Genomic DNA, 56,711 nt, shown 5'->3' with positions numbered 1-56,711 from the left:
ATCGGTCCGTGCTCGCCGTCTATCGGCCGCTGCTGGAACCGCTCGGACTCACCCATCCGCAGTATCTGGTGATGCTGGCGCTGTGGGGCGAGGCGCCGATGTCGGTCAAGGAGATCGGTGAGGCCGTGCAACTGGACCCACCCACCCTGTCGCCGCTGCTCAAGCGACTCGAGTCGGCCGGGCTGGTCTCCCGGCGCCGCGATCTGCGCGACGAACGCAACCTGCTGATCGACCTCACCGCCGAGGGGCGCGAACTGCGCCGACAGGCGGAGAACATCCCGCCGGCGGTCGTGGCCCGGCTCGGCGTGAGCCTGGCCGAACTGGAACACCTGCGCGACGTCCTCACCGACGTCAATGCCGCCGCCCGGCGCGCAGCGGAATCGAGGGAGCACCGATGAACCAGACACCCGACCCGGTCCAGCGCATCCGCTACATCTACGGCGCCACCCTGCCGCCGTCGATGGCGGACTGGGTGATCGAGGACCTCACCGGCCGCGGCGCCGCCGCCCGCTACCTGGCGCGATTCCTCGTGCCGATCCTGCCGGTGCTGGCCCTGTTCCTGCTCGTCCCCGCCCCGCTGTGGGTGGGCCTGTCGATGATGGCGCTGCTCTACCTGCCGCTCATCTACTTCGCCGTCGCCCTCATGTACGTCTACCGCCGCCACCGCCTCACCCAGCACGGCCTCGACCCCGACCTCGCCGACATCGCCGAGCGCCGGCGCGCCGAAGTCGAGCGCGCCGCATACGAACTGCGCCACGGACGGGCTTGACGCGCCCGGCTACGAGCCGCCTGCGCTGCCCGCGCTCCCGGCACTACCCGCGCTGCCGGATCCGCCCAGGTTGGCCAGTGTGGCGAACGGTGCTGCGGCGGTGTTGAACTGGTTCACGTCGGTGGCGCCCGGGATGCCGGGGATGTTGCCGGAATCGGTGGTCTGCCAGATGGTCCAGGTGGGCCAGCCGCCCGGGACATCCGGAGCGTCGTTGCCGCTGTAGTCGGCGATCCACAGCGGGTACTGCGTGAAGTCGGTGGCGTTGGCCATCGCGGTCCGCCAGAAATTGGGATAGGTGTAGATGATCGGGGTGCGGCCGGTCAGCGACTGCACCGTCCGCAGGTACCGGTGCGTCCAATCCGCGAGTTCGGGCGCGGCCAATCCGCCGGTGGTCTCCAGGTCCAGCACGGGCGGCAGGTCGAGGGGCCCGTTCTGGCCGAGCACGAGCGCGGAATAGTAGACGGCCTGCAACTCCGGCGACAGCTCGGGGTGCGCGAAATGATATGTGCCCCGGGCGACTCCGGCCGTCCGCATGGCCAGGCTGTCCTGCACGAAGTACGGGTTGAGATAGCCCAGGCCCTCGGTCGCCTTCAACATCGCGAACTGGTTTCCGGAGGCCCGCACCTGCTTCCAGTCCACCCCGGTGCCGTTGACGTGCTGCCACGAGGACACATCCGGCCCGGTCGTGTCGGCCCCCGCCGAGCCCGTTACCGACAGTGCACCCAGGGCCGTGACCGCCGCCACGGTCAGATGCCGAAATCTCATGACCACCACTCTCATCCGTCCACAAAAGCCCGCGCCAAGGACCGCCTCGACCGCCGCAGCGTATACACCGGTACCTAGTGCCCGCTCCGCATCTGCTGCAAACGAGCTGTGAACGCGGCGGCGTGAACGCGACAGCTGCGTTCCGGGTCCTCAGCCGATCTCTACCACCCGAGCCCAGCTCGGTGGGCGATCCGGCACATAGTCCGGGTCGTTCTCGCTCCAAGAGCCCGACCGGGGGAACAATCCGACGATGGTCCGGCACGCCGGCTGCGCGACCGGCCACGGTGTCTGGCCGTCGGTCAGCACCACCAGCACATCCGGACGTGGTTGTGCGCGTAGCGCTCTGGTGAAACCGGCGCGCAGATCGGTTCCGCCGCCACCCACCAGCGGTATCCCCTCGGCGCGGCACAGCGGATGGACGAGCCCGACCGCGGCGTCGCACGACAGGACGGTGACCAGGTCGCGGCGACCACCGACCGCGCGGGTGACGGCCGCCGTTTCCAGTAGCGCACTGCCCAATTCGACGTCGCTGACGGATCCGGAGGTGTCGATGAGCACGCTGACCCGCGGCGGAGTGCGCCGCAGACTCGGCAGCACGACACCGGGTACACCAGCCGACCGGCGGGCGGGCCGGCCGAAGGTGTAGTCGTCGCCGGAACCGGCTGCCGCGGTGGCGGAACGGACCGCGGCAGCCAGCAGTGCCCGCCACGGCTGCGGCGGGTGCAGCGCCTCCTCCGCCCATCGCCGCCAACTCCGTGAGGCATCGCCGGGCCGCCCGACAACGGCCTGCGCCACCCGGAATCGCACCCCGTCGCGTTCCTGCGCGCTGAGCCCGTCCGCGCCGTCGGGGCCCAGTTCCCACTCCCGGTCCAGACCGTCGGCGCCGCTGCCGCAGTCCAGCCATGCCAGGTCGCCCAGGTCCGGCGCGAGCCGGAACTCGCGCAGATAGCTCTCCATTGTTCCGCCGGCCTGCAGTCCCAGGGTCTGCGGGAAAACCGCGTCGTCGAGCACCACGAGCCCGTCACCGAACACGTCGTCGTTGATCTCGGCGTCCGCGGCGAGGTTCATGCGCAGCCGCTCCCCCGGCCCGGTGAGCCCGTGCTCTCGCGCGAACCGGTCACTGCGCCCATGGTGGTCCCGCAGCAGATGCGAAACCTCGTGCACCAGAACCGAAGCCAGCTCCTCGACCGACCGGCTCCGCACGAACGCGGGCGACACGTAGCACCGCCAGTAGCGGTCCACCGCCATGGTCGGCACCCGGCTCGATTCCACCAGGTGCAGGGCGTACAGGGCGGTAGCCAGATACGGTCGTGCCCGCACCGCGAACAGCCGAGCGGCATACAGCTTGTCGAAGTCGAGCGAACACGAGGCCGACTGTGCCGCTGCGGGTTTCGAACCCGGCAGCTCAGCGGCACGCGCGCCGTTCGAGGCCGTCGGCCCAGACTCGCTGGTGGCCGAGGCTCGAGCGTCACCTGTAACGCTGGTGCGGGGCAACGGGTCTACTGCTCCGGTGCGGCTCATCGGCCCACCTGTGCGACGACGCGGGCGGCGGCGCGGTCGGCGCTCTGGGAAACCGACACTATTCCCGCGAGGCGTTCGATCGAGGCGGGGACGGTCCAGTCGGCGCGGCGCAGGGTGGCGAGGGTGGTGGCCGGGACGACTACGAGGTCCGGTGCGCCGGAATCCGCGGCCTTGACCAGCAGTGCCCAGGCGGCGTCCCAGCGGGCTTTCTCCGGTCGCCGGCGGACCGCGGCCACCACCGCGTCGAGTGCGGCCTGGCGGAGGTCGCCGCGCCGGGGCAGTTCGGCGGCGGCGGGATCGGCGAGCAGGAGTTCCGGGTCGGGCAGGTCCATGCGGTCGATGCTGGTCAGGAGCTCGAAGCCGGGGCCGTCGCCGACGGCGCCGCGGACGAGCAGGGACAGTACGTCCCGCTCGGCACCTGCCGCGGTGGCGAACGCGATCAACCGCACCGTCATGTCCCAGCTGCGCGGCGATGCCCAGGCACCGCCCCGGCGCGCCTCGCTGGTCGGCATCTGATGGACGAGTTTCGGGCGCCCGCCGAGCAGCGTGCAGACCGCTCGACGCGCGAACTCCACTGCCTCCGTCAGTTTTTCGGCGTCCAACGTGGGGAGCGTCGCCCGCGGCCAGGTCCCGCCGAGGCCGCGCACCACCACGTCGTGCTCATGGGTCCACTGCAGGTGCACGAACCGGTTCGCCAGCGGCGGGCTCAGCTCCCAACCGTCGGCCGCCGAGGAGCGCGGGTTGGCCGCCGCGACGATCCGGACCCCCGGCGGCAGCTGCAGCGACCCGATCCGGCGTTCCAGCACCAGCCGCAGCAATGCGGCCTGGACTGCGGGCGGCGCCGTCGACAACTCGTCCAGGAACAGCAGCCCGCGCCCCGCCCGCACCAGCCGCACCGCCCAATCCGGCGGCGCCATCGGCACCCCCTGCACAGCGGGATCGTCCCCGACGATAGGCAGTCCCGAAAAGTCCGACGGCTCATGAACACTGGCGATCACAGTGGTCAGCGGAAGATCCAGCGACTCGGCGAGCTGAGTCAACGCGGCGGTCTTCCCGATCCCCGGTTGGCCCCAGAGCAGCACCGGCAGGTCGGCGGCGACGGCCAAGGTCAGCGCTTCCAGCTGAATATTGGGGCGCGGCTCGGTGGTCACCGCGCCCAGGAGGTCGAGCAGCTCGGCAGCGACATCGAGCTGGGCAGCGGCGGTGGAAGCACAGAGAGTGTCAGCAGACATATGAATCACCTTTGGGTCGAGGGGAATCGCGTGATCAACGCGGAGGGCCTCGGACAGATCGTCCGAGGGAGGTACGGAAACCGGAGAGGGCGGCGGTAGGGCATCACAGGGATGGTCGGTGCCGAAGGTTGCCCGTGGCAGGCTCAGCGGGCCGCCGACTCGGCGTCGATCGGGACGGACGGTCGGGTCGAAAGACTGTGGCAATCAGCGAGTGGTGGCGAGACGTGGGTGAGAGCGGCCGCGGTTGCGGCGGCGGAGACGATGGGCTTCGGTCGGCCAGGGGCCGGGGGTCGACAAGCCGGCGCGGAACAAGCCGTAGGTGATTCGGCGGCGGGCGACGGCTTCCAGGTCGTCGCGGAGCGCGCCGTCCCGCAGGGCCGCGGCTGGGCCGAGCAGTTCCTCGACCACGGCCAGCGCACCGTCGATGTCACCGTGGTTCAACCTTTCCCGCACGGCGGCAAGACAATCCGGCCTCCGGTGGGCGCGGTCGATGACCTGCAGGCAGGGCAGCGGCGTGCCGGTCAGCGCAACCAGAAGTTCCTCACGGCGGAGCTCGTCGGGATCGTGGTCCAGTGCGGACAGCACGCCGTCGACGAGCCCGATGCGGTGCCGTTCTCCCCGGCATTCCACCGATCCCGGCGCAACCGAAGAGCCCACCGCCGAACGGGTCTCGGCAGGAACGCCCACCGGCCGGAGCGCCTGTGCGACAAGGGGATGCAGCCGATCGACGGTGATCGCACCGGCACGGAGCAGTTCGAGATCGGGCAGCATCCAGGTCGCCGCTTCGGGCAGGATCGGCAGCGAGGAAACCGAACCACGTGGAAATTGGTGGTGGACAACCAATTCCGGCGAATCGCCATCGCCGGATGCCACCCCGACCACCAGTCTCCGCCGCGCTCCCAACCGCACCAGTACCGGACCGGGATGCCCGTCGGCCCGAATCAACGTTCGCACCTCGGCCGCCCACGTGCCGACCGCACACCCATCAGGTAGCTCCGGCAGCCCAGCTACGGCCCGGGTGATCGGTCCACCATAGGCGGTGGAATTCGGCCTTTCAGGTCCGACAGACAGCCCACCGACAACCCCAGCAGGCAGTTCTCCGGTAGCCATGGCAGCCGGTGTGCCGGATCCGAAGTCCACACCGAATTCCACTGCCCCCGAACGGATCAGTAGCTCGTCATTGCATCGTGCATCCCAGAGGTGGCGGTGTAGATCGAGGCGGAAACGCCGGTCCGGACGGGCGTGCGGATGCCGCCCGGCCGGTGGCCCGGTGTGGGATCGGTCCCACAGCGCGAGGCTGATCCGCTGCCCCGCATCCGCCCACGCGGGTGCGGTGCGTGCCACGAGGTACAGGGAATCGGTTCGGCTGCAGTGGCTTTCGAGTTCGGGTGGATCGTATCGAGCCAATGCGATGGTCAGCCCCGGCCGGAGCAGCCCGTCCGGGGCGATCCGCGGCATATGCCATCGCAACAGATCCGGCGCCAGGTGCCGCAGGTCTGCCCGCACCCGGGCGGCGAGCTCGCGGCCCCGAGTACGTCGCACTGCACGGAGGTCGATATCGACGTCGAAACCTGCTGCGGCACAAGCACCGACCCAATCGCCGACACTACGGCGAGCGGTGGCGGTCTCGATCATGGACGGCGGCACGGCGAATTCGCGCACGCGCAGCCAGAAGGAAAGGCGGGAATCGTCCCGGTTCGTCGCGGCAGTGAGCATCAGCACTCACCTTGGACGAACGGGACCCCCAATCTGCGATCAGAGGAAATCATCATCGAGTCGAGAGTAGCGTCCGACTCGACTCCGGTCCAGTCCTTCGCGTCGCGGCAGCGTGCCGACACCAGCCGCGCGGCCCGGATTCCCTTACCGACCCGCACCCACTCGCGGGTCGGAACACCGCGACCGTAACCGCATGGCCCACCGATGATTGCCGGCTGCCGACGATTCGAGGCCCGGATGCTCCGGCAATGGTGAAATGCGAAGTCCGCCTGCACATCCGTCGAGTCGGGACGGCGGCCGAAGCCGCTCGCGGCCGAAATCTCACAGCAATCCGGCGATCCCGACCGCGAGCCAAGCGAAGCCGACCAGGATCGGAATGCCGCGTAGTACGAATCGGGTCGGTGACCGCTTCAGCCAGGCCTGATCGGTTCCCACCGGGGAGGCCGTCACGACTCGGATGCCACCGGCCTCGACCAGCCGGTCCTCGAGTGCGCCGACCACGTGTTTGCGGGCACCGAGGTAGTGCGTGCCGGCGATCAGGGTGAGTGTGAAACCGATGGATGTGAGCAGGCCGAGCCCGCTGATTCCGAGCAGGAAGGCGTGCAGGTGCGGGCGGGAGCCGGAGGTGTTCTGCAGCACACCGTAGGCGGTGAACAACGCAACGGAGATGTAGAAGAAGTTGTTGAGCTTGCTCCAGTTGAGCGTGTCCTCATGTTTGTACAGGTCCACCGCGTATCCGTACTGCTTCAACAGCACCGTGGTCGACGGCTTGCGGTTCAGCCAGATCGTGCGTTCGATTCCGTCGGGCGCGGTGACCGTGCGGTAGGGAACGAACCCCATCGCGTGGTGCAGCCGCGCCGAGGGCACGTTCACCGGATCGCTGACGACAGCCGCCACCACCGGGAGGTCGGGATTCGCGGAGAGCACGGTGCTGTACATCCGGCGGGCGAGCCCGCGCCGGGCGAACCGCGGGTCGACACACACCTGTTTGATCACCAGTACGCTGCCCAGCTCCGCCGCGATCTGCACGTTCAGTGTTTCCTCGGGTTGGATCTCGGCATCGGTGTAGGCGACCAGGAATCCGATCACCTGCCCGTCGAGCACGGCCACCAAGAAGTGCTCCGCCCGCGACAACAAGGCCCGATAGGTGTCGATCCCGTACCCGGAGACCAGAAATCCCTCCTTGCCGGCGGCGCGCCCCGGCGCGCTCGTCTGCCATCGGCCGGCCAGCTCGACGATGCCGGCCAGATGGGATTCACCGGCGGATCGCAGCTCCGGCTCGGCCGGCTCGGGCTGGGCCCCGGACCCGAGCGCCCGCAGCACCCCACTCACTCTGTCCACCACCGCCATCGCCGCCCCCCAGCCTGAATAATGTTCTACTGCAACCACTTTAAGTTCGCCAGCGAGCCGCCGGGACCGCTGCGCGGAATCGCCAGCCGACAATTCCGAAGGACTGTCGACCCGCGCCGCAGCGCCGGCGTGCTGGACGCCGACCGGCCTGGGCGCGCAATCTTCGACTGTTTCGGCAGCTTTCTACCCGATCGGCCCGACGATTGTGCGCTCAGGCCGGCTGCCGTCGCGCGAGGTGCTCACGCGCCACCACTCGCAAGCCGCAGGCGTCCAACCGGATTCGGCCGACCGTCGGCTCGCTCGGCGCGTATCCGCCGGGGCCTCCGGGGTCAGTGGTCGGGGTCGGTGTCCGCCAGCCAGGGGGCGTGGGGTGCGCACACGATCGGGATCGACGGGTCCAAGGCGTGTTCGGCGATCGAGATCGCGCGCGGTGAATAGGTCATATTGATGTGGTCCGACAGGTCCTGCTCGCAACCGTCCTGCAGCGTGATGTTGTCGACCGTCGCATCGGGTCCCGCCTGCAGGAAGGTGGCCGGATACGGGGTGGAGACCTCGTCGTAGCGGGTGGCGACGACCGTGTAGGCCACGCCGGGCACGGTGTCGCCGTTGCGGTTGAGGTCCGCGATGAACCGCGAGCCGACCGTCTGCTGCACACCCGCGCGGCTGATCATGGCCGTGGCGGGATCCGTAGCGTCGACGCCGAAGTTGTTCATCGCCTGGGCCAGCATCCAGAGCCCGTCCAGGGTAGTGCCGTGATTGGTGGCGCCGAGGGTGATCAGGTGTGCGACTTCGGCTGCGCCGCCGTCGAATTGGAGGTAGTAGCGGGACATCGTGCCGCCCAGGGAGTGTCCGATCAGATCGACCTGTCCCGAACCGGTTACGCGCACCACGCGATCGACGAACGCTGCGAGCTGTTCGGCGGATTGTGGGATGTCACCCTGACCGAACTTGACCCGATCACCCGTCCGCCCGTAATTGAACGTGAAAACGCAGAACCCGGCCCGCTGCAATGCCGGCGACATCCCGGCGAAGTCGCCGAACGCGTTGGTCGAGGTGCCGTGCACCAGGACCACCGGCCGCGGGTGCGCGGCCGTCGGGATGCATGCCCAGTCGTTCGAGCCGGCCGGCGCTTCGTCGGGGTGGTCGGGATTGTAGAAATGCGCGTCGTACGCCGACATCTCCGGTCCGGTACCCACCGTATCGGTGGCGTAGTCGATGCCGGCGTCCGGACTCGCTGCCGATATCCCGGCGCCTGCCTGCATCGCCAGAACCGCTGCCCCGGCCAGAACAACCGACCGGACAGCATTGCGGACCAGAAACATTCGCTTCCCCCGTACCCAGAACTCGAGCGTCCCACAATGCCACTTCGGGCCGTCGGCGGACAGTGGTTCGGCGACGCGGTTCCGCACCGCGAACGGATCACCGCGACGCGGAAGAACTGCCCGCGACCCGAGCCGACGGCTGCGATCTCCTCGACCGTGAACCGACAACGGTGAACCCGCGCTGGGCGCAATCGATCTCGAGTACGCGCCCAGCGCGTTCCGGGCCTACACCACCTGGGCCTCGATCAACAGGGTCCAGATCTCGCCCTGGTCCACCACCTGTACGCCGAGCTTCTCCGCCTTGGCGAGCTTGCTGTCGCCGACGCCCGCGCCGGTGATCAGCATGTCGGTGTTCGCCGACACCGAGGATGCCGTTGTGGCCCCCGCCTTTTCGCACAGCCGCTGGAAGGTCGGGCGGGCGACCTTCTCGCCCGAGCGCGGGTCGCTGATCGCACCGGTGATCACGACCGTCTTGCCGGCGAGGGGTGCGCCGGCGGCGACGACCGGGGGCAGGTCCTCCTCGCGAACATCCAGCGACACCCCGGCTTCGCGCAGACGCTGCAGTTCCGGGCGCAGCCGGGTGAGATGGGCGACCAGAGACGCGGCGACCTTCGGACCGATGTCCTCCACGGCGACGAGCTTCTCCTCGCCCGCGTCGGCGACCTCTTCCAGCGAGCCGAATCCGGCGCGGGCCAAGCGGGCGGCGGTGCCGTCGGACGCCATCGGGATGGCCAGGCCGATCAAGGCCCGGCGCAGTCCGACCTGGCGGCTCGCGTCGATCGAATCGATCATGCGCTGCGCGGAAACCTCACCCATGCGGTCGAATTCGAGCAGGCGCTCCTTGGTCAAGGTGTAGAAGTCGGCCGGACTCTCCAGATCGCCGGACTCGGCGAGGCGCTCGATCCACACGCCGCCGACCGCGTCGATGTCGGCCGCCGCCCGGGAGGCCCAGTGGATCAGCCGGCGCACCGTCTGCGCGGGGCAGGACACGTTGGTGCAGAACAGTTCCCGGCTGTTGCCCTGTTCGATGACCGGCTGTCCACACGACGGGCAGGCGGTGGGCGGCACGATCTCGATCTCCGCGCCGGTGCGCGCGGAGGCGTCGAGAACGCCTGCCACGAAAGGGATCACGTCGCCGGCGCGGCGCACCAGAACCGTGTCGCCGACCTTGATGTCGCGGGCGCGGATCACCTCCTGGTTGGCGAGCGTGGCCTTGGTGACCGTGGTGCCGCCGACGAACACCGGCTCCAGCCAGGCGACCGGCACGATCTTTCCGGTCTTGCCGACATCCCAGATCACCTCGCGCAGCAGCGTGGTCTTCTCCTCGGCCGCGAACTTGAAGGCCAGCGCGCCACGCGGGGAGTTCGATCGAGTTCCGGCCGCCGCGTACGCCTTTCGGTCCGCGAGCCGCAGCACCGCGCCGTCGAGGTCGTAGTCCAGGTCGTTGCGCTCCTTCTCGATCGCGTCGATGGCCGCCTGCGCCTGGCCGGCGTCGGCACAGTGCCGCATCCGCGCACCCGCGAACCCCAGCGTCCGCAGGCCGTCTTCCAGATCGAGCGCCCCCTCGCCCTCGGAGGTGTCCAGGTCGAAACCGAGGAACTGCAGGCGCCGCTCGGCCACGGTCGCCGGATCCTTCGCCCGCAGCGTGCCGGCGGCGGCATTGCGCGGATTGATCAGCGGCTTGTCCGGATGCGCGGCGTTGTAGGCGGCGAAGGTCGAGCGCAGCATGACCGCCTCACCCCGCACCTCCACCCGGCCGGGTAGGTCGATGCGATCGGGCACACCGTCGACCAGCGCGCGGACCAGCATGGTCACGTCGTCACCGGTGGTGCCGTCGCCGCGGGTCACCGCCCGCGCCAGCCGCCCGTCCTCGTACACCAGCGACAACGACAGGCCGTCGAGTTTCGGCATGACCACCACCGACTGCCCGGGAAAGCGATCGAGAAACGCCACGACCTGCTCGTGCTTGGTCGCCTTCTCCAGCGACAGCATCGGCCGCGCGTGCCGCACCGGCGCGTGCAGCACGGCCGGCGCACCCACCTGATCCAGCGGATTCGGCTCGGGCGTCAACTCCGGATGCGCCTCGATCAGCGCCCGCAGCTCGTCCTCGACAGCGTCGTACTCCGCATCGGCGACCAGCGGCGCCCCCTGGTAGTAGGCGTCGCGCAGTGCAACGATCCGCCCAGCCAGCTCTTGAATACGTTCCCCTGTTTCCACACCCCAGACGGTACCGACACCCACCGACAAGAAAAGCCCCTCACCTGGAGGGGCCTCGAGTGGGCCTAACGCTCCACAACGCGAACACCCCGACTGCGGTCGGGCCGCAGATCCGGGTCCAACCGGTCGGCACCCGCGCGGCGAGCGCGGTTCGATAACGCAAACCGTCGAGTGGTGGTCCACGGTCGCGCGACTGCGGATCGCCCGCTCAGCGGCAGCGCTCACTCGAGCCCAGTAGAGCCATGGCGAGGGCCATAGAGCAGCCCCTGACCGAACCGGTCGACTAGCGGGAATTGGATGGCTGCTACCAGTGTCTGTGAGCGTTCCTAAAGACAGCCCATCGTTCAACAGCTGGCCCGCACTGACGTTCCTGCCGATGCCCACGTGAATACGAAGCCCTATGTCCGAGTGCCTCGAGCGCGCTCGGACATAGGGTCTCGTGCGCGAGCTGACCCAGCGGCCTGTCCGAATGCTCCTCCCGTAGTCCAACGACTGCGTGGTTGCGGTCAGCCGGCGACTATTCGACCAGGGAGTGCGAGCCGTCGCCCCGGGCAGCTCCGATGGCCCGTTTGCGTCGGAAGTGGTCGTTGATGATCACTCGATACAGGTCGGAATCGGAGCGTGCCCAGTTGCGCATCAGCTCACAGCCGAGCGCCAGTGCGGTGATCGGCTGAGCACCGGCCCGCACCATGCGGGTGACCGCCACGTCGTGCGTCACCGCCGATACGCCACCGACAGCGTCGAGGACGGGGGAGATCTCGTAGTCCTCGCGCAGCATGTCGAGGGTCGGAAACGCAAGGCAGACTTCGGTCCACAGGCCGGCCATGACGATTTTTCGGCGGCCGGTGGCTTCGACTGCTGCCCGGAAGTCGGCGTCCTCCCAGGCATTGACTCCGGTGCGGTCGATCTCGGTGACATCGGGAAGCTCGTCGAGAATCGCCGGGTTGGTCGGCTCGTTGACGCCCATGTCCACCGCGACGGTTGTCACGATTGTCGGGATCATGTAAGCGTGCGCGAGCTTGGCGAGGGTCACCGCGCCGAGGTCGATATCCGCCCCGAGCCTCGAGGCGTGAGCCCTGCTCAGGATCGAATGAAGGCGAGCAGGTCGGCGTTGATGGTGGCGGCTTCGGTGGTCGGCATGCCGTGCGGGAAACCCGGGTAGGTCTTCAGCGTGCTATTGGGCAGCAGTTCGGCCGAGCGGATGGCGGAGTCCTGGATGGGAACCACCTGGTCGTCCTCGCCGTGCAGGACCAGAACCGGGATGGTGATCTTGGTGAGTTCCTCGGTGAAGTCGGTCTGGGAGAAGGCGACAACGCCGTCGTAGTGCGCCTTGACGCCGCCGGCCATGCCTTGGCGCCACCAGTTGGCGATCACGCCTTCCGACGGCTGCGCGCCGGGCCGGTTGTAGCCGTAGAACGGTCCCTCGGCGAAGATACGGAAGAAGTCCGAACGGCGGGTGGCGACCTGCTGCTGGATATCGTCGAAGACCGACTTGTCCAGTCCGCCAGGGTTGTCGGCGGTCTTGACCATGATCGGCGGCACGGCACTGATCAGCACGGCCTTGGCTGCTCGGTCTTGTCCGTGGCGCGACAGGTAGCGGACGACTTCTCCGCCGCCGGTGGAATGACCGACGTGTACCGCGTCCGACAGATCGAGATGCGTGACGACCGCGGCCAGATCGTCGGCGTAGTGATCCATGTCGTGGCCGTCGGCGACCTGTGCGGAACGGCCGTGGCCGCGCCGGTCGTGGGCGATCACCCGGAAACCGTGGGACACGAAGAACATCAGCTGTGCGTCCCAGTCGTCGGAGGACAGGGGCCAGCCGTGGCTGAAGACGATCGGCTGCCCGCTGCCCCAGTCCTTGTAGTAGATGTCGACGCCGTCGGACGTGGTGATTACGGGCATAAGGACTCCTTCTCATCGGGTACTCGTTGCGTCGCCCGAGGGCTCGCCGAGACGATTGGAACCGGCAGGATCACCGGGCTTCTGAACGAATGGTTCCGGATCAGTGTGTCCGATTCGATACCCCGTGCGCCCCGCTCTATGGGCCATAAATACCGCATTTTCCGCCATGCGATCTCCGCCAGGTCCGGGGTGGTCAGGCGAGGCGCGGGCGGGATCTGGAGGTGAAGTCGCGTCACAGGCCAGCAAGCCGCTCGATCAGGACACTGCAAGCTCGACGTCGTCCGACAGCAGGCCCGCCGTAGAGCCTGTGGTGCGGAATCGCTGCTGGTATTTGCGCGGCGAGATGCCCAGCCGCGCGATGAAGGCGCGACGCAGGGCTTCACTGTTGCCGTATCCGGCGGCAACGGCGGCTTCGGTCACGGAATGCCCGGCGTGCAACAGGTCTCGCGCGGTGCAGAAGCGGACGAATCCCACGTACTCCGCGGGCGAGCGCTCCAGTTCGGCGCGAAAGAGCCTGGTCAGGTGACGCGGGCTGACTCGGGCGTGCGTGGCCAGGGTCTGCACGGTGTGCGGATGGGCCGGGTCCGCGCAGATCAGGTCCACCGCGCGACGCACCAGCGCGCTGCGTGGCGTGGGCCCGTTGAGTGCGGCCGAGAATTGCGACTGTCCGCCCGCACGCTGCATATACACCACCAGCGATTGCGCCACCCGCCGCGCCACGTCCGGGCCGTGGTCGTCCTCCACCATGGCCAGCGCCAGATCCACCCCGGCGGCCACCCCCGCTGAGCTGTACAGGTTTCCGTCACGGACGAAAATGGCATCTGGGCGCACGTCGATGGCCGGATACCGGCGGTCCAGTTCCCCGGTGAACTTCCAGTGCGTAGTCGCTCGGCGACCGTCGAACAAGCCGAGCGCGGCCACCACGAATGCGCCGCTGCAGATCGAGGCCAAGCGCCGTGTCCGAGCCGAGAGCGAGCGGGCCGCGTCCAGTACCTGCTCGGTCACGAATCGGGCGGGCGGCAATTCGCTGCCCGGAATCACGACGGTGTCGAAACGCCCCGGATCGTCCGCCGCCCCGTTGACCTCGATCCGAGTGCCGATCGAGGTCTGCACCGGACGCCCGTCCGGCGACAGCACGACCACCTCGTAGTCGGAAACCGTCTGATTGGCCTCCACGAAAACCTCGGCCGGACCTACGAAGTCGAGCATCTTGACACCGTCGAACACCAGGAACCCGATGCGCTTGCGCGGAGAGCCCGCAAAGGAGGACATGTCACCCAGTATTATGGAGGGACGCCTCCATAACAAGTGGGCGGCATCGCCGCACGTAGATTGGTACGGTGACCGTCATGGGACGGCCGAGACAATTCGACGAATCGAATCTGCTCGACGTCGCGATCGAGCAGTTCTGGTCCAACGGCTTCGACGACACGTCGGTGGAGGACATCTCGCAGGTCGCCGGCGTCGGCAATGGAAGCATCTACGCGGCCTACGGCAACAAGCGCGGGCTGTTCTTGGCCGCGTTCGCCCGCTATTGCGATCGGCGGGCCGCCTTCGTCCGCGAAACTGTACTCGCCGCACCGGGTTCCACGAGAGCGGCCGTCCTCGCACTGTTGTGCGCCATCGTCGAGGACTGCGCCGCACAACCCCATCGCCGCGGGTGCCTGATGATCAACAGTGTGGCCGCGCTGGGCACGCGGATCCCGGAGGTCGCCGACATCGGTGCCCGGACCACCACCGCCATGGAGGACGGGGTGAGCGAGCGGCTGCGCCGAGCCGCGCCCCCTGCCGATCAGGCCGCGATTGCTGTGCTCAGCGCGCACATCATCCTGGTGTCACAAGGATTGATCCAGTTCAGCCGTCTCAACGTGCCGCGCGCCCGCCTGTACGACCTCGCCGAGGTGTCCCTGGCCACACTGCCCGCCCACTGGGCCGATCACCGCGAGCCCGGATCGGGGACGTGATCCGCCGCTACGAACACCCCACCCCGGTTCGATGATCCACGTCGAGGCCACAGCCATCACCTGAACACCCATGGTTATCGTGTGGACAATCATGGGAACCGGTAGCACGGACGGAATCCCGGTCCTCGGCCCGGTGCTGAAGGCGCTCGTACTCTGATCCGGCCGCTGGTGCTGCACCGGTTACCACGACCAACTTGACAGGCGATACCCCACCGCGACACCAGCTTTCGCCGGCAACAGGCCCTCGGCGATCTTGTCCCGGAACAGTCGCTAGCTATATCGGTGGTCGGCCGATCGGGTGGCCCTTCCCCCCGTTCGGGGGAGACGATCGGCGCGGACGGGGGAGGTTTTTCCCGGCGCTCACGGCGAGACTGGGGCTATGACCACGATCGAGGCGCGGCAGCTCAGCGAGGAATACGACCGGACCAGAGCCGCCGACCATGTCACTCTCGACGTGCTACCGGACCAGGAGACCGCTTTCCTCGGCCCGAACGGCGCCGGGAAATCGACGGCGATGCGACTCGTCTTCGGATTGGAGCATCCCGCCTCCGGCACAGCCACCGTGGGGGGCCAACGGTGCGCGGTGGCTACGCAACTGCAGCGGCTGCCGCAAGTCCGCGTGTGCATGACGGATCCAGCCTTGCTGCGAGCGACTCTGGCGCGCGGCGGAATCGAACCGGTCCCCGAAGGATCGGATCACTGGCTGATGCCCAGCGAACAGGCGGACCGGCTCGGACCGATGTTGTGCAGCGCCGAGGTTCCAATTCTCGAGCTGACCGATCGGCAAACCACATTGGAGCAGGCGCTCCGGGCACCGACCGCTACCGCGGCGGACTACACAGCGAGCGCGAAGAAGGCGGCATGACATCCATGCGCAGTCCACTCAGTGCCGTTGCCGTTGCCGTTGCCCTCGTATTCGCCCTGCTGCTACCGGGCACCGCCGCGTGTTCGCGTGCGGACGACATCCGGACTACGCTGCAAGGCATTCCGGGCCTGACGATATCCGGCGAGAAGCCCGTACCCGACGGCCGTTTCTTCCTCCTCACCTACCGCCAACCGATAGATCATGATCACCCCGAACGCGGCTCCTTCGACCAGCGACTGACGTTGCTGCACCGATCCACCACTAAACCGATGGTGCTCTACACCGGCGGCTACGACCTGAACCCGGATCCTGCATACCGCGCCGAACCCACCGAACTCTTGGCGGCCAATCAAATCGTCACCGAGCAACGATATTTCGGCAAGTCCCTTCCACTGCCAACGGACTGGACCAAGCTCGACATCCGCCAGGCAGCCGCCGACCACCACCGCATCATCGCAGCCCTCCGCCCGATCTATCGGGCCGCTTGGATCTCCGCCGGCGCCAGCAAAGGCGGAATGGCGTCGATCTACCACCGCCGCTTCTACCCCGACGATGTGACCGGCACGATCGCCTACAGTGCGCCGAACATCACCGACGACACGGACAGCTCCCCCTACGACCGTTTCGTCGCCACGGTCGGAACACCCGAATGCCGCGCCGCGCTCGCCTCTGCTCAACGGGAAGTCCTGGTGCGCCGCAGTGAGATCGACGATCGCCTGAGTACATGGACACAGCAGTCCGGCTATACCGTCGACACCGTCGGCGGTATAGATCGCATGCTGGAGTTGATCGCACTGCAGGTGCCGATGTACTTCTGGATGCACGACAGCCCGGCCGACTGCCCGAGCATCCCGTCCGCCACAGCAACCACCGACGCGCTGTACGCCTGGCTGCGTCAGCTGACTCAGCCGGAGTCCTACGTCGACCAAGGCTTGGCGATGGCCCTGCCGTCGTTCTACCAGCTCGGCACACAACTCGGCACGGCGCGCTTTGCGCCACCCGAACTTGCCGGCCTGCTGCGCTACCCCGGAATTCAGGACATGCGAACCTATGTGCCGCAACAGATTCCACTGACCTTCGATCCGAACGCCATGCCGGATATCGACCAATGGGTTCGCCGATACGGGGCGGGACTTCTGTTCGTCTACGGCGAATACGACCTCGCCCGCGCAAAGCCGTACCGGCTCGGCCCCGGAACGAGAGACTCCGCCGTGTACATAGCCCCGGCTACCAATCACCTCGCCCGGCTCGCGAATCTGACCGATTCGGACCGTGCCGCGGCCGTCTCGACGCTGATGGGATGGGCGTCCGGCGACCATACGGCCCGATGAGCCACGATGGGCGTCAGCGACCTCTCACGATGCAACGCCTCCGACTGTTCCGGCGTGGGTGTGATGCCCCTCGCGAGTGCGGTTGCGACCGATTTCGGTTACGCCCGAGGTCCTGGTGAAGGTTCGGTCACCGTCCGCTCGCCGCGACCGGGGCCACCACCGAACTGTTGGCCGGACCCAGCTCCGTTGACATAGTGGCTGACACTGTTACCTCCGCTGAGTAGTCGGGCACCCCACTGTCGCCGGGTCCTCGGGCCAGCCGAGCAACTAGATCATCTGCGGCAGCTCGCCCAAGTGCCACGACTGACGGTGTTGCAGCGCGCCCTCGCCGCTGCTGCTCCCTCACCTTTCAGCGAGTGCGGCACCGATCTTCGCGGGAATACAGGCACGTGAGGACCCAGTTCGTAATTGATCGATGGTCGACGTCCGTGCGCTCGCATTCGGCGGATGACACCCGATTACCTCGCCGGTGTCGGCCCCACCTGCTCGCCGATGCCCTGTGCCATGTCAGAGGGCCGGATCAGGGCTGCCCGGATTCGGGCGATGCAGGTGTTCATCGCCGCCCACATGGCAGGGCTCAACCGGACGCGCTGCCGTTACCGACAACCGTCGAGAAGTCGACTCCGGTAGCGGTGAATTGGGCGGCGAGTCCGTCGTGTCGCGGTGACGGCACGACGGTGTTCACCAACAACGGGATGAGGCGTCCTTGGATGCTCGTGTCGTGGAGCGTTGGACCACGATTTCCGGCAACGACCCCGGCAATCGCTGGGGCCGTTGCCGTTACAGCGAGGCGGCGAAGGAAGTTATTGCCTCGGCGTAGGCCTCCGCTTCGCTGAGATACAGGCCGTGGCCGGCGCCGGGCAGCACCGTGAGCGATGCGTTCGGGATCAGTTCCGCGCAGCGGCGGCCCGTCAGGTCCAGCGGGTTGTTGATGTCGGCGTCGCCCTGGATGATCAGGGTCGGCAGCACGACGTCCGGCAATTCGGCGGTCAGGTCCACGCCCATATTGGTTTCGAGGGTCGCCAGCATGACCGGGACCGGCGTGTCCACCATCTGGCGGCGGATGCTGTCGACCAGCGTCGCCGAGATCGCGCGGGTGGTGCCGAAGAAGTCCTCGGGCCGCCACGAGTCGAGCATGGCGCCGATGTCCGTACGGACGAGCTGCCGCATCATATCTACCGCTTCCAGAGGGATACCCGCCGGATTCGCGGAAGACTGCGCCAGCATCGGGGCGCTCGGAGCGCTGAGCACCAGGCCGGCGACCCGCGCGCTGCCCTGCCTGCTGAGGTACCTGACCGCCTCGGCGCCGCCGAGAGAGTGGCCGACCAGCAGCACGTCGCGCAGGTCGAGGGCATCGAGCAGAGCGCTCAGGTCGTCGGCGAGTGTGTCCAGATCGCACCGCAGTTCGGCGATATCGGAGCGGCCGTGGCCGCGGCGGTCGTAGGCGACGCAGCGGAAGCCGGCATCCAGGAATTCGGGCAGAAGGTTGTCCCACATACCCTTGTGCACACCCCAGGCATGGGTGAAAACGACCGGCATGCCCTCGGCGTTGCCCCAGTCGGTGAAATGGATGCTGGTGCGGTCTTCGGTCTCGATGAACGGCATGATCCTCCAATCGATGCGTGCGGCCCGGTGCGGGCCAGCGCATTTCGAGCATCGGGCCACCGAGGGGTCGGAGTCGACTACCTGTCAGGTAGTCGACACGCCGAACTGCCGCACCCTACGCTCGGCGGTATGACCCCGACTCGAGCCCATGTCGGACCGATGGTGCGCCGCCACCGCGAACGCGCTCGGTTCAGCCAGATGGCCCTGGCCCTCGAAGTCGGAGTGTCGACCCGCCACCTCGGTTTCGTCGAGCTGGGCAGGTCCCGGCCCAGCCCTGAGTTGCTGATGGCCATTGCCGAGTGCCTGGATGTGCCCCTGCGCGAGCGCAACGAATGGCTGCTCACCGCCGGTTACGCACCCCGCTACGCTCAGTCGGGCCTGGACGCTCCGGCCATGCAGCGGATGCGATCCGCCCTGCAGACGTTCTTGGACGGGCAGGACCCCTATCCAGCCGTCGCGCTCGACCGCGGCTGGAACGTACAGCTGACGAACCGTGCCGCACAGCGGCTCACCGATCCCCTGCCCGCACACGTCGTGGAGCCGGCCCGCAATGTCTTCCGGATCGCCCTGCACCCGGACGGATTTGCCTCCCGCAGTCCAAATTTCGCCGATTGGTCGCCCTACGTCCTGCGCAACCTCGATCGGGGTGGCCGGGCGTACTGACGACCCCGCCCTCCGCGCCCTGGCCGTCGAGGCGCAGTCCTGGCCCGGCGTTCCCGCGCGCAAGAGCTGGTCCGATCCCGCCCCCACGGATTCCGACAGCCCGGTCCTCACCTGGCGGATTCGCCTGCACGGCCGGGACCTCGCCCTGTTCACCATCATGAGCGTCGTCGGCACCCCGTGGGAGATCGGCCTGTCCGAACTGACCATCGAGACCTTCGTCCCGGCCGACCCGGACACCCACGACATCCTCTGGGAGTGGTCCCGCACCTCCCACCCTGACACAACGGCATGACACCGCTGCTCAGAAGTCTCTGCGGCGCAAGGTTTCCCATCCGGCCCAGATCGCCGCGGCCGCCCAGACGCCGGTGACCGCGAGACCGTCCAGGGGCCGAGTGTTCCCGGCGGGCATGGACGAGAACCTGGCGGCCCGCACGGTCGGGAAGGAACTGGATCAGGCCGCTGTGGCGAGTGACATCGCCGAGCGTAAACGACAGCAACAGTACAACGGGCACAAGAACGCCCATGGCGGCCGCGGCGTTCCGGAAAACCTCTTCTGGTCCACGTCAGCGCCCGCTTCCCGGCAATCTCGGACACCACCACCTGAACCTGCGCTCTCGATCCTCATCCAGCTTCGGCGGGCATCATGGGCGCGTGGCGCCGCACCCGATGTTCGCCAGATCTCTTGAGGCACAACACCTGGCTTCGAGCTCGTCTCAGGTGCGGATTGTCCAGTGGGGGTGGCCTTACCGTTGACATGACCGTCGTCGGCGCTATGTACCCACTGCGTGCCCTCGCGTAGAGGTCGTCCCGCCTTGATCCGGCACGGCACCCCTGCCACGCCGTTGCTGCACGGCAATCCCATCGACGTTGGCTGGCCGCAGTTCTTGTGCCGGTCGCCGGTGAACTCGTTGCGCGCCAGGAACACCGGCAGGCCGCCGTCGGCTGTACCGCCAATCGTGCGGTTCGCGTAGGTTCGCTCGACGGTGACGCCTTCGGGACATCGGAACACGTTCTCACGCAGGCGGTTCGGCCGGCTTCCATCGCTCGAACTCGATCACTGCTCCGACAACAGGTGGCGTAGTCATCTCGCGGTCCCACTGTTCGGTCGCTCGGGCATTCTCGCGGGCTACCCGCTCCGCTTCCTCTCGCACCCAGCGAAGATGGGATCCGCACGATGACGGCGCTGGCCGACGGAGCCGGGGCGCTGGTCCCGCAGTCGGGGCACAGACCGATCCAAACGAGTTGGTGTGATCGCGTCCGGATACGAGCCGCCGCGTCCGTCGGCGACGACCCATTGGTTCGGTGCGTCGACGCGTCGCAAGACGACGACGGCACCGTCACCCTGTCTGGCGACTTTTCCCGCACCTCACGCCCAATGGGCTCCGGCGCAACGCCGCGTCGCTGACGACCACGAGCGGGCGCCCATGCACGCCGGCCCAGCGCCAACTCGTCCACTGGACGGCCACGACCACGCTCGACGACTCGGCCATCTGTTCGACGACGACTTAGACGACGTGACCGACCAGACGGGCGAAGGTCTGCGTGCCGTGTCACTGAAATGTGGGCAAAATGTGGGCAAGAATCCGCCCGCGAGGCATAAAAGGGCCCCTGACCTGCGAAAGGTCAGGGGCCCAAAGGTGGAGCTGCCGGGAATCGAACCCGGGTCCTCCGCCGTGTCTCCAGGGCTTCTCCGTGTGCAGTTCGCTAGGCCTCTGCTCGGATCTCCTGGTCACGCGAACAAGCCAGGATGACGATCCCAGTCGCTGTTGGATGTCCCGTCCGCCCCCGCGACCGGGGCGGACGGTAGAGCCCTCTAGCTGATGCCAGGGACCGGGTCGAGGGCGGACCCGGGCTGACAGACACGCTTCGTTGCTTAGGCAGCGAGAGCGTAGTCGCGCTGATGAGAATCGGCGCTTATAAGGTTGCAGCGACGCTTACGGTGGTCATCTGCCTGCACCGACACGCTTCCCCTGAATCAACGCACGCAGTCGAAACCGTTCAGCCCCGTGTGGTGATCCAGTGCCCGGCTGGTGACCGGACAACTGATCTTAACATCGGCCGGCAATCGAATATTCCACCCGACATGCCTGCGACCGGCGGATCAGCCGCGCATACCCTTGATCCGGCGGCCCACCTCGCGGGTCACCTCGCGCTCGACGGTCCGGCGCAGCGAGTCCTGGCGCTTGTCGTAGTCCTGCTTGCCCTTCGCGAGAGCGAGCTCGACCTTGACCTTGCCGTCGGAGAAGTACATCGACAGCGGGACCAGGGTCTGCGACGACTCCTTGATCTTGCCGGTCAGCTTGTCGATCTCGCGGCGGTGCAGGAGCAGCTTGCGGGTGCGGCGCGGCGTGTGGTTGGTCCACGAACCGTGGCCGTACTCGGGAATGTGCAGGCCGCGCAGCCAGACCTCGCCGTCGTCGATGCTGGCCCAGGCGTCCACCAGCGACGCCTTGCCCTCCCGCAGGCTCTTGACCTCGGTACCGACCAGCGCGACGCCCGCTTCGTAGGTGTCGATGATCGTGTAGTTGTGCCGCGCCTTGCGGTTGGTCGCGATGACCTTCCGCCCCTTCTCTTTCATAACGTCCAACAATAATTGCCCGCCGCCACCGAATATTCCCGGCTGCCGGGGACCCGCCGCCGGCCGGGCGTCCAGGAGCAGTGACGCCACCCGAGCCGGGGCGATCGGGGTGGTCTGCCACCGCGACCGGCCCGCACGACAACGTGGTCGAGCCATGTCGTCCGCACCTAGAATTCGGGCATGACACGTGCTCTGCACAGCCAGGTTTGTGTCGTCGGTGGCGGTCCCGCGGGCTTGCTTCATGCCCTTTTACTGGCGCGTGCGGGGATCCGCGTCGTCGTCTTGGAGAAACACAACGACTTCCTCCGCGATTTCCGCGGCGACACCGTGCATCCGAGCACCCTGCGGATCATGGATGAACTGGGGTTCATCGACGAATTCCTGCGCCTGCCGCACACGAAGATCGACCATGTCGCCTTCGATCTCGACGGCTCGATCCGAACCTTCGGCAACTTCCGTGCGCTCGAGTGGCTCGGTTTCCGGCAGCCCTATGTCGCTTTGATGCCGCAGTGGGACTTCCTCGATTTCCTCGCGGAAAAGGCTTCCGGCTACGAGGAATTCACCCTGATCCGCAACGCCGAGGCAGTGGACCTGATGTTCGATGGAGATCGGGTGACCGGGGTGCGAACGGCGGAACTGGAGGTGCGTGCCGAGTTGGTCGTTGGTGCGGACGGGCGTAACTCCGCGGTCCGGGCAGCGGCTGGGCTGCGGACGGCCAGCGCGCACTCCCCGATGGACGTGTTGTGGTTTCGGCTCAAATACCGGCCCGGCGATCCGCAGGAGCTTTTCGCGGTGATCCGCAAGGGGCTGATGATGGTCATGATCTACCGCGGCGACTACTGGCAGATCGGTTATGCGGTGCCCAAGGGATCGAACCCCCGGGGTGGCTCGCTGGAGACGTTCAAACAGCGGATCGTCGCCGCGCAACCGCGACTGGCCGACCACGTCGACGACCTGCGCTCCTGGGACGACACCAGCGAGCTGGACGTGCGGGTGGACCGGCTCGATACCTGGTGGCGCACGGGCCTGCTGTGCATCGGCGACGCGGCGCACGCCATGTCGCCGGTCGGCGGGGTCGGCATCAACCTCGCTGTCGCCGATGCGGTGGCCGCAGCCGACATCCTCTGCACCCCATTGCGCGAAGGCCGAGTCACCGACGCCGACCTCGCCAAGGTGCAGCGCCGGCGCGAGCTGCCCACCCGGGTTATCCAGGCCGGTCAGGTGTTCGTTCAGGACAAGGCGATCGCACCCAACCTGAACGGTGACCTGTCCCCGATTCGCGTCCCGCGGATCATCGGCCGGGGTCCGCTGCAGTACGTTCCGTCGATCGTGGTCGGACGGGGTCTGCGCCCCGAGCACGTACGCACTCCCGACGTCCACACCGGCTAGCCGAACCAGCCGGTGGTGGCGTGATCAGGGGTGGTACCCGCACCGAGGGCGGTCAGCGCGCCGAACGCGAGGGGCGGTGGCCGCACCCCCGTGCGGCGAACGTGTGCGCGATGAATCACGTCGGGCGACCTGCCGCTAGCTGGCGTCCATGAGCAAAGACGCCACGCGGGCCGGGGCGACCGCCTCGATCAGGCCGAGCAGGGTGACGTAACGCGGCTGCACGGCGACCGGGCGGGTCCGGATCGCGTCCACGATCCATTCGGCCGCGCGATCGGGACGCAGCGCCGGGCTTTCCCGGAAGTCGGTGGTGGGCTCGATCATCGGGGTGCGGACCAGCGGAAAGTGGACCGCGGTGACGGAGATGCCCAGGTCGGCGGTCTCCGCGGCCAGGCTGCGGCCGTAGGCGGTGAGGGCGGCCTTCGACGCGTGGTAGGCCGCGAACTTGGGCATGATCCCGGCCGGGACTCCCCAGGTGCCGACATTCACGATGTGCCCGTGACCTTGCTGCACCATGAGCGGCAACAGCCCGTTGGTCAGGCGCACCGGTCCGAAATAGTTGACCGCCATCACGCGCTCGAAATCGTGGAAGCGGTCCAGCGAATCGACGACGGGACGGCGGATGGACCGGCCGGCATTGTTGACCAGCACGTCGACGCCACCCCACTGCGCGCCGACCCGGGCCACCAGCTCGTCGACCTGTCCGGCATCGGTGAGGTCACAGACCAGCGCCTCCGCCTTGCCGCCGGATTCGATGATCCGGGCACAGACCTCGTCGAGTTCGGCGGCCCGGCGGGCCACGACCACCACCTCGGCACCGAGCGCGGCCAGGCGCTGTGCGGCGGCGCTGCCGATCCCGGACGAACCGCCGGTGATCAGGATGCGGCGGCCCTCGATCGGGTAGTTGCCGCGACGGCGGTCCACCCACGCCGGCCACGGCTCCAGCAGACTCAGCGAGCGCCCGAGCGACGGGAATTTCATAACGCCTCCACGTGAATTGCGGGTTCGGAGCCAACGCTAGCCCGCGTGCCCCGACGCCGGATCGGCAAGCGCCGGTGCGGGCCCGGCGACGGCGGCTGCGAATCGCCGGACTACTGCGCCTCGGGCTCGGCGTCGTCGGCGGACATCTGTTGCTTCCACTGTTCCACGGCCCGGCCGATAGCCTCGCCGACCAGTGCGAGCAGTTCGGCGGACGACTCGAATCGCGCACCGGCCGGCGTGGTGCGGCCCAGGGTCCCCGCCGCGCGGCGCGCCGACGCCATCAGCGCGTTGTTCAGTCGCAAGGTGGTGAGCACGTTCCGGAGCCAGATCTCCTCGTCGACCACGTAGTGTTCGCGCCGCTCCCCCGGCAGCCGCTCACGGCGGAGCAGGCCCAGATTCTCGAGGTAGCCGACAGCGGTAGAGATCGACGCGGGGCTGACCCCGAGCCGCTGGACCAGTTCGCCGGCGGTGAGCGCGCCGGAGTCGGTGACCTGCAGGCAGGCCAGCACCCGGGCTTCCATCTTCGGCAGTCCCTGTCGCACAAGCAGATCGGTGAATGATTCGACGATCTCCCGCACCGCGGTGGGGTCGTGGCGGCTGTCGGGCAGGTGCGGTTCGGCGGTCGGCGCGGATTTGGTCCGGCGCGCACGATCGTGGGTAGCCGCCTCGGCCCGGTCCGGAGCGTAGTTGCCGAGACCGCCGTTGCGGGTCACCTCCCGCATGATCGTGGACGCGGGCCGATTCAGGCGGCGGCCGATCTCGGCGTAGCCGAGCCCTGCCGCCAGGCCCCCGGCGATCTGCCGGCGGTCCTCGGCGGTGAGCCTGCCTCCCGGCACTACGGCTTGACCTGCAGATAGAGCAACAGGACGGCGATCCAGAACAGGATCAGGGCGACGGTGGTGACCCGCGGACGGCCGTGTGGACGGGGATGCGGGCGCAGCCACTTCGGCAGCGCCGCGACATAGGCGCGACTCGGCGGGACCGGGCCCGACATCGGGTGGGGCACGTCTCCGGCCGCTGCCGGCTGGGGCACGTTGCCGTCCATGACTCCACGCTAACCCGAAACCGGACGGCCGGGGTGCGATCCCGGATCGGCGTGGTCCGGTCGGGTCAGCGGCGGATCGGCCGGGTGACCTGCTTGGCGGTACAGGCGGGCAGGCCCTCGGTGTCGCCGGCCGCCTGGTCGCGGTAGACGCTCGGCGGGACACCGACCAGTTCGGTGAACCGGGTGCTGAACGTGCCGAGCGAGGAACAGCCGACCGTGAAACAGACCTCGGTGACACTGAGATCGCCGCGCCTCAGCAGGGCCATGGCCCGCTCGATCCGCCGGGTCATCAGATAGCTGTACGGGGACTCGCCGTAGGCCTGGCGGAACTGGCGGCTCAGGTGACCGGAGGACATGTGCGCGTCGCGGGCCAGTTCCTCGACGTTCAGCGGCTGCGCGTACTCGCGGTCGATCCGGTCCCGGACCCGGCGCAATGTGGCGAGATCGCGCAGTTGCTGTCCCCGCGCCCGCGAGACGGGTGCGGGCGTTACGGACTCACGGGCGATCGACATGTCCTTGCACACACGTCGACGGTAGGCGTGAACCCGCGCTCGCGCCAGACTGCGCACGATCGAACCCGTTCGCACTGGTCGACGCATCCAGGATCCTGTGGTGGCCTGATTCGAGTCGCCTGAGCTGCGCACCCGGTCGCGGGATGTGCCGCCGTCTCGGTTTCCTCGCCACCCTTCAGCAGCGCACCGCCGCGGGCGTCGTCTGCGCGCTGCTGACGAATCGGTGTGGCGGTTCCGGCCCATGACAACACGCTGGGGCGCGGAAACGGTTTCCGCTCAGTACATTTCGTCCGGCGGCGGCTCGAAGTCCCAGTCCGGGGGCACGTCGTCGGGCCAAGTTTCGACGGGCGCCGCGGCCGCCGCGGCCGGCTCGGCGGGCCGTCGGCCGGAGGGGGCCGAAGCGCGAGCGGGCGCGGCCGGTGCGGCCGGCTGCTCACTGCCAGATCCGCCGACGACCTCCAGCACTCCGGCACCGTACTTGGCGAGCTTGCCCTCGCCCACCCCGCTGATCGTGCCCAATGCGCGCAGGTCGGCGGGCTTGCGGGCCGCGATCTCGCGCAGCGTCGCGTCGTGGAACACGACGTACGCGGGCACGCCGCTCTCCTTCGCCACCCCGGCACGCCAGGCCCGGAGCTGCTCGAACAGGCCCGCGTCGCCGGGCGTCAGATCGGCCGCCGCCTTCGCCGCACGGGTGGACCGGGACGCCTTCGCCACCTTCACCCGCTCCGGCTCGCGCCGCATCGCGACGGTGCGGCCCTTGAACAGCACCTCGTCGCTGGCCTCGGTGAGCGTCAGGACGCCGTAGTCGCCGTGGACCGCGAGCAGGCCCTGCGCGAGCAGCTGACGAATGACGCCGCGCCACTCCACATCTCGTAGTTCGGTGCCGATGCCGAACACCTTGAGCTCGGAGTGGTTGTGCTGCACCACCTTCGGATTCGACTTGCCGAGCAGGATGTCGACGATGTGCCCGGAGCCGTAGCTCTGGCCGCGTTCCCGCTTCAAGCGCAGGACTGTGGACAGCACCTTCTGCGCGGCGACCGTGCCGTCCCAGGACTCGGGTGGGGTCAGGCAGGTGTCGCAGTTGCCGCACGGTTCCCCGGTCTGACCGAAGTAGGCCAGGAGTTGAGTTCGCCTGCACTGCACCGTTTCACACAGCGCGAGCATGGCGTCGAGGTGCAGTTGCAGCTGGCGGCGGTGGGCGGCGTCGCCGTCGGAGAGGTCGATCAGCTTGCGCTGCTGCACCACGTCGCTGAGGCCGTACACCATCCACGCGGTGGACGGGCGGCCGTCGCGCCCGGCGCGGCCGGTCTCCTGGTAGTAGCCCTCGACGGATTTGGGCAGGTCGAGGTGGGCGACGAACCGCACATCCGGCTTGTCGATGCCCATCCCGAACGCGATGGTGGCGACCATGACCAGGCCGTCCTCGCGCAGGAACCGGGCCTGGTTGGCGGCGCGGACCCGGACATCGAGCCCGGCGTGGTACGGCAGGGCGTCGATTCCGTTGCGGGACAGGAATTCCGCGGCCTTCTCCACCGAATTGCGGGACAGGCAGTAGACGATGCCCGCGTCACCGGCGTGCTCGTTCTGGATGAAGGACAGCAGTTGCTGCTCGGGCCGGTTCTTGGGCTCGATCCGGTACTGGATGTTGGGCCGGTCGAACCCGGCGACAAAGTGTTTCGCGCCGACCAGATCGAGCCGCTCGGCGATCTCCTTACGGGTCGCCTCGGTGGCCGTCGCCGTCAACGCGATCCGCGGCACCTCGGGCCAGCGTTCGTGCAGGATCGACAGGCCCAGATAGTCGGGCCGGAAATCGTGACCCCATTGGGCCACACAGTGCGCCTCGTCGATGGCGAACAGCGACACCTTGGCGCGGTCGAGCAGCTGCTGGGTCTGCTCCAGGCGGAACCGTTCCGGGGCGAGGTAGAGCACATCGAGCTCCCCGGCGAGGAACTGCCGCTCCACTTCCCGCCGCTGATCAGCGAACTGAGTGGAGTTCAGGAACCCCGCGCGCACCCCGAGCGCATTGAGCGCGTCGACCTGGTCCTGCATCAGGGCGATCAGCGGCGAGATCACCACCCCGACCCCCGGCCGCACCAGCGCCGGAATCTGATAGCACAGCGACTTGCCGCCACCGGTGGGCATCAGCACCAGCGCATCGCCACCACCGATCACCTGCTCGACGATCTCGCCCTGCAACCCCCGGAAACTGTCGTACCCGAACACCTTCCGTAGCACAGCCCGCGCCTCGGACGACTCCGATGCTTCGGTCACAGGCGGCTGCGGGGAATTCACCCTCGTCATCCTACGGACCCCCGCCGACAGATCCACCCCCGCGCACCACAGCCGCACAGGGGCCCCGACTTTTGGGGGCATGGCAGTGAGCTCGAATCGAACTACCGTCCCGGACATGACCCGACCCGCATATGCCCCGCAACCCTCGGCATCCTGGCCGGCATCAGCGTCGGCCCGCTGACGTAGCCCAGCGACGTTCCAGGTCAGCTGGTGACTCCGGGCGGGTAGCAGAGCGCGGCGCCCCCATTTTGGGGGCCTGGCAGTCCAGCCGAACCGAATTACCGTTGCCGCCATGAGAAATATCTACACCCGCGCAGCGCTCGGCGTGCTGACCGGTGCCGCGTTGAGCACTGCCGCGCTCTCCGGAACCGCGAGCGCCGACCCGGTCGCAGCCACGTACCCGACGTGCATATCGGGGCCGACGACCTTCAGCGTTCTGGTGCCGTGCGCTACCGGCAGTACCGTCCTCGACGAGGTAGTGGCGCTCGGTGTCCAGATACCACTGGGCTCTGTCGTTCTCGCCGATCAGCTTCCCGGCGGATGCCATTTGGGCTCTGCTACGACCAACGGCATGCCGTGCACCCCGAGCGGAAGCGCGGCGATACCGGCGGCGCTCGGCGGAATCAGCGTGTACTGAGTCGAATACCGCGCAACGAGTTGCCGAGGGATTCGAATCCCTCGGCAACTTCAGCTCAGTCGCGCACGTAGTAGCGCAGACTTCCGTAACCGATTGCGCCGGCGAAAACTACGCCTACTGCGATCATCCAGATTCCGGTTACCGCCACGTCCCCGTTGCTGAGGCTGGGGATTACGCCGCTGCCTACCGCGGCATTCAGGACCGGGTTGATGATCAACGGGCGGGCGGCGAACAGGGTGAGGGCGGCGAAGACCGAGCCGGCTATCGCGCCGATCAGGACTTCCAAGAGGAACGGGAGTTGGGTGTACCAGCGGGTGGCGCCGACCATGCGCATGATTTCCACCTCTTCCTTGCGGGAGAGGGCGGCTACCTGGACCATATTGGCGATCAACAACAATGAGCCCAGGGCCATCAGCGCGGCCAGACCGAAGGCGGCGTTGCGAAGGCCGTCGAACATGCTGACCAGACGATCGACGAATTCCTGGTCGCTGTGGACCTGGATCACCCCGGGGCGACTCGAATAGTTCTGCAGCAGTTTCGGGTATTGGCCGGGGTCGGTGGTCTTGACCCGCAGCGAGGCCGGGAAGTCGGTGTTCTGGATCATTTTCGCCGTCTCCGGCTGATCCTTGAACGTGACCTCGGTGGCCTCCTTCTTGGCGGCGGCGCTGTCGGTGAACTGGACGCTGGTGACGCCGGGCTGCCGGTTCAGGTCCGCCATCAGGCTCTTGCAGGGGTCCAGCGTGCAGTCGGGGTCGTTGGCGGAGACCTCGGGGTCGAGGAACAGGCGCACCTCGAGCCGGCCCAGGAACACGCTCTCGGTGTGCTGGGTCATCTGCACGGCCAGCATGCCGCCACCGAACATGATCAGCGAGACCATGGTGGTCAGCACGGTTGCCAGCGTCATGGTGACGTTGCGCCGGAAACCGGTGTAGATCTCGGTGAAGAGGAATCCGATCCGCATCAGCGACCCACCCCGTACACGCCGGTCTCGTCGTCGCGCAGCACACGGCCGCGGTCCAGCTCGATCACCCGCCGCCGCATCGTGTCCACGATGTTGTGGTCGTGGGTGGCCATGAGCACGGTGGCTCCGGTCCGGTTGACGCGTTCGAGCAGCAGCATGATGTCCTGAGTGGTCTCGGGGTCGAGGTTTCCGGTCGGCTCGTCGGCGATCAGCACCAGCGGCCGGTTCACGAACGCGCGGGCGATGGCCACCCGCTGCTGCTCACCACCGGACAGCTCGCTCGGCAACCGGTCGGCCTTGCCGGACAGGCCGACCAGGTCCAGCGCCTCGGGCACCGCGCGGTCGATGAACTTGCGATTCTTGCCGATCACTTCCAGCGCGAACGCGACGTTCTGTTCCACCGTCTTCTGCTGCAGCAGCCGGAAGTCCTGGAATACGCAGCCGATTCGCTGGCGTAACTTCGGGACCTGGCCACCGCGCAGGCGGTCGACCCGGAATCCGGCGACCGTGACCTCACCGCTGGTGGGCCGCTCGTCCTTCAACAGCAACCGCATGAACGTCGATTTGCCGGAGCCGGACGGCCCGATGACGAACACGAATTCGCCCTTGTCGATATCGACCGACACATTGTCCAGGGCAGGTCGCGTGGACGTCTTGTAGGACTTGGTGACGTTCCGCAGGGTGATCACGGGGAATCAGTCTAGCCAGGTAATAGCTTGTGGCTACCCGCCCGGCGTCAGTGCGTCATCGTTGCGGACGTCACCAGACCCGGGATCGTGTCCTTGATCGGCACGTACCCGGCGGGCTGGGCCTGCGAGGGCTTGACGAATACATAGAGCACGAACGTCGCGATCCACAGGGCGATCAGGAACGCGGTCGACTTACTGAGCTTCACTCGGTCCTCCGGACACAGTTCCGAGACCCTCGCGGCGCAGGGCGGCGGCGACCCGCGCGCGCAGTTCCCGGCTCACTTCGAATTGCTTGCCCGGCAATGTCCGGGCGACCATGCGGATGTTCATCTGGTCGACGGTGAGGTCCTCGACGCCCATCACCGACGGCTCGTCCAGCAGCAGCGATTTCAGGGTGCGGTCCTGGAAAGCCTTGGTACCCACCGCGCGCAGCACGTCGTAGATCTTGGTGAGGTCGGCGGTGGCCTTCACCGGGATGTCGATGGCCGCGCGCGCCCAGTCCTTGGACAGGTTGGTGACCTTGACGATCTGCCCGTTGGGCACGGTGATCACCGAACCGTCGGCGTTGCGAACGGTGGTGATGCGCAAGGTCACATCCTCGACGGTGCCCTCGGCGGGCTCGGACTGGCCGCCCACCGAGATCCGCACCACGTCACCGAAACCGTACTGCCGCTCGGTGATCAGGAAGAATCCCGCGAGCAGGTCCTGCACGATGCGTTGCGCGCCGAAACCGATCGCGGCGCCGAGCACCGCGGCGGGCGCCACGAGTCCGCTGAGCTGGAAGCCCATCCGCTTGAGCACTTCGAGCCCGACCAGGAAGTAGACCAGCGACAACACCACCCAGGTGACGACCTGGGCGAGGGCGTGCCGGTGTTTGGCGGCCTCGGTGCGCACCAGCGAGTCACTGGATTCGAAGCTCGCGTCGATGCGGCCGGTCAACCAGTCGCGCACGTATTGCGCGAGGCGGCTGAAGAGCACCGCGCCGACGACGAGCAGGACGATCTCGAGTCCGCTGCCGCGCATCCAGAGAGAGAAGTCGGATCCGGCCCCAGCGGCCAGGGTTTCGGTCACCATCTCATCCTCTCCCGCCTACGAGCACGGGCGCCAGCCCGTGCCGAGACGCTGACCCGGGCAGCCTACCGGGTGCACCGCACACTGCAAACCCTTTGATAGCGAACGGATATGACTCGTTTGGGCCGTAGTGGCACCTACTCGTCGTCACCCTTCATGCGCCAGCGGATCCCGGCCTCGATGAACGCGTCGATGTCGCCGTCGAGGACCGCTGACGGGTTGTTGACCTCGTAGGCGGTGCGCAGATCCTTGACCATCTGGTACGGATGCAGCACGTAGGACCGCATCTGGTTGCCCCAGGACGCGCCCTCGTTGGTCTTGAGGGCGTCCATCTGGGCCCGCTCCTCCTGCCGCTTGCGCTCGAGCAGCTTGGCCTGCAGCACGCGCATCGCCGAGATCTTGTTCTGCAGCTGCGACTTCTCGTTCTGACAGGTGACGACGACACCGGTCGGGATGTGGGTCAGCCGGACCGCGGAGTCGGTGGTGTTGACGCTCTGGCCACCCGGACCCGAGGAACGGTAGACGTCCACCCGGATGTCGCCCTCGGGAATGTCGATGTGGTCGGTGGTCTCGACCACGGGCAGCACCTCGACCTCGGCGAACGAGGTCTGGCGGCGGCCCTGGTTGTCGAACGGGCTGATCCGCACCAGCCGGTGGGTGCCCATCTCGACCGAGAGGGTGCCGTAGGCGTAAGGGGTCTTCACGGCGAAGGTGGCGCTCTTGATACCCGCCTCCTCCGCATAGGAGGTGTCGTAGATCTCGACGGCGTACTTGTGCCGCTCGGCCCAGCGGATGTACATGCGCATCAGCATCTGCGCCCAGTCGGCGGCGTCCACGCCGCCGGCGCCGGAACGGATGTTGACCAGGGCCTCGCGCTTGTCGTATTCGCCGGACAGCAGGGTGCGGACCTCGAGTGCCTCGACGTCGGCGTGCAGCGCGGTGCGTTCGGCGTCGGCGTCGGCGATGGCGGCGGCGCGGGCGTCGCCCTCTTCGTCCTCGGCGAGCTCGTAGAGCACCGGCAGGTCCTCGAGCCGCTGGCGGAGTTCGTTGACTCGCCGCAGCTCACCCTGGGCGTGGGAGAGCTCGCTGGTGACCTGCTGGGCGTGGTCCTGGTCGTTCCACAGCTCGGGGTCGGCGGCCTGGTGTTCCAGCTCGTCGATCCGGCGGGCCAGCTCCTCGACATCGAGCACGGCCTCGACCGTCTTCAGGGTCTGGTCGAGTTCGGCGAGATCTGCGGATACGTCAGGATGCACGATCATCCAATCTACCGGTTCCCCGCGGTAGTACTGTGCACGGCCCGGGCCGCCGACCGGCACTACCACGATGCGGACCGGCGCCGGAGCGAAATGAAATGAATACGCTTCGCATCTTCCGGGTATCCGCTATCGTTCGGGCGTTAGTGCACTTCCGAAGAAAGGCCTCGGCTTTATGAAACCGCTCGCCCCGATCGCTGCCGCCGGCTTCGCCGCGCTCGCGCTCGCCGCTGCCGGACCGGCTCAGGCCGACACGCTGCAGCTCACCCAGGTCGACACCGACGCCGCCGCGGCCCAGACGCCGGTGCAGGCGCAGGACATCGGCGAGTGTGACCTGAACCTCGGTTCCACGGGCGTCGGCATCTACAGCGGCTTCCTGTTCTCCAACGGCCACATCTACCTCGGCTCGGTCGACGTCGGCAGCAGCCGTCCCGACTGCTACCTCCTGCCCCCGCTCCCCCTGGGTTCGGTGTACGTCTCCTTCATCTGAGACCGGATACGAACATCCCGACAGCGGCCCGAGCTTGCAGCTCGGGCCGCTGTCGTCGTTGGCCCGGCGTCATCTTCGGGTCATGCGCCGGGAATTTGGAACAAAGATGCTTCAAATATGGGTCGGCCCCGTTACCCTTCGGCCACTGCGCTTTTGAAAGTTAGGTGTCTTCCATGAAGTCCTTGATGCCGGCCACTCTCGTCGGATTCGCCGCTGTTGCCCTCTTCTCCGCCCCTGCCGAAGCCGCACCCCTCGCCCTCGACCAGGCCCCCGCGGCCGCCGCGCCGGTCCAGGCCCAGGACATCGACCTGCTGTGCACCGTCGGCTCGGCCAACTTCGGTTCGACCCTGAACAACGGCAGCCCGGTGCTGAGCCTCGGCTCGATCGCGGTCGGCACGGGCGCCGCCCCGAGCTGCCCCCTGTTCCCGGTTCCGCCGCTCAACCTCGGCTCCGCGTTCATCGCGCTCGCCTGAGCACCCGTTCCCTACCGAGAGGTTCAGTCATGAAGCCCCTGATTCCCACGGCGCTGGCCGGATTCGCCGCGCTGGCCGTGTTTTCCGCGCCGGCCGAGGCCGCGACCACGACCGACAACGCTCCGGCCGCCGACATCGCGACCTGCGCCGCCAGCGTGGGCTCCGGCCTCATCGGCATCGGCACCGACCTCGGCAACGGGGCCCAGTACCTGGAACTGGGTCCGTTCAATGTCGGTTCCGGCGCTCAGCCGTCCTGCGGTGGGCTCGTTCCGCCGGTGAACCTGGGCTCCGCCTGGGTCTCGCTCAGCTGATCACCGGAATTCGAAGGGTCCCCGAAAACTCATGAAGAAGTTCCGCCTTCTTGCCCTCCTGCCCGCGCTGGCAGCAATCGTCCTGGCCGCCGCACCGGCGCAGGCCGACGAGGTGCCGGTCGCTCAGGCGCACGACATCGGCACCTGCGGAGTGCTGTTCCCGGGCTGGGACCTCGGCTCGATTCAACTCGGCACCGCCGTGAACATCCTCAACGGCGTCGTCGGACTGACCCTCAACGGTTCGGCCGAGGCCGGCTCCGGCACCGCGCCGACCAGCTGTGGCGGCAACGGCTTGCCGCCGCTCAGCCTGGGCTCGGTCTGGGTCTCGTTGAGCTGATGTCGAATTCGGCCGGTCGGGTGGATGCGCCCGGCCGGCCTTCGCATCTCCCGGGCGCGGTCAGCGCAGCCGGGACAGCACTTCGTCGTGCAGCAAGCCGTTCGTCGCGACCGCGCTACCGCCGTGCGGGCCGGACCGCCCGGTCAGATCCGTGAACGTGCCACCCGCCTCCCGGACCAGGATGTCCAGGGGCGCCAGGTCCCACAGCGATACCTCGGGTTCGCTCGCGATGTCCACCGCGCCCTCGGCGAGCAGGCAGTAACCGAAGAAATCGCCGTAACCCCGTGTGCGCCACACCTCGTCGGTGAGCCCGATCAGCTGGTTGCGCAGGCCAAGATCGCGCCAGCCGGACAGGCTGGAGATCGCGAGACTGGCCGACCCCAGGTCGCCCACCTTCGACACCGAGGCGCGGCGCGGCTCCTGCGCGCCGAAACGGGTCCACGCCCCCGCCCCCGCCGCGGCCCACCAGCGCCGGTCCAGCGCGGGCGCGCTCACCACGCCGACCACCGGAACACCGTCCGACAGCAGCGCGATCAGGGTCGACCACACCGGGACGCCGCGCACGAAGTTCTTCGTACCGTCGATCGGATCGATCACCCACTGGCGGCCGGCGAATTCGGCGTCGCCACCGAACTCCTCACCGAGCACCGGATCCTGCGGGCGCTCCTGGGTGAGCACCGCGCGCAACGCCCGCTCCACGGCCAGATCGGCGTCGGAAACCGGAGTCAGATCTGGTTTGCTGTCCACCTGGAGGTCGAGCGCGCCGAAGCGGGCACGGGTGATCGCGTCGGCCTCGTCGGCCAGCCGCAGGGCGAGTTCGAGGTCACCGGAGTAGACAGTCACGCGGCAACGGTAACGCCACCGGCACGCCCACCCGCTACTGGATCCGGCTGACGTCCGGCGCGATCCGTTTGGCGGCGACCAGGGTGCGCCAGGCCGCGCCCTTGCGCGCGCAGAGGGTGCGATCGCACTCCCGGTGCAGTTGCATGAACCGGTGCGCCTCGGCGACGGTCAATTGCCGTTCGGGCGCACAGTGATTGAGCGGTCCGGGCCAGACGTCGTCGCGCACCGACGGCACCGGCTGACCGGCGCCACCGCGGATTCGATCCGATTGCGCGCCGCGTCCCGGCAGCGACACGATCACCCAGATCAGTACACACGCTGCCGCCAACGCGCAGCACAGCGCGGCCAAGGCCGTCACGACAGTGGGCCCGGAAGCCGGAACGCTACGGTGCCCGGCACACGCGCCGGCACCACGACAGAGATGTCCACGGGAGGAGGTCGCCTTCGGGTATCGATTCGAGATCCATTGTGTCCCAAGGTTATGACGTGCGCTACCGACAGGAAGGAAACCAGCGGGAGACCGTGCCGTGAACGAAGGTCACGATTCGGTCCCTCGCGATGCGGGCCGCGGACCACGGCCCGCATCACTACATCCGCCGCTCAGGATCCGGCCGCGCCCAGTTCGCTCGCGGTGTGTGCGTACAGCGCTTCGGACAGGTCGAACCGGACCGAGTCGCCGGACACGCTGTCGTGCAGGCGCAGGGTACGCGGCCCGAAGACGATGCTGAGCCGGTCGGATTCGGGATCGACCGCGCATTCGACCCTGCGGCGATACGCGAACGGCACGGTCTGTCCCTCCCGCGCCGCCGCGATCACCCCGTCCACGCCCTCACTGCGCTCGAACAGGTCGTGGTCGAACAGGATGGCGGAACCGCCGACGGCCGCGCCGATGGTTCCGGTGACCTCCAGGTCCGCGGTGGCGAAGCCGGACTCGGCCGGCACCAGCGTCCAGTGGGCGGCGACTTCCGTGCCGTGACCGGCGGTCGAAAACTTGAACTCGAACATACGCAGAGCACTCCTAATACGAGGTGTGAACCCGACGACGCTAACGCCGGGTTACTGGCGTTCGGTTCGAAATCGCCTCGCTGCCAAGCCCTCTGGACTGCGTGTCGCACGAGACGCGCGGTAGCGAACGCAATTTTGCACAGTACGAACGAGATTCGGCGCGAGCCCGCTTTGTCGACGATGTGTGGCCCACGGCGGTCCGCCGCTGTACAACTACACCTATGGGGTACCCGGTGCAGTTCGGGCTGGCGCAGGCGTTGCTGGTCGTGGTCGGACTGATCGCGGCGGCACTGCTGGTGTCGGCGGTGGTCGACCTGCGGCCGATCGCGGCGCTCGAGGGGGAAGCGGCGGGAGGTCTGCGCAGGTTGCGCCGGTGGCGGGTGCGGCCGCGAATTCGATTGGGACGCGGGGCAAGTGGCGTGCTGGTGCTCATCCTCGCCGTCGTGCTGTTCGGGATCACCGCGCTGATCCAGACCTATCTCGGTCTGACTGGGGAGGTGAAGGCCGCCCATATCGTCGCGTCACCGTTGAGCAACGCACCCCACATGATGAGTGTCGAGCTGACGCTCTACGACGGCGACGGCAAGACCGCGTCGCGCCGCACCTACCAGGTCGAGGGCGACATGTGGGTGCTGCAGGCCGACATCGTCGAACTGAGCCACTGGGTCAACGTGCTCGGCGTCCACTCCGGTTACAAGGTGACCCGGCTGTTCGGCGAGCGCGAGGACGGCTCCCCCGTGACCAGCCCACAGATCTTCGTCAACGGCGGCGACGGCGACTTCTTCCACGACATGCACGACGGCAGTTGGTGGACAAAGCCTTTCGTCCGCTCCGCCTACGGCAACGCCGTCATCGCCACCCCCGGCGAGTACGACGTCTACATCTCCCAAGACGCCATCAAAACCCGCCCCGCGGGCCGCTGACGCTTCTCCACTGTCCCGCCTCGCGCAGTCGCCGGCGGCCTGGCCACGGCCCCGCTCACGATCTCGCCATCACAGTCGGAAGGATGCGGACACGAAACCGGCGCGGGCCCCCTGCGGACCCGCGCCGGAATTTCGTTGTGCTGCTTGTTACTTCAGCTTGTCGCTCCCCAGCCCCAGCACCCGCCGGGCCACGATGAGCTGCTGGATCTGCTGGGTGCCTTCGAAGATGTCGAGGATCTTCGAGTCGCGGGCCCACTTCTCCAGCAGGGTGCGCTCCGAATAGCCCAGGGGGCCGGCGATTTCCACGGCCTTCAGGGTTACGTCGGTGCCGGTGCGGCCGGCCTTCGCCTTGGACATCGAGGCCTCGAGCGAGTTCGGCTTCTTGTTGTCGGCCATCCAGGTGGCGCGCAGGGCCAGCAGATACGCTGCCTCCCAATCGGACTCCATGCGGAGGAATTCCGCGGCGGCGGCCGGCTGGTTGTTGGCGGGGATGTCGTAGGACGGCTCGATGCCGGCGTCCTTCAGCACCGAGCGCAGCTCCTCGAGGGCGGCGCGGCCGACGCCGATGGCCATGGCGGCCACCAGGGGGCGGGTGTTGTCGAAGGTCTGCATGACCCCAGCGAAACCCTTCTCCACGTTCACTTCCGGGCTGCCGAGGATGTTGTCGGCCGGGATGCGGCAGTCCTCGAGGCGCAGTTCGGCGGTGTCGGAGGCCTTGATGCCGAGCTTGTGCTCGAGGCGGGCCACGGTCAGGCCCGGAGCGTCGCGCGGCACGACGAAGGACTTGATGGCGGCGCGGCCCTTCGACTTGTCGACCGTCGCCCACACCACGATGTGGGTGGAGCGCTCGCCGGTGGTGACGAAGATCTTGGTGCCGTTGAGCACCCACTCGTCACCGTCGAGGACGGCGGTGGTGGACACGGCGGCGGAGTCGGAACCGAACGACGGCTCGGTGATGGCCATGGCGGCCCACACCTTGCCGAACCGCTCCAGCTGCTCGTCGGTGGCGACCGCGGCGATGGCGGCGTTGCCCAGGCCCTGGTAGGGGATGGTCAGCATCAGGCCGACGTCGCCCCACGAGGTCTCGAGCGAGTTCATCATCGCGGCCATGTTGCCGCCGTTGGTGTTTCCGAGCAGCTCGGTGGCGTGCGCGTCACCGGACTGGCGGTCGCCGGTGGCGCCGGAGACCTGCTGGGCGCCGGAATCGGACAGGCCCTCGATCATGGCGGCCATGGTGTCGAGTTCGACCGGGTACTCGTGCTCGGCGAGGTCGTACTTGCGCGAGATCGGGCGGAAGATCTCCGCGGCGACCTGGTGGGCCTGGTTGGCGCTGGCCTTCAGCTTCTTGGGGAGTTCGAGGTTGATCACGGAATCTGCTCCATCGGGTTGGTCAGGCGATAGTTGGCTGGTGGGCGGCTCGCGCTAGACGAGCACCACGCCCTCGCCGACGCCGATGGCCCGCAGGTCGCGGTACCAGCGCTCGACCGGGTGTTCCTTGGTGAAGCCGTGGCCGCCGAGCAGCTGCACACCGTCCAGGCCGATCTGCATGCCCTTGTCGGTGGCGAACTTCTTGGCCAGCGCGGCTTCCCGGGCGAAGCTCAGGCCCTGCTCGGCCCGCGAAGCGCCGCGCAGGGTGATCAGCCGCAGACCGTCGAGTTCGATGGCCATGTTCGCGACCATGAAGGCGACCGCCTGGCGGTGGGCGATCGGCTCACCGAACGCCTCGCGCTCCTTCACGTACGGGATCACGTAGTCCAGCACGGCCTGGCCGGTGCCGACCGCCAGCGAGGCCCAGCCCAGGCGGGCCAGCCGCACGGCGTCGGCGTACTCCTCGGCGCGCTGGGTGGCGTCACCGTCGCCGAGCAGGCCGGCTTCCGGCACGGCCACGTTCTCCAGGACCAGGCGGCCCAGGCCGGCGGCGCGCAGACCCATGCTCGGGTCGGCCTCCACGTGCAGGCCCTCGGTGGCGGACTCGATCAGGAACAGCGCGGGACGGCCCTCGAGTTCGGCGGCGACGACGAACAGTTCGGCGTCGGCGGCGGCCGGGACCAGGCTCTTCACGCCGGAGATCCGGAAACCGCCCGGGGTGCGGGTGGCCTTGGCCTGCAGGGCGAACGGGTCGAACAGCGCGCGCGGCTCGCTGATCACGACCGAGGACTGCGGGACGTTCTCGCCCGCGTAGGCGGTGAGGTAGGTGCGCTGCTGGGCGTCGGTACCCCACTGCGACAGCGCGACCGCGACACCGTTGGGCGCGAGGATCGGCAGCGCCAGGCCCATGTCGCCGTGCGCGAGGGCCTCGGCGACCAGGGAGTTGGTGACCGCGCCGCGCTCGGAGGCGGCGCCGTCGAGCTCCTCGGGGACGTTGATCAGGGTGATGCCGAGTTCGGCGGCCCGGGCGACCAGGTCGGCGGGGGCGGCCGCGGCGCTGTCGGCGGCGTGCGCGGCCGGGCGCAGGATCTCGGCGGCGAAGTCGCGCACCGTCTCGACGATCATCTGCTGTTCGTCGGTGGGGGTGAGGTCGAAGTAGTCCTTGTGCGCGGTCTCGTTGGCCGGCAGGCGCTTCGGCTTGTCGCCACCGGTGGCCTTGGCGAACACGCGGTTGGCGGCGCCGAGGGTGCGGAAGCCGGTCTTGGTGGCCTCGTAGGTGACCCGGTTGATGGGCTCGCGCAGCTTGTACTTCCCGGCCAGCTCGGAGCCGGTGACCGTGCTGAGAGCGCGCATCGCCGCACCCATCCAGTCCCGCTTGACCGGGTTCAGGCCCACGGCCGAATCCGGACGTCGCTTCGTCGCGCTGTCTCGAGTGCTCATTGTCACCAGTCTTCTCCAGGGTGGACGGAACCGATCCCATCTTACTTCTGAGTAAAGTAGATCTTACTCCAGAGTAAGAACCGGCGGCAACCGCCGCAGCGGAGTCGATCCGATCACGAAGATCCGCTGTGCCACAGCGGTACCACGGCACCCCCGTGATCTGGGTCATAATCGGTCCAGGAGCAGTCGGAGAGTCCGGCGTCCGGCACATTCCGGGCGCGCACACACCTTGCTAGGGTGTCGACCGCATTGGATCTCGAAGTGGCGATCTGCCCGCCCCACGGGCGGGCGCGGGGAAGGTTTGTTCCTATGTTGAGCACGGCTGTACGCAAAATCAGCGATCTTGCACTCTCGACCAACGCGATGCGGCGGGCCGGCCTGTTCGATCCGCTGCGCCTCGACCACGCCGCGATGTCGTTCGTCAACGTGTCGCGGTTCGGCCCGTTCGCCGGCATCGTCATGCACACCGCCCAGACCCGTCCGGACAACCCGGCCCTGGTCGACGAGCGCGGCCAGCTCACCTTCGGTGAGGTCGAGGCCCTCTCGAACCAGGTGGCGCGCGGCCTGGCCGCCCACGGCCTGCGCGAGGGTGACGTCGTCGCCCTGCTCGCCCGCGACCACCGCGGCACCGTGCTCGCGCTGTCGGCGCTGGGCAAGCTCGGCGTCCGCGCCGTGCTGATGAACACCGGGTTCGCCAAGCCGCAGTTCGCCGATGTGGCGGCCCGCGAGAAGATCAAGGCCGTCCTGCACGACAGCGAATTCGTCGAACTCATGAGCGCCATCCCGGCCGAGATTCCGCGCATCCTGACCTGGGTCGACGAGTCCGACAATGTCGATCCGTCGATTCCGACCCTGGATTCGATCGCGGCGGGCCGCTCCCCCGACCAGCTGGCGGCACCGCAGAAGCCCGGCGGCATGGTGATTCTGACCTCCGGCACGACGGGCACCCCCAAGGGCGCGCCCCGGGAGAAGGTCAGCCCCTTCATCACCGCGCAGTTGGTGGACCGGATTCCGTTGCCGCGCAACAGCACCATGGTCGTCGCGGCGCCGATCTTCCACGCCACCGGCCTGTCCCAGTTCGGTGTCGGGCTGGCGCTGGGCAACCGGATGATCTTCCAGCAGCGGCGTTTCGACCCGGAACAGACCCTGGCCAACATCGAGCGGTACCGCGCCGAGGCACTGGTCGTCGTACCCACCATGTTGCAGCGGATTCTCGACCTGCCCACCGAAACCCTCGGCCGCTACGACGTTTCGTCGCTGAAGGTCATCTTCGCGGCCGGCTCCGCCATTCCGGGCGACGTGGTCACCCGTGCGCTCGACCACCTGAACAACTCGCTCTACAACGTGTACGGCTCCACCGAGTGCGCCGTCATCTCGGTCGCGACTCCCGAGGATCTGCGTCTGGCGCCCGACACCGCCGGCAAACCTCCAGTGGGCATCCGGATCCGGCTCTACGACGAGAACCGCCAGGAGATTACCGCCCCGAATGTGCCGGGGACGATCTTCATCGACAACCCGCACGGTTTCAAGGCCTACACCGACGGCCGCACCAAGGAGACCATCGACGGATTCATGTCCTCCGGTGACGTCGGACATTTCGACAGCCGGGGTCTGCTGTTCGTCGACGGCCGCGACGACGACATGATCGTCTCCGGTGGAGAGAACGTTTTCCCGCAGGAGGTCGAATTCCTGATCGCGAATCGGCACGACGTGCTCGAGGCGGCCGTGATCGGCGTCGACGACCGCGATTTCGGAAAGCGGCTGCGGGCCTTCGTCGTTCCGGGACCGGACTCCAAGCGCGACGCCGAGGAGATCAAGGAGTTCGTGAAGACGAATCTTGCGCGCTACAAGGTCCCGCGCGAAGTTGTTTTCCTCGACGAACTCCCGCGCAACGCCACCGGGAAACTGCTGCGAAAGCCGCTGCAGGAGATGGAAATCGGCGAATAATCCCAGCCGGTGGCTGGAATTGACCGAAGCGGGCAATTCCACCACCGCCGCGGCTATTCCCCGGATTCGGTGTCGGCGGGACGCACCGGCCGCAACCGCATCCACAACAGCAGCACGGCCGCGACCACCAGCATGCCGATTCCCGCCCACAAGTTCATATTCCAGCCGCCGGCGGGGGCCAGGTCCGCCGCCCTGCGGTGGGACAGCCCGGCGGCGACCAACACCACCCCGTAACAGCCCAGCAGGGCCGCAACCACGGTTCGGATATCGAAAAGCATGATGTCCCACGACCTTTCCGGACTCAGCCGACCACGACGTTGAGCAGGATCACCAGCGCCAGCGCCAGCAGCGCCAGCGGCGCCGTCCGCTGGTACCAGGGGCGCGACGCCTCCGCCGGATCCCGCAGCTGCTCGCGCGGGGTGTCGGCGTAGGTCAACCCCACCAGCTCGGCGTCCGGCTTCGGCGTGGTGCGCAGGCTGACCAGCACTGTCAGCACCACGTCCACCACGAATGCCACCCCGGCGGCCAGAAAGCTCGAACCTTGGCCGGACAGGTGGATGACATTCGACTTGTACAGCACGAAAATCACGATGGCGCAGCCGGTTCCGATGACCAGCCCCACCCAGCCGGCGGTCGCCGTCGCGCGACGCCAGAACATCCCGACCAGGAAGGTCGCGAACAGCGGCGCGTTGAAGAACGAGAACAGCGCCTGCAGGTAGTCGAGGATGTTGGGGAAGCTCGCCGCGAAGGTCGAGGTGCCGATCGCCAGCACGGTCGCACCGACCGTGGCCCACCGTCCGACCTGCACGTAGTAGCCGTCGGGGCGGTCGGTGACCACGTACTGCTGCCACAGGTCGAACCCGAACACGGTGTTGAACGCGGAGATGTTGGCGGCCATCCCGGCCATGAACGCCGCCAGCAGACCGGCCAGCGCGACCCCGAGCAGGCCGTTGGGCAGCAGGTCGTGCATCAGGTACAGCAGGGCCTGGTTGTAGTCGGCGTCACCGTGCCCGGTCGCCTTGTAGTCGGCGATCTGCGGGACCAGCACGCCGGCCATCATGCCCGGCAGGATCACGATGAACGGGACGAACATCTTCGGGAAGGCACCGATGATCGGCGTGCGCCGGGCCGAGGACATGTCCGCCGAGGCCAGCGCGCGCTGCACCTCGACGAAGTTGGTGGTCCAGTATCCGAACGACAGCACGAACCCGAGCCCGAAGACGATCCCGATCACCGACAGGACGTTGTTCGAGAAGCCGGTGAGCTGGGTGGCCGGCCAGGAATGGATCTGATCCGAGCCACCGGGCAGCGCGCCGATCCGCGACTTCAGTCCGCTGACCCCGCCGACCCGATGCAGCGCCACCAGCGTCAACGGCAGCAGGGCGGCCACGATGACGAAGAACTGCAGCACCTCGTTGTAGATCGCGGCCGACAGCCCGCCGAGCGTGATGTAGCTGAGCACGATGACCGCGGCGAGCACGGTCGAGATCCACAGCGGCCAGCCCAGCAGGACCCGCACGATCGACCCGAGCAGGAACAGGTTGACGCCCGCGATCAGCACCTGGGCCACCGCGAAACTCACCGAGATGACCAGGTGGGCGCCGGTACCGTAGCGACGCCGCATGAACTCGGGCACGCTGCGGACCTTCGAGCCGTAGTAGAACGGCATCATCACCACGCCCAGGAACACCATGGCCGGTATCGCGCCGATCCAGAAGTAGTGGACGGTGGGCAGCCCGTACTGGGCGCCGTTGGCGGACATCCCCATGATCTCGACCGCGCCCAGGTTGGCGGAGATGAACGCCAGTCCGGTCACCCAGGCGGGCAGTGACCGGCCGGACAGGAAGAAATCGATGCTCGACGAGACTCCGGAACGGGCCATCCATCCGATTCCCAGTACGAACACGAAATAGAGGGCAACTAAGACATAATCGACGGGAGCGGCGTCCAACCGGAGGCTCGCCCCTGCGCTGAGAATCACTTCCGGCCACCCTTCGTCGTCGGGTAGATCGGGCTGCTGCGACGCGAGCCCGGAAACCGATGTTAAGCGGGCCGACTCTGATCAGAGTGCGTGTCGTACACGAGTGTTCTCGAATCCGGATCTTCCCATTCCGCACCCAGCCGGATATTTTGAAGCAAAGATCACCTTTTAAGTGCGACACTGGGGCGGGACGGACGGAAGGACCCGAGATGCCGAGGTTCCACCAGCACGCGGGAACCGCCTGCGTACCACCGGCGGGTGCATCCGGTCCGGCCTCGGAGATCGACATCTTCGATTCGCCACATGGCGAACGCCCGGCGTTTTACGCTACGAGTTTCCCCTTTGTGATCACATCGACGCGACAAGGGGGCCTTCGTCGTGTCATGATCAGGTCAGACGTCCAGACATTTCACGCGGAACTTCCGACCGCGTACCGGACGGTCAGTACATGCTCCACCCCTCGGTCCCGGCGGATCGAGGTGCCGGCGCCGGCGGTAGGCCCGCCGCGCGGCGGAACGTCCCGGGGCCGCCCGGGGCAGCGAGGTAGCGGGGACGGATCGTACGAGGGGGGCTGATGACGCACAGCAACGCACCGGCGAACGAAGGCGCTGGAACCGGTCGCGGCATCCACCGGCAATGGTGGGGTCCGCTCGCGCTCATCCTGCTGATCTGCATTCTCGCGCCCCTGTTCACCGCCACCATCCCGACGATCGCCGTCAGCCTGGCCGAGGCCGCCGTCGTCACCGCGATGATCGTCATCGGGCTGCATCGCCACCACCCGGCCGCGCCGATGCCCTGGTACCTGCTGGCCGCCTCGACCGTGTTGTTCTGTACCGGCGTCGTGCTGGCCGACACCCCCGGTTTCGGTTCGGGCACTCCGCTGCTGCTCGCCGGTTACGCGACCGTCCTGGTCGCCGCATGCTTGTGGCTGGCACCCCGCCGGCACGCCCACGACCGCGATCTGCTGCTCGACTCCGGCCTGCTCGGCCTGGGCGCGGTGCTGGCCGCGTGGACCTTCATGATCTCCCCGATGCTGCACCGCCCGGAGCTGACCGGCGGCGACCTCACGACGGTCATCGCCTATCCCCTGCTCGACGCCGGGCTGCTGACGGTGACGGTGCATTCGATCATCACCTGCACCCGGTCCGAGCAGTCGCTGCGGCTGATCCACACCGGGCTGCTCACCTTGGTCGTGGTCGACGTGGCACACCAGCTCGAGCTCATCGGCGTCGGCAACCCGACGACCAACCGGCTGCTGGAAGCCCCGCTGATGCTGTCGTACCTGCTGATCGGGCTCGCCGCCCTGCACCCGACCATGCGTACCGTGGGCGAACCGCATCGCGTCCGGCCCGATCAGTCCCGCAAGCGGGCCAGCGCCATCGCCGTGATCCTGGTGGTGGCCTCGCTCATCCCCACCTTCGGGTCCGGACTCGCCGCCCAGGACCGCATCGTGGTGTCGGTGCTGCTGGCGCTGCTGCTCATCGGCGTGCTGGTCCGCGGTGAGCGCGCCATCGCGCGCAGCTCCCGCAGTGAACGGCGGGCCCAGTACCAGGCCGACCACGACATGCTCACCGGTCTGGTGAACCGGTCGGCGCTGCTGCGGATGCCCGCGCGCAACCGGGAGCGCTGGGCAGGTAAGCCGTTGTGCCTGTTGTTCATCGATCTCGACGGCTTCAAGTCGATCAACGACAACCACGGCCACGCGGTCGGCGACGAACTGATCGCCAATGCCGCCGCCCGGATCCGTCGCACAATCCGCCGCGACGACGTCGCCGCGCGCTACGGCGGCGACGAGTTCGTGGTGCTCGGCTGCGCCGGCCGCCAGGAGGCCGCGGTACTCGCCGAGCGGCTGCTGGCCGCGCTGAGCAAGCCGTTCGAACTCAGCGTCGGCGAGGTCACCATCGCCGCCAGCATTGGCATCGCGTGCTCGCACGGCCGCGGCACCGAGAACTCGGTGTACGACCTGCTGCGGGCGGCGGATTCGGCCATGTACCAGGCCAAGCAGAACACCCTCGGGTACGTGTTCCACGAGGACATGAAGGCGGTGAAGACCGCACGGGTGCACCGGGTGCGGCCCGCGTCCGGCCGCCAGGCCGGGCAGCAGCGCCAGGTCACGCGATAGACCATATGAAGCGCCCGGCCGTAGCGGCCGGGCGCTTCGTGGTTCAGGACAGGTCGTCGAGCAGGCGGCGGGCGTTCTCGAGTTCGGCCTGCAGTGCCTCGACCCGGGCCCGCTGCGACGAACGCACCGACTCCAGCACCGAATCGACGACCTCGGCGACCTCGGGGTGCAGCAGGGCGGCCACCTGGGCGGCCGTCGAACCGGACACGACGAGCCCCTTGACCGAGCGCTTCTTGCCGTTCACCACGTCGACGGTCCACTCGCCGTCGGCGGTGCCGGACAGGGTGACCATGACCTCGACGGTGCGGACCTTGCGCGCCCCCGACGCCGGGGCCTTGGCGGCCCGTTGCCCGGCGGGCTTGGCCGCCGGCTTGGCCTCGGCGCCGGGCGCCGGGTCGGCCGGCAGCGACGAACTCACCGACGGGGAACTCACGGGGGCCGGGCTGACGACGGTCGACGGCTGAGTCACAGCGTTGTCCTTCCTGGAGGCGATATCCGGATCGGTGGCGGCGGTGCCGCCCGAGCGCGCGGCGGCGGGCTGTGCCTTGGCCGCGGGTTTCGCCGGGGCGGCGGCGCGCGCCGGCTTGATCAACGTCACTTCGGTGGGACCGAAGGACAGCACGTCCTTCGAACCCGTGGGGCGAACCTGCAGGAAATCTCCCTCGGCCGGGTCACCGAGGGCAATCACCTTGCCGGAGCGGCCTTCCGGGATGCCGACCGCCGCCGCGGTGAACCAGACCATCGGCGGACGACCACCCGCGATCTCGGTGGCGATCTGCTCGATCTCGATGTCGGACAACGACTGCAGGGTGGTTCGGCGGGACGACATGGTGCACTCCGGGGGCATGCTCGTGGATTTCTGCGTGCCAAGAGCATGCCGCACAGCACCGACAAGTTCGCTCTGCGTGCCGATCTCGACCGACGCGACGATGGTAGGTGCTGCGGCGCCACACCCCAAACCCGATACCGCATTTCGCCCGCACGACCACTTCGGCCGCGGTCCGTGCGGACCGCGGCCGAAGTGGTTGTCCGCGTGGGTCAGCGGGTCTGCCGCCGGCCCGGGAAGGTGAGCGCGACCAGGACGGTGAGTACCGCGATCACGACCGCCGCACCGAACGCGGTGGTGATCCCGCCGACCAGGATGTGGGCCGGCGATCCGGTGGCACCGCGGGTGGCGGTGCCGAACACGGTGACCAGAATCGCCAGCCCCAGTGCCGCACCGACCTGCTGGACGGTCTGCAGGGCGCCACCGGCGGCACCGGCCTCGGCCGGTTCGACGGTCGACATGATGATCACGTTCAGCGGCGAGAAGGCAAGTCCGATACCGCAACCCAGAAACAGCATGGCCACGAACAACAGCGGGAAGTAGCCGCTGTGGTCGGTCAGGCGCGTGAGGAGCGCCAAACCGGCTGCCATCGACAGGGTCCCGGTGAGGGCGAGCGGCTTGGGGCCCAGGCGGGGCAGCAGCCGCGGCACCAGCCGGATCATGGCGAACATCAGGATCGCGGTGGGCAGGAACGCGAATCCGGTTGCCAGCGCGCTCATCTTGCGCACTTCCTGCAGATACTCGGTGACGAAGAAGAACATCGACATACCGGCCATGGGGCCCAGGAACATATTCGCGTAGGCGGCGGCCCGGGTGCGGTCGGTGAACAGGTGCAGTGGCAGCAGCGGCTGTTCGTGGCGCAGTTCGAGCGCGACGAACGCCGACAGCAGCACGCCGCCTGCCAGCAGCGCGCTGATCGTGGTGGTGTTGCCCCAGCCGTCGGCGGCCGCGCTGATGAAGCCGTATACCAGGGTTGCCACACCCGCGGTCGCGGTCACCGCGCCCGGCAGGTCGAGCCGGGCGGCGCGCCGGGGCGCCTCGGGCAGCACCGCCATGCCGAGCAGTGCGATGGCCACACCGAACGGCACGTTGATGAACATCACCGAGCGCCAGCCGAACCACTCGGTGAGCAGGCCGCCGACGATCAGGCCGATCGCGAAACCGGCACTGGACATTCCGGAGAACAGGGCCAGGACGCGGATGCGGCGGGCGGGTTCACTGAAGGTGGTGGTGAGCAGGGCCAGGGTGTTGGGTCCGGCCATGGCGCCGCCGATTCCCTGCGCGACCCGGGAGGCGAGCAGCCAGCCCGCGGTGGGTGCGAGGCCGCCGGCGAGCGAGGCGAGGGTGAACAGGCCGATGCCGGCCAGGAACAGCCGGCGGCGGCCGAACAGGTCGCCGGCGCGGCCGCCCAGCAGCAGCAGGCCGCCGAAGGTGAGGGTGTAGGCGTCCATGACCCAGGACAGCCCGGTGGGGGTGAAGTGCAGATCGGTGCGGATGCGCGGCAGCGCCACATTCATGACGGTCACGTCGAGCACGATCATCAATTGGCAGGTCAGCAGCGTGATCAGGACGAGTTCGGAACGTGGGCGGACCCGGCGCTCCGGTTCGAGCACGGTGGTGGTCAAGAGGATCTCCGTCCGGGGCACTAAACGGAGACTATCTCCGTTTAGGATGGAGTTAGCATATGGACAGACCCTCCGATTCCGCAAGTCTATTCGGAGAGTCTCTCCGTTTCCAGCCCGAACGTATCGGGGTGACGTAGACAAGGACCGCCGTGGACGAACCGACGCCGGACCGGCCGATGCGCGCCGATGCCCGCCGCAATCGCGAGCGGCTGCTGACCTGCGCCCGCGAGGTGTTCGGCACCGACGGCATCGACGCGCCGCTCGACGAGATCGCCCGGCGCGCCGGGGTCGGGCCCGGAACCCTGTACCGCCACTTCCCGAATCGGGACACGCTGATCGAGGCGGTCTACCGGTCCAGCATCGAGACCCTGGCCGGCCTGGCCGCGGAGTTCGAGGCGGACTCCGACACCCCCGGGCAGGCCGTCCGCCGCTGGCTGACCGAGGTCTCGAACTTCTACCTGCACCAACGCAGCCTGGCGCTCGCCCTCAAGGCGGCCATCGATCCGACCTCCGAGACCTTCACCCTGTGCCGCAAGCTGCTCGTCGAGGCCGGCGGATCGCTGATGAACCGCGCGGTCGCCGCCGGCGAGATCCGCGACGACTTGGAACCGCTCGACCTGCTCCGGCTGGCCAACGGCATCGGCGCGAGCTGCGAGCACTCGCCGGAGTCGGCCGACCGACTCCGGTCCGTGATGTTCGAGGGTCTGCGGGTACCGGCATAACGTTGCGCCCGGTTGCGGCGGTCACGAGGATGGACGCATGGAATCGCAGATCATGTCCGCGCGCGATATCGAGTTCCTGCTCCACGAATGGCTCGACGTCTCGGCCCTGACCGAGCGCGAACGGTTCCGGGAACACAGCCGCGAGACCTTCGATCAGCTGCTCGAACTCAGCGAGCAGCTCGCGACCCAGTACTTCGCCCCGCACAATCGCGAAAGCGACCTGCACGAGCCGACTTTCGACGGCGAGCAGGTGCACACGCTGCCCGCGGTGGGCCGGGCGCTGGCGGCCTTCCGCGACGCGGGGCTGATCGGCGCCCCCATGGACGAGAGCCTCGGCGGCGCCCAGCTGCCGCAGACGGTCTACAACGCCTGCCTGAGCTGGTTCTACGCCGCCAACGCGGCCACCACCTCCTACCTCATGCTCACCATGGGCAATGCGAATCTGCTCGCCGCCCACGGCACTCCCGAACAGATCGACACCTACGTGCGGCCGCAGGTCGAGGGCCGCTGGTTCGGCACCATGGCGCTGTCGGAGCCGCAGGCTGGTTCCGATCTGGCCGGGATCACCACCCGCGCGGTACCGCAGGCGGACGGCAGTTACCGGCTGTTCGGGCGCAAGATGTGGATCTCCGGCGGCGACCAGGACATCAGCGAGAACATCGTGCACCTCGTGCTGGCCCGGATCCCGGGCGCGCCCGCGGGCACCCGGGGCATCTCGCTGTTCGTCGTGCCCAAGTTCCTGCCCGCCGCCGACGGCGGCGTGGGCGAGCGCAACGACGTGGTGCTGGCCGGGATCAACCACAAGATGGGCTGGCGTGGAACCGTCAATACCGCACCGGTTTTCGGCGACGGCGCGTTCACTCCGGGCGGGGCCGCCGGTGCGGTCGGCTATCTGGTCGGAACGGAGAACCGCGGTCTGGCCTGCATGTTCCACATGATGAACGAGGCGCGGCTGGGGATCGGCCTGATCGCCACCTCGCTCGGCTACACCGGGTACCTGAAATCCCTTGCCTACGCGCGTAATCGGCCCCAAGGCCGGGCGGCCGGCGACAAATCCGGGCCGGAGGTGCCGATCGTCGAGCACCCGGACGTGCGGCGGATGCTGCTCGCCCAGAAGTCGTATGCCGAAGGCGCGCTGGCACTTCAGCTGTACTGCTCCCGGCTGATCGACGACCAGCACAGCATCGATACCGAGCCCGAGCGGCAGCGCGCGGACCGGCTGCTGCGGGTGCTGGTCCCGATCGCCAAGAGCTGGCCCAGCCAGTGGTGCCTGATCGGTAACGATCTCGCCATCCAGATCCTCGGCGGCGCCGGATACACCCGCGACTACGACGTCGAACAGCACTATCGCGACAACCGCCTGAACCCGATCCACGAGGGCACCCACGGCATCCAGAGCATGGATCTGCTGGGCCGCGCGGTGGTGGCGGAGAACGGTGCCGCGCTGGCCACCCTGGTGGCGACGATCGACGCGACGGTGACCGCCGCGCGGGCCACCGGCGACGCCGAGCTCGCCGCTCACGCGGACCTGCTGGCCGCGGCCGCCGAGCGCCTCGCGGCGACGACCGCGCGGCTGTGGGGCACCGGCGATCCGCGGCTGGCGCTGGCCAATTCCGCGCTCTACCTGGAGGCCGCCGGGCATATCGTGCTGGCCTGGATCTGGCTGGAACTCGAGCTGGCCGCGCACGGCAAGCAGACCCCGTTCCACGACGGTAAGCGCGCGGCGGCCCGCTATTTCTTCCGTTTCGAACTGCCCGCGACCGGATACCGGTTCGATGTGCTGGATTCCCTGGACCGAACGACGCTCGATCTCGACGACGCTTGCCTGTGACCCGTTAATTTGCTGTAAAGATGCTACGAATTCGAATTAACTGAGGCCGGGCAGCTGGAGACATATCCCACTGGCTCCGGTCACGGCCGTGCCTGCCGGAACCGCGCATCCAGAGCCCGTCTGCGACCCCGCATCCGGGCGGAGATTTCCCTACTGACAACGGAAAACGATCCAAAAATACCTAACTGACCTGCCGATATTAGCCAGACTCAACCCGCCCGAAAACTATTCTCGATCGGAAATGATTCCGGTGACACCCGTATGCCACCACTCCTCCGATCACCTCCCACCGAATAGTGAGCAGATAGCTGATCGGTTGCACGAGCCAGGACCTCCCTCGATAATCCAATGACTGGGTACGCGCTCACGCGCGTGCAGTCGACTTTCGAGGAGTCCCCATGACCAGCACCCTCGCCCTGCCCGCCCGGAACGATGTCTGGCGCCTGGCACTCGTGGTCCCGCAGCAGGGGCCCGCAGGCATCATCGGCCCGTCGTGCGAGGCGGTCGCCGAGCTGGCCGCGCGCGAACTCAACACCGCGGGCGGCATCCTGGGCCGCGAGGTCGAGATCGAGATCGTCGACGGCGCCGCCGGACCCACCACGGTGGCGCGACGGATCGAGGAACTGATGGCGGCCGGCGCGATCGACGCGATCAGCGGCTGGCACACCTCCGATATCCGCAACACCCTCGCACCGATGGTCTCGGGCCGGATCCCCTACGCCTACACGGCGCTGTACGAGGGCGGCGAAACGCACCCGGGCGTCTACTGCACCGGCGAGACCCCGCAGATCCAGCTGGAACCGGCCATGCGCTGGATGCGCGACTTCGCCGGGATCCGGAAATGGTTCGTCGTCGGCTCCGACTACGTGTGGCCCCGCGACACCATGACCGAGGTCCGGAAGTTCGCCGGGGATCTGGGCCTGGAACTCGTCGGCGGCGCGTTCGTGCCGGTCGGCGGCGCGGTGACCGCCCTGGTCGAGCGGGTCGCGCAGGCCGACTGCCAGGCCGTCCTCATGCTGCTGCTCGGCCAGGACGCGGTCCGGTTCAACCGCACCTTCGCCCATCGCGGACTGGACACGACGCTGATGCGGTTCAGCCCGCTCATGGACGAGAACATGCTCCTCGCCACCGGTGCCGCCAACACCACCGGCCTGATGTCCGCGGCCGGGTTCTTCGACTCACAACGCGACGCCGACGCCGCCGACCTGCATGCCCGCTACACGGCACTGCACGGCCGTTTCGCGCCGGTCATCGGCGGCCCGGCCGAATCCTGTTACGAGGGAATCCGATTGCTGTCGTCGATGATCGAACGCACCGGGAGCTTCACCGCACCGGCCATGGCACCGGCGCTGGACGGCACCGCGTATTCGGGTCCGCGCGGCACAGTGGAGTTCCGGCACGCCCAGGCGCGCCAGCACATTCACCTCGCGGTCGCCAATGGTTCCGAGTTCGAGGTCGTCACCGACTTCTGAGCCGGCTCAGCTCGCGGGCCGGGCGGGAGCCGGGCGGCCGATCAGCATCCCGAGAATGTCGACCAGGCCGTCCACCGGCACGGTCGGATCGATCGCGCGGAACATGCCCAGGCCGACGCCGGCCGCCAGCACCACGGTGGCGAGCTCGCGCGTGGGCAGCTGTGGCTGCACGTCGTCGAGTGTGCTGACGCCCGCGACCAGCATGGAGACCACCCCGTCGATCCGGGCCGCCAATTCACCGCGCAACGCGTCGTCACGGCGGGCGTGTGCAGCGAACTCCGCTTCGAGGGTGGTCCAGCCCGGATCGCCGATGACCCGTTGCGCCCAGGCCCGGAACAGGTCCAGCCGGTCGCCGGAGTCGGCGGCGGCGGTCAGCTCCAGGACTTCGGCGATGTTCTCGGCCCGGACCTCGTCCAGGACCGCGGCGCACAGCTCGTCCTTGTTGCGGAAGTTCGAGTAGACCGCGCCCTTCGAGAAGCCGGCGGCGTCGGCCACCTTTTCCAGGGTGGTGGCGTGGTAGCCGTCGGCGAAGAACAGCTGCCGGGCCGTCTCGAGCAGCTGCGCCCTGGTCTGGGCCTGGCTTTCCGCGCGGGTCAATCGGGCCATGTGCGCATGGTATCGCATTGACATACCCACGGACTCACCATACCGTTGGCATTCGAATACCGACGGTCTCTCAAACTGGAACGGAACCTCCGATGCCCTATCCGAACATCCCGCTCGACGGCGCCGTCGTCGCGGTGACCGGCGGCGCCCGCGGCATCGGCCGCGCCACCGCCATCCGCTTCGCCGCGCAGGGCGCCACGGTCTTCCTGGGCGATCTCGACGCCACCGCAGCGGCCGCCACCGCCGCCGAGATCGGTTCCGGCGCACAGGGACTGCCGCTCGACGTCACCGACCGCGCGAGCTTCACCGCCTTCGTCGAGACCGTCATCGGTACCGCCGGGCGGCTCGACATCCTGGTCAACAACGCCGGCGTCATGCCACTGGGCGACTTCCTCGCCGAGGACGACGGCGTCAGCCGCACCACCATCGACGTCAACGTCTGGGGCCCGCTGCACGGCATGCGGATCGCGTTGCCGCACATGATCTCCCGCGGCCGCGGACACATCGTCAACGTCGCCTCGATGGCCGGCAAGCTGGTCGTGCCCGGCATGGCGGTCTACAACGCCAGCAAGTTCGCCGCGGTCGGCCTCAGCGGCGCCGTGCGCGCCGAGTACGCCGACACCGGCGTGAGCGTTTCGGCTATCCTGCCCAGCGCGGTGCGTACCCGACTGTCGTCGGGAGTGCCACTCGGCCACGGGATGCCGACCGTCGACCCCGAGGACGTCGCCCGCGCCATCGTCGACAGTGTGCGCAACCGCCGCGCCGAGATCCCGGTCCCCGGCTACCTCGCCGGCTGGGATCTGCTGCAGGCGGTCACCCCCGAGACCCTGATGCGGCTGGGCCGCCGGATCCTCGGCGACCGGCGTGCGCTGACCCAGGTGGATCACGACGTGCGCGGCGCGTACGAGCAGGCCATCGAAGAGCAGGCCCGCAACCGGCGCGCCGCCGACTCCCCCGAACTCCCCTGAGGAAGCAGCACGTGAACTCCCCGCGTACCACCCGGATCATCGTCATCGGGGCCGGCGTCTCCGGCATCGCCACCGCGATCACCTTGCAGCGGGCCGGTTTCCACAAGGTCACCGTCCTGGAGAAGGGCTCCGACGTCGGCGGTGTCTGGCACTGGAACCACTACCCCGGCCTGACCTGCGACGTGCCCTCGACGCTGTACCAGTTCGGATTCGCTCCCAAGCCCGACTGGTCGCGAATCTTCGCGCCGGGCCCCGAGATCCAGCGCTACCTCGCCGACGTGGTCGACGAATACGGTCTGCGGCCGTGGATCCGGCTGAACTCCGAGGTGGTGTCCGCCGAATTCGACGGCCGCACATGGCAAGTCCGCACCGGCGACGGCGCGGAGTTCGAGGCCGAGTTCGTGATCGCGGCCACCGGCGTGCTGCACCACCCGTTCACCCCGCCGATCGAGGGCCTCGACACCTTCGCCGGCGACGTCGTGCACACCGCGCGCTGGGACGACGACCTGGTCACCGACGGCCGTCGGATCGCCGTGATCGGCACCGGATCCACCGGCGTGCAAGTGGTTTCGGCGCTGCAGCCGAAGGCGGCACGGCTGGCGCACTTCGTCCGCACCCCGCAGTGGGTGATCTGGGCGCCCATGTGGTTGCCACAGCCGAAACTGCTCGGCGCGGTGCTGCAACGGCTGCCCCGGGCCAACCGGGCCCTGTACCAGGCCGGGCTACAGGCGTCGCGGCTGTTCACCGACGTGGTGACCCGGCCGAGCTGGCGACGCAAGGCGGTGCAAGCCTACGCCCGCCTCAGCCTGCGCACCCAGATCCTCGACCCCGCGCTGCGCACCGAACTGACCCCCGACTACCAGCCGCTGTGCAAGCGGCAGGTGTTGTCGGGCACCTACTACCGCGCGGTCAAGGCCCGCAACGCGGAGCTGGTGACCGCGCCGATCGAGCGGGTCACCGCGAACGCAGTCGTCACCGCCGACGGCCGCGAACACGAGGTCGACGTCATCGTCCTGGCCACCGGTTTCCGCCCCCACGACTACATGCGCCCGATAAATCTGCGTGGCCGCGACGGGCTTTCGATCGACGACGCCTGGGCGAAGGGCCCGCATGCCTACCGGATGACCGCGATCCCCGGTTTCCCGAACCTGTTCACCGTGCTCGGCCCGAACTCGCCGACCGGTTCGATCCCGCTGCACGACGCCGCCGAGGTCACCGCCCGCTACATCGTGGGCTGGCTGGAGCGCTACCGCGCCGGGGAATTCGACATTGTCGAGGTGACCGAGGCCGCCACCGCCCGCTTCAACGCGGAGGTCGCCTCCGCGCTCGGCCCCACCGTGTGGAACACCGGCTGCAACTCCTGGTACTTCACCGAGGAGGGTTTCATCGACCTGCTGCCGTTCGACCGCGCCACGATGCTGACCATGCTCTCGGGGCAGGAGGACGGCGACTTCGTGCTCACCGGCGCGTAATAAAGCGCGGCAGGCGCGGCGGCGAGACCAGGAAGACGCTCTGGGCCAGCAGCAGGGCGACGATGCTGTAGATCGGGTCGGCGAAGCACAGCGCCGCCGACAGGGCGTACAGCGTCTGCGCCAGGACCAGCCGATCCAGGTAGGCGGTCGCGTCATCGAGCTGTTCGTCCGGTACGTGGCCGGCCTTGACCATGTAGGTGCGGCCGACCGCCAACATCAGTCCCATCAGCAGCAGGTTCAGCCAGTACAGGCCGATCGCCACTCGGGTGTGCGGATGTTCGGCCAGGACCGCCGCGCTGAACGGCAGCAGGGTCACCACGAACAGGAAGCCCAGCTGGGTCAGGGTGAACGGCCGGTCGGAGCGGATCGGCAGCGCCAGCAGGGTGTGCTGCGCCAGCCAGAACAGGCCCAGCATGGTGAAACTCAGCAGGTAGGCGGTGAACTTCGGGGCGAGGTCGGCCACCGCGTGCCACAGCTGCGCGTCGGTGTCGCCCACGCCCGCCGGCAGTTTCACATCCAGGACCAGCAGCGTCATGGCGACGGCGAACACCCCGTCGCTCAACGCTCGGATCCGCTCCAGGCTCTGACCCGAAATCTCGTTGTAACTCGACACTTCCACCATCCTGCCCGAAGGCCCGGGCAAACTCCCTGCTGAGCGCCCGGGCTGCCCCTTGGTGCGACATCCGAGGGCTGTACCAGGTACATTCTTCCGGAGCCGGTTCATCGAGATCGCGGCCCGCACAGCACTTCTCGCCGTTCGGAAATATTCCGGACGGGGTGATGTGATGTTCACGGACCGACATCGAACTGTCACCGGCATCTCGAGGTGGACACAGCAACAGGACGATCATTAGCGTATGAGTACGGTGAAAGCCCGTGTTGTCGACGGGAACCGGGGGTGGTCACTATGGCTACGGGTCGGGGGAACAGTCGCGGCAGCAGTGCTGGTGGGCATGATCATGCTGCCGAAAGCGTTGGCGGACAACCACGCCCCGCATGACCCCGGCTCGGCCGAGGCACCGGCCGGACCCGCGCCCGCCGGTGGACCGCTGCAATCTCTCGAGCACGCCGTCGCGGGTGCCGTTGCACCCCAGCCGTTTTCGAACGACGACTCGATCGCCGCGGGCCAGCTGCCCGGCGCCGCACACGATGTCGCGGTAGATCCCGCGCTGCCGGCTCCGACCACCACCGTGACCGTCCCGACGTCCACCACGGCGCCCACCGACTCCGCGACGCCGACCACCACGGACACCGCGCTCCCCACGACCACGACCGAAGCCGCGCCCCCCGCCGAGACCACGGCACCGGCCACCACGTCG

At 68.1% G+C, this 56,711-nt stretch carries 55 protein-coding genes, 1 other RNA gene and 1 pseudogene (2 of these 57 running past the window's edge); 23 read left to right on the top strand and 34 right to left on the bottom strand.

Going from position 1 to position 56,711, the window contains the following annotated elements; genetic code table 11:
• Together EBN03_RS02940 and EBN03_RS02935 are read left to right on the top strand one after the other, a co-directional pair.
• Positions 1-398 carry the 3' portion of a MarR family winged helix-turn-helix transcriptional regulator gene (locus tag EBN03_RS02940; RefSeq protein WP_122186234.1) on the top strand. 73 nt of this gene lie to the left of the window's left edge, so the window shows 398 of its 471 coding nt (coding positions 74-471); its start codon lies beyond the left edge, outside the window; the stop codon is at positions 396-398.
• Positions 395-769 (top strand): DUF5313 family protein, encoded by a 375-nt coding sequence (locus EBN03_RS02935; protein ID WP_122186233.1) that lies wholly within the window; start codon positions 395-397, stop codon positions 767-769. The genes EBN03_RS02940 and EBN03_RS02935 overlap by 4 nt, the downstream gene beginning before the upstream one ends.
• Positions 770-778: 9 nt before the next feature.
• Here the strand turns inward: EBN03_RS02935 and EBN03_RS02930 are convergent, their stop codons facing one another.
• The 10 genes from EBN03_RS02930 to EBN03_RS02885 all read right to left on the bottom strand — a co-directional run bounded on the left by EBN03_RS02930 (position 779) and on the right by EBN03_RS02885 (position 14,069).
• A complete protein-coding gene (locus tag EBN03_RS02930; protein ID WP_233608076.1) occupies positions 779-1,534 on the bottom strand; it encodes a glycoside hydrolase family 25 protein in 756 nt (251 codons plus the stop codon).
• 150 nt (positions 1,535-1,684) lie between these two features.
• Positions 1,685-3,055: a vWA domain-containing protein gene (locus EBN03_RS02925; RefSeq protein ID WP_122186231.1), complete on the bottom strand. Its 1,371-nt coding sequence runs from the start codon at positions 3,053-3,055 to the stop codon at positions 1,685-1,687.
• Positions 3,052-4,287, bottom strand: a complete 1,236-nt coding sequence (locus EBN03_RS02920) for an AAA family ATPase (RefSeq protein WP_122186230.1) — start codon at positions 4,285-4,287, stop codon at positions 3,052-3,054. Before EBN03_RS02920 ends, EBN03_RS02925 begins: the two co-directional genes overlap by 4 nt.
• Before the next feature lie 204 nt (positions 4,288-4,491).
• On the bottom strand, positions 4,492-5,160 hold the full coding sequence (locus EBN03_RS35730) for a hypothetical protein (protein WP_407671072.1): 669 nt from the start codon (positions 5,158-5,160) through the stop codon (positions 4,492-4,494).
• A 1,164-nt stretch (positions 5,161-6,324) separates the two neighbouring features.
• Positions 6,325-7,335: a GNAT family N-acetyltransferase gene (locus tag EBN03_RS02910; protein ID WP_158675515.1), complete on the bottom strand. Its 1,011-nt coding sequence runs from the start codon at positions 7,333-7,335 to the stop codon at positions 6,325-6,327.
• 347 nt (positions 7,336-7,682) lie between these two features.
• Positions 7,683-8,615 carry an esterase/lipase family protein gene (locus EBN03_RS02905; protein ID WP_158675514.1) on the bottom strand — a complete coding sequence of 311 codons (933 nt, stop codon included), beginning with the start codon at positions 8,613-8,615 and terminating at the stop codon, positions 7,683-7,685.
• A 285-nt stretch (positions 8,616-8,900) separates the two neighbouring features.
• Complete coding sequence (ligA, locus tag EBN03_RS02900; protein ID WP_122186770.1) at positions 8,901-10,892, bottom strand: NAD-dependent DNA ligase LigA; 1,992 nt, start codon at positions 10,890-10,892, stop codon at positions 8,901-8,903.
• Positions 10,893-11,409: 517 nt separating this feature from the next.
• Positions 11,410-11,925: an isochorismatase family protein gene (locus EBN03_RS02895; protein WP_199742573.1), complete on the bottom strand. Its 516-nt coding sequence runs from the start codon at positions 11,923-11,925 to the stop codon at positions 11,410-11,412.
• A gap of 47 nt (positions 11,926-11,972) precedes the next feature.
• Entirely contained in the window at positions 11,973-12,797 is an 825-nt protein-coding gene (locus EBN03_RS02890; protein ID WP_122186227.1) for an alpha/beta fold hydrolase, read from the bottom strand.
• Positions 12,798-13,052: 255 nt separating this feature from the next.
• Positions 13,053-14,069, bottom strand: coding sequence for a GlxA family transcriptional regulator (locus tag EBN03_RS02885; RefSeq protein WP_122186226.1), 1,017 nt, complete (start codon positions 14,067-14,069; stop codon positions 13,053-13,055).
• A 77-nt stretch (positions 14,070-14,146) separates the two neighbouring features.
• On the opposite strand from EBN03_RS02885, the gene EBN03_RS02880 reads away from it, so the two are divergent.
• The 3 genes and pseudogenes from EBN03_RS02880 to EBN03_RS02870 all read left to right on the top strand — a co-directional run bounded on the left by EBN03_RS02880 (position 14,147) and on the right by EBN03_RS02870 (position 16,957).
• The gene (locus EBN03_RS02880; protein WP_122186225.1) at positions 14,147-14,761 is read left to right on the top strand and encodes a TetR/AcrR family transcriptional regulator; all 615 of its coding nucleotides are present in this window, start codon (positions 14,147-14,149) and stop codon (positions 14,759-14,761) included.
• A gap of 379 nt (positions 14,762-15,140) precedes the next feature.
• A pseudogene (locus tag EBN03_RS34825) lies at positions 15,141-15,356 on the top strand (ATP-binding cassette domain-containing protein); the annotation flags it as partial.
• A 26-nt stretch (positions 15,357-15,382) separates the two neighbouring features.
• Entirely contained in the window at positions 15,383-16,957 is a 1,575-nt protein-coding gene (locus EBN03_RS02870; RefSeq protein ID WP_233608075.1) for a S28 family serine protease, read from the top strand.
• A gap of 780 nt (positions 16,958-17,737) precedes the next feature.
• On the opposite strand, the gene EBN03_RS02865 is transcribed toward EBN03_RS02870, so the two are convergent.
• Complete coding sequence (locus tag EBN03_RS02865; protein ID WP_122186222.1) at positions 17,738-18,562, bottom strand: alpha/beta fold hydrolase; 825 nt, start codon at positions 18,560-18,562, stop codon at positions 17,738-17,740.
• A gap of 129 nt (positions 18,563-18,691) precedes the next feature.
• Between EBN03_RS02865 and EBN03_RS35450 the strand changes: the two genes are divergently transcribed.
• The 3 genes from EBN03_RS35450 (at position 18,692) to EBN03_RS33585 (ending at position 19,911) form a co-directional block, all read left to right on the top strand.
• Positions 18,692-19,225: a helix-turn-helix domain-containing protein gene (locus EBN03_RS35450; RefSeq protein WP_158675513.1), complete on the top strand. Its 534-nt coding sequence runs from the start codon at positions 18,692-18,694 to the stop codon at positions 19,223-19,225.
• On the top strand, positions 19,209-19,517 hold the full coding sequence (locus EBN03_RS35445) for a hypothetical protein (RefSeq protein ID WP_122186221.1): 309 nt from the start codon (positions 19,209-19,211) through the stop codon (positions 19,515-19,517). Before EBN03_RS35450 ends, EBN03_RS35445 begins: the two co-directional genes overlap by 17 nt.
• A gap of 115 nt (positions 19,518-19,632) precedes the next feature.
• Positions 19,633-19,911, top strand: coding sequence for a hypothetical protein (locus tag EBN03_RS33585; protein ID WP_147471439.1), 279 nt, complete (start codon positions 19,633-19,635; stop codon positions 19,909-19,911).
• Between the two features lie 949 nt (positions 19,912-20,860).
• Here EBN03_RS33585 and ssrA read toward each other — a convergent pair.
• Together ssrA and smpB are read right to left on the bottom strand one after the other, a co-directional pair.
• Positions 20,861-21,231: a transfer-messenger RNA gene (ssrA, locus tag EBN03_RS02845) on the bottom strand.
• A gap of 95 nt (positions 21,232-21,326) precedes the next feature.
• Positions 21,327-21,803: an SsrA-binding protein SmpB gene (gene smpB / locus EBN03_RS02840; protein WP_122186219.1), complete on the bottom strand. Its 477-nt coding sequence runs from the start codon at positions 21,801-21,803 to the stop codon at positions 21,327-21,329.
• A gap of 180 nt (positions 21,804-21,983) precedes the next feature.
• Here smpB and EBN03_RS02835 point away from each other — a divergent pair, with 180 nt between their 5' ends.
• Positions 21,984-23,192, top strand: coding sequence for an FAD-dependent oxidoreductase (locus EBN03_RS02835; protein WP_122186218.1), 1,209 nt, complete (start codon positions 21,984-21,986; stop codon positions 23,190-23,192).
• A gap of 135 nt (positions 23,193-23,327) precedes the next feature.
• Here the strand turns inward: EBN03_RS02835 and EBN03_RS02830 are convergent, their stop codons facing one another.
• The 5 genes from EBN03_RS02830 to recQ form a co-directional block, all read right to left on the bottom strand.
• Positions 23,328-24,170, bottom strand: coding sequence for an SDR family oxidoreductase (locus tag EBN03_RS02830; protein ID WP_122186217.1), 843 nt, complete (start codon positions 24,168-24,170; stop codon positions 23,328-23,330).
• Between the two features lie 110 nt (positions 24,171-24,280).
• Positions 24,281-25,006, bottom strand: a complete 726-nt coding sequence (locus tag EBN03_RS02825) for a GbsR/MarR family transcriptional regulator (RefSeq protein WP_122186216.1) — start codon at positions 25,004-25,006, stop codon at positions 24,281-24,283.
• On the bottom strand, positions 25,006-25,215 hold the full coding sequence (locus tag EBN03_RS02820; protein ID WP_122186215.1) for a hypothetical protein: 210 nt from the start codon (positions 25,213-25,215) through the stop codon (positions 25,006-25,008). The genes EBN03_RS02825 and EBN03_RS02820 overlap by 1 nt, the downstream gene beginning before the upstream one ends.
• Positions 25,216-25,280: 65 nt before the next feature.
• A complete protein-coding gene (locus EBN03_RS02815) occupies positions 25,281-25,727 on the bottom strand; it encodes a helix-turn-helix transcriptional regulator (protein ID WP_122186214.1) in 447 nt (148 codons plus the stop codon).
• Positions 25,728-26,003: 276 nt separating this feature from the next.
• Positions 26,004-28,019: a DNA helicase RecQ gene (recQ, locus tag EBN03_RS02810; protein WP_233608074.1), complete on the bottom strand. Its 2,016-nt coding sequence runs from the start codon at positions 28,017-28,019 to the stop codon at positions 26,004-26,006.
• Positions 28,020-28,311: 292 nt separating this feature from the next.
• Between recQ and EBN03_RS02805 the strand changes: the two genes are divergently transcribed.
• Entirely contained in the window at positions 28,312-28,656 is a 345-nt protein-coding gene (locus EBN03_RS02805; RefSeq protein ID WP_122186212.1) for a hypothetical protein, read from the top strand.
• Positions 28,657-28,711: 55 nt separating this feature from the next.
• Here the strand turns inward: EBN03_RS02805 and ftsX are convergent, their stop codons facing one another.
• The 5 genes from ftsX to prfB all read right to left on the bottom strand — a co-directional run bounded on the left by ftsX (position 28,712) and on the right by prfB (position 32,630).
• Complete coding sequence (gene ftsX / locus EBN03_RS02800) at positions 28,712-29,617, bottom strand: permease-like cell division protein FtsX (protein WP_122186211.1); 906 nt, start codon at positions 29,615-29,617, stop codon at positions 28,712-28,714.
• Complete coding sequence (gene ftsE, locus EBN03_RS02795) at positions 29,617-30,306, bottom strand: cell division ATP-binding protein FtsE (protein WP_122186210.1); 690 nt, start codon at positions 30,304-30,306, stop codon at positions 29,617-29,619. The genes ftsX and ftsE overlap by 1 nt, the downstream gene beginning before the upstream one ends.
• Positions 30,307-30,353: 47 nt before the next feature.
• On the bottom strand, positions 30,354-30,512 hold the full coding sequence (locus EBN03_RS33980) for a hypothetical protein (RefSeq protein ID WP_158675512.1): 159 nt from the start codon (positions 30,510-30,512) through the stop codon (positions 30,354-30,356).
• Positions 30,499-31,380: a mechanosensitive ion channel family protein gene (locus EBN03_RS02790; protein WP_122186209.1), complete on the bottom strand. Its 882-nt coding sequence runs from the start codon at positions 31,378-31,380 to the stop codon at positions 30,499-30,501. Before EBN03_RS02790 ends, EBN03_RS33980 begins: the two co-directional genes overlap by 14 nt.
• Positions 31,381-31,514: 134 nt before the next feature.
• Positions 31,515-32,630, bottom strand: coding sequence for a peptide chain release factor 2 (gene prfB, locus EBN03_RS02785; RefSeq protein ID WP_122186767.1), 1,116 nt, complete (start codon positions 32,628-32,630; stop codon positions 31,515-31,517).
• Between the two features lie 175 nt (positions 32,631-32,805).
• Between prfB and EBN03_RS02780 the strand changes: the two genes are divergently transcribed.
• The 4 genes from EBN03_RS02780 to EBN03_RS02765 all read left to right on the top strand — a co-directional run bounded on the left by EBN03_RS02780 (position 32,806) and on the right by EBN03_RS02765 (position 34,241).
• Positions 32,806-33,120 carry a hypothetical protein gene (locus tag EBN03_RS02780; protein WP_122186208.1) on the top strand — a complete coding sequence of 105 codons (315 nt, stop codon included), beginning with the start codon at positions 32,806-32,808 and terminating at the stop codon, positions 33,118-33,120.
• A 173-nt stretch (positions 33,121-33,293) separates the two neighbouring features.
• A complete protein-coding gene (locus EBN03_RS02775) occupies positions 33,294-33,593 on the top strand; it encodes a hypothetical protein (RefSeq protein WP_122186207.1) in 300 nt (99 codons plus the stop codon).
• Positions 33,594-33,622: 29 nt separating this feature from the next.
• Positions 33,623-33,904 carry a hypothetical protein gene (locus EBN03_RS02770; protein WP_122186206.1) on the top strand — a complete coding sequence of 94 codons (282 nt, stop codon included), beginning with the start codon at positions 33,623-33,625 and terminating at the stop codon, positions 33,902-33,904.
• A 31-nt stretch (positions 33,905-33,935) separates the two neighbouring features.
• Entirely contained in the window at positions 33,936-34,241 is a 306-nt protein-coding gene (locus EBN03_RS02765) for a hypothetical protein (RefSeq protein ID WP_122186205.1), read from the top strand.
• A 60-nt stretch (positions 34,242-34,301) separates the two neighbouring features.
• On the opposite strand, the gene hisN is transcribed toward EBN03_RS02765, so the two are convergent.
• The 3 genes from hisN to EBN03_RS02750 all read right to left on the bottom strand — a co-directional run bounded on the left by hisN (position 34,302) and on the right by EBN03_RS02750 (position 36,089).
• Positions 34,302-35,084 carry a histidinol-phosphatase gene (hisN, locus tag EBN03_RS02760; RefSeq protein WP_122186204.1) on the bottom strand — a complete coding sequence of 261 codons (783 nt, stop codon included), beginning with the start codon at positions 35,082-35,084 and terminating at the stop codon, positions 34,302-34,304.
• Between the two features lie 34 nt (positions 35,085-35,118).
• Positions 35,119-35,442: a hypothetical protein gene (locus EBN03_RS02755; RefSeq protein WP_122186203.1), complete on the bottom strand. Its 324-nt coding sequence runs from the start codon at positions 35,440-35,442 to the stop codon at positions 35,119-35,121.
• Positions 35,443-35,684: 242 nt separating this feature from the next.
• Positions 35,685-36,089 carry a hypothetical protein gene (locus EBN03_RS02750; protein WP_122186202.1) on the bottom strand — a complete coding sequence of 135 codons (405 nt, stop codon included), beginning with the start codon at positions 36,087-36,089 and terminating at the stop codon, positions 35,685-35,687.
• 221 nt (positions 36,090-36,310) lie between these two features.
• Between EBN03_RS02750 and EBN03_RS02745 the strand changes: the two genes are divergently transcribed.
• Entirely contained in the window at positions 36,311-37,012 is a 702-nt protein-coding gene (locus EBN03_RS02745) for a hypothetical protein (RefSeq protein WP_122186201.1), read from the top strand.
• Positions 37,013-37,159: 147 nt separating this feature from the next.
• Here EBN03_RS02745 and EBN03_RS02740 read toward each other — a convergent pair whose 3' ends face one another.
• Entirely contained in the window at positions 37,160-38,380 is a 1,221-nt protein-coding gene (locus EBN03_RS02740; protein WP_122186200.1) for an acyl-CoA dehydrogenase family protein, read from the bottom strand.
• 54 nt (positions 38,381-38,434) lie between these two features.
• Entirely contained in the window at positions 38,435-39,820 is a 1,386-nt protein-coding gene (locus EBN03_RS02735; protein WP_122186199.1) for an acyl-CoA dehydrogenase family protein, read from the bottom strand.
• Positions 39,821-40,129: 309 nt separating this feature from the next.
• Here EBN03_RS02735 and EBN03_RS02730 point away from each other — a divergent pair, with 309 nt between their 5' ends.
• On the top strand, positions 40,130-41,767 hold the full coding sequence (locus EBN03_RS02730; protein ID WP_122186198.1) for an acyl-CoA synthetase: 1,638 nt from the start codon (positions 40,130-40,132) through the stop codon (positions 41,765-41,767).
• Positions 41,768-41,820: 53 nt separating this feature from the next.
• Here EBN03_RS02730 and EBN03_RS02725 read toward each other — a convergent pair whose 3' ends face one another.
• Positions 41,821-42,045 (bottom strand): hypothetical protein, encoded by a 225-nt coding sequence (locus EBN03_RS02725; RefSeq protein WP_122186197.1) that lies wholly within the window; start codon positions 42,043-42,045, stop codon positions 41,821-41,823.
• 23 nt (positions 42,046-42,068) lie between these two features.
• Positions 42,069-43,748 carry a sodium:solute symporter family protein gene (locus tag EBN03_RS02720; RefSeq protein ID WP_233608073.1) on the bottom strand — a complete coding sequence of 560 codons (1,680 nt, stop codon included), beginning with the start codon at positions 43,746-43,748 and terminating at the stop codon, positions 42,069-42,071.
• Positions 43,749-44,322: 574 nt separating this feature from the next.
• On the opposite strand from EBN03_RS02720, the gene EBN03_RS02715 reads away from it, so the two are divergent.
• A complete protein-coding gene (locus EBN03_RS02715) occupies positions 44,323-45,870 on the top strand; it encodes a GGDEF domain-containing protein (RefSeq protein WP_122186196.1) in 1,548 nt (515 codons plus the stop codon).
• Positions 45,871-45,913: 43 nt separating this feature from the next.
• Here the strand turns inward: EBN03_RS02715 and EBN03_RS02710 are convergent, their stop codons facing one another.
• Positions 45,914-46,699 carry a DUF6319 family protein gene (locus EBN03_RS02710; RefSeq protein WP_122186195.1) on the bottom strand — a complete coding sequence of 262 codons (786 nt, stop codon included), beginning with the start codon at positions 46,697-46,699 and terminating at the stop codon, positions 45,914-45,916.
• Positions 46,700-46,908: 209 nt separating this feature from the next.
• Positions 46,909-48,321 (bottom strand): MFS transporter, encoded by a 1,413-nt coding sequence (locus tag EBN03_RS02705; RefSeq protein WP_233608072.1) that lies wholly within the window; start codon positions 48,319-48,321, stop codon positions 46,909-46,911.
• A gap of 149 nt (positions 48,322-48,470) precedes the next feature.
• Here EBN03_RS02705 and EBN03_RS02700 point away from each other — a divergent pair, with 149 nt between their 5' ends.
• The 3 genes from EBN03_RS02700 (at position 48,471) to EBN03_RS02690 (ending at position 52,346) form a co-directional block, all read left to right on the top strand.
• On the top strand, positions 48,471-49,043 hold the full coding sequence (locus EBN03_RS02700; RefSeq protein WP_233608070.1) for a TetR/AcrR family transcriptional regulator: 573 nt from the start codon (positions 48,471-48,473) through the stop codon (positions 49,041-49,043).
• Between the two features lie 37 nt (positions 49,044-49,080).
• Positions 49,081-50,874: an acyl-CoA dehydrogenase gene (locus EBN03_RS02695; RefSeq protein ID WP_122186194.1), complete on the top strand. Its 1,794-nt coding sequence runs from the start codon at positions 49,081-49,083 to the stop codon at positions 50,872-50,874.
• A 398-nt stretch (positions 50,875-51,272) separates the two neighbouring features.
• Positions 51,273-52,346 carry a substrate-binding domain-containing protein gene (locus tag EBN03_RS02690; RefSeq protein WP_122186193.1) on the top strand — a complete coding sequence of 358 codons (1,074 nt, stop codon included), beginning with the start codon at positions 51,273-51,275 and terminating at the stop codon, positions 52,344-52,346.
• 6 nt (positions 52,347-52,352) lie between these two features.
• Here EBN03_RS02690 and EBN03_RS02685 read toward each other — a convergent pair whose 3' ends face one another.
• Entirely contained in the window at positions 52,353-52,952 is a 600-nt protein-coding gene (locus tag EBN03_RS02685) for a TetR/AcrR family transcriptional regulator (RefSeq protein ID WP_122186763.1), read from the bottom strand.
• Positions 52,953-53,044: 92 nt separating this feature from the next.
• On the opposite strand from EBN03_RS02685, the gene EBN03_RS02680 reads away from it, so the two are divergent.
• Together EBN03_RS02680 and EBN03_RS02675 are read left to right on the top strand one after the other, a co-directional pair.
• Positions 53,045-53,920 carry an SDR family oxidoreductase gene (locus EBN03_RS02680; RefSeq protein WP_122186192.1) on the top strand — a complete coding sequence of 292 codons (876 nt, stop codon included), beginning with the start codon at positions 53,045-53,047 and terminating at the stop codon, positions 53,918-53,920.
• An 11-nt stretch (positions 53,921-53,931) separates the two neighbouring features.
• Positions 53,932-55,392 (top strand): flavin-containing monooxygenase, encoded by a 1,461-nt coding sequence (locus tag EBN03_RS02675; protein WP_122186191.1) that lies wholly within the window; start codon positions 53,932-53,934, stop codon positions 55,390-55,392.
• Here EBN03_RS02675 and EBN03_RS02670 read toward each other — a convergent pair.
• Positions 55,379-56,005 (bottom strand): TMEM175 family protein, encoded by a 627-nt coding sequence (locus EBN03_RS02670; RefSeq protein ID WP_158675511.1) that lies wholly within the window; start codon positions 56,003-56,005, stop codon positions 55,379-55,381. The two genes, EBN03_RS02675 and EBN03_RS02670, sit on opposite strands and share 14 nt — an antisense overlap.
• Before the next feature lie 244 nt (positions 56,006-56,249).
• Here EBN03_RS02670 and EBN03_RS02665 point away from each other — a divergent pair, with 244 nt between their 5' ends.
• Positions 56,250-56,711 carry the 5' portion of a serine hydrolase gene (locus EBN03_RS02665; protein ID WP_147471438.1) on the top strand. 756 nt of this gene lie beyond the right edge of the window, so only the first 462 of its 1,218 coding nucleotides appear in the window; its start codon is at positions 56,250-56,252; the stop codon falls past the right edge of the window.

Source organism: Nocardia stercoris (assembly GCF_003696265.1).
GTDB classification, from domain to species: domain Bacteria; phylum Actinomycetota; class Actinomycetes; order Mycobacteriales; family Mycobacteriaceae; genus Nocardia; species Nocardia stercoris.
The sequence above is the reverse complement of the archived record's forward strand: the minus strand, read 5'-3'. Positions and strand labels throughout refer to the sequence as shown.

Bases quoted from the DNA above. Each gene is read 5' to 3' on its own strand.
- EBN03_RS02935 (WP_122186233.1), top strand. From the start codon at position 395: ATGAACCAGACACCCGACCCGGTCCAGCGCATCCGCTACATCTACGGC.
- EBN03_RS02930 (WP_233608076.1), bottom strand. From the start codon at position 1,534: ATGAGATTTCGGCATCTGACCGTGGCGGCGGTCACGGCCCTGGGTGCA.
- EBN03_RS02925 (WP_122186231.1), bottom strand. From the start codon at position 3,055: ATGAGCCGCACCGGAGCAGTAGACCCGTTGCCCCGCACCAGCGTTACA.
- EBN03_RS02920 (WP_122186230.1), bottom strand. From the start codon at position 4,287: ATGTCTGCTGACACTCTCTGTGCTTCCACCGCCGCTGCCCAGCTCGAT.
- EBN03_RS02905 (WP_158675514.1), bottom strand. From the start codon at position 8,615: ATGCAGGCAGGCGCCGGGATATCGGCAGCGAGTCCGGACGCCGGCATC.
- EBN03_RS02890 (WP_122186227.1), bottom strand. From the start codon at position 12,797: ATGCCCGTAATCACCACGTCCGACGGCGTCGACATCTACTACAAGGAC.
- EBN03_RS02885 (WP_122186226.1), bottom strand. From the start codon at position 14,069: ATGTCCTCCTTTGCGGGCTCTCCGCGCAAGCGCATCGGGTTCCTGGTG.
- EBN03_RS02880 (WP_122186225.1), top strand. From the start codon at position 14,147: ATGGGACGGCCGAGACAATTCGACGAATCGAATCTGCTCGACGTCGCG.
- EBN03_RS02865 (WP_122186222.1), bottom strand. From the start codon at position 18,562: ATGCCGTTCATCGAGACCGAAGACCGCACCAGCATCCATTTCACCGAC.
- EBN03_RS35450 (WP_158675513.1), top strand. From the start codon at position 18,692: ATGACCCCGACTCGAGCCCATGTCGGACCGATGGTGCGCCGCCACCGC.
- EBN03_RS33585 (WP_147471439.1), top strand. From the start codon at position 19,633: ATGGACGAGAACCTGGCGGCCCGCACGGTCGGGAAGGAACTGGATCAG.
- smpB (WP_122186219.1), bottom strand. From the start codon at position 21,803: ATGAAAGAGAAGGGGCGGAAGGTCATCGCGACCAACCGCAAGGCGCGG.
- EBN03_RS02835 (WP_122186218.1), top strand. From the start codon at position 21,984: ATGACACGTGCTCTGCACAGCCAGGTTTGTGTCGTCGGTGGCGGTCCC.
- EBN03_RS02830 (WP_122186217.1), bottom strand. From the start codon at position 24,170: ATGAAATTCCCGTCGCTCGGGCGCTCGCTGAGTCTGCTGGAGCCGTGG.
- EBN03_RS02820 (WP_122186215.1), bottom strand. From the start codon at position 25,215: ATGGACGGCAACGTGCCCCAGCCGGCAGCGGCCGGAGACGTGCCCCAC.
- EBN03_RS02815 (WP_122186214.1), bottom strand. From the start codon at position 25,727: ATGTCGATCGCCCGTGAGTCCGTAACGCCCGCACCCGTCTCGCGGGCG.
- EBN03_RS02805 (WP_122186212.1), top strand. From the start codon at position 28,312: ATGAGAAATATCTACACCCGCGCAGCGCTCGGCGTGCTGACCGGTGCC.
- ftsX (WP_122186211.1), bottom strand. From the start codon at position 29,617: ATGCGGATCGGATTCCTCTTCACCGAGATCTACACCGGTTTCCGGCGC.
- EBN03_RS02790 (WP_122186209.1), bottom strand. From the start codon at position 31,380: ATGGTGACCGAAACCCTGGCCGCTGGGGCCGGATCCGACTTCTCTCTC.
- EBN03_RS02780 (WP_122186208.1), top strand. From the start codon at position 32,806: ATGAAACCGCTCGCCCCGATCGCTGCCGCCGGCTTCGCCGCGCTCGCG.
- EBN03_RS02775 (WP_122186207.1), top strand. From the start codon at position 33,294: ATGAAGTCCTTGATGCCGGCCACTCTCGTCGGATTCGCCGCTGTTGCC.
- EBN03_RS02770 (WP_122186206.1), top strand. From the start codon at position 33,623: ATGAAGCCCCTGATTCCCACGGCGCTGGCCGGATTCGCCGCGCTGGCC.
- EBN03_RS02765 (WP_122186205.1), top strand. From the start codon at position 33,936: ATGAAGAAGTTCCGCCTTCTTGCCCTCCTGCCCGCGCTGGCAGCAATC.
- EBN03_RS02750 (WP_122186202.1), bottom strand. From the start codon at position 36,089: ATGTTCGAGTTCAAGTTTTCGACCGCCGGTCACGGCACGGAAGTCGCC.
- EBN03_RS02745 (WP_122186201.1), top strand. From the start codon at position 36,311: ATGGGGTACCCGGTGCAGTTCGGGCTGGCGCAGGCGTTGCTGGTCGTG.
- EBN03_RS02735 (WP_122186199.1), bottom strand. From the start codon at position 39,820: ATGAGCACTCGAGACAGCGCGACGAAGCGACGTCCGGATTCGGCCGTG.
- EBN03_RS02730 (WP_122186198.1), top strand. From the start codon at position 40,130: ATGTTGAGCACGGCTGTACGCAAAATCAGCGATCTTGCACTCTCGACC.
- EBN03_RS02725 (WP_122186197.1), bottom strand. From the start codon at position 42,045: ATGCTTTTCGATATCCGAACCGTGGTTGCGGCCCTGCTGGGCTGTTAC.
- EBN03_RS02715 (WP_122186196.1), top strand. From the start codon at position 44,323: ATGACGCACAGCAACGCACCGGCGAACGAAGGCGCTGGAACCGGTCGC.
- EBN03_RS02710 (WP_122186195.1), bottom strand. From the start codon at position 46,699: ATGTCGTCCCGCCGAACCACCCTGCAGTCGTTGTCCGACATCGAGATC.
- EBN03_RS02695 (WP_122186194.1), top strand. From the start codon at position 49,081: ATGGAATCGCAGATCATGTCCGCGCGCGATATCGAGTTCCTGCTCCAC.
- EBN03_RS02690 (WP_122186193.1), top strand. From the start codon at position 51,273: ATGACCAGCACCCTCGCCCTGCCCGCCCGGAACGATGTCTGGCGCCTG.
- EBN03_RS02685 (WP_122186763.1), bottom strand. From the start codon at position 52,952: ATGGCCCGATTGACCCGCGCGGAAAGCCAGGCCCAGACCAGGGCGCAG.
- EBN03_RS02680 (WP_122186192.1), top strand. From the start codon at position 53,045: ATGCCCTATCCGAACATCCCGCTCGACGGCGCCGTCGTCGCGGTGACC.